Raw genomic sequence first — 57671 nt, forward strand, 5'->3', positions numbered from 1 at the left:
GGCGGACGCCATTGCCTCATGGAGATCGACGGCATCGACGCTTGCAGAGAGTTGCTCGACCAAGGTTTCAAATACGCGATGCATCTGCGCTTTGCGTACCTCGCGGAGGTTGCTGGAAGCCGGGCGGAGACGTGGTTCTAAATGATGGCCTGTCCCTGCAGGGCGTACGACGCGCCGCCGTCATCACCGCAATTGCTGTGCTGCTTCCGATTGGAGAGAGCTCCGCGCACCTGACCAACTACCGATGGGTGATATTGCGACGTTATCGATGAGCCGCGTGTCGCCAAGCCAAGCCGCAGCAAGCAAGCGTGCCGATCGGTCAAGGCTTGCTAACGATTGCAGGTCTGTTTCTCCGCGAAGCTCCAGGTATTCGAGCTCGCGATAGCCGGCAGCCAGAATTGTTGCACGCGCTTCATCAAGCGCAGGCAGGATGGGAGAGCCGCGTGCAAGCCGCTCGGCCGTATCGAGCAGGACCGATGCTAGTTTTGGGGCAATGGCGCGTTGTGCTGGGGAGAGCCGCACGTTACGCGACGATAGCGCAAGACCATCGGCTTCGCGGACTGTCGGACAGGGCACAATAGTGATCGGAATGTCGAGGTCCCGGACCAAGCGCCTAACAAGCTGAAGTTGCTGAAAATCCTTTTCGCCAAAAAAGGCGAAGTCAGCGCCGGCCTGCAGGAAGAGCTTGGCCACGACTGTCGCCACGCCATTGAAATGGCCGGGCCGGAATGCGCCGCACAGGCATTCGCTGATGCCGGACACTGAAACGGCCGTGGCGAAGCCCGCCGGGTACATTTCCTCTGTGTCCGGCACATAGAGCAGATGCGTGCCCAGCGGCGCGAGCTTGGCAGCATCTTCGCTTTCCGTCCGAGGATAGGCAATCAGGTCGGCGGGGCTGTTGAACTGCTTGGGGTTTACGAACAGCGTCACGATCACCCGCTCGGCCCTTTCAAGCGCCTTCCGCACGAGGCTCAGATGCCCGTCGTGCAAGGCTCCCATGGTCGGCACAATACCGATCGTGGCACCCGAGCGACGCCATTGCGCAACGACGGCGCGCAGCTCGCTCACGGTTCGAGCGACCGGCACGCTCATGTGAAGTCTCCGGCTTTCAAGGCGTTGACATAGAGATGTTCGACCGCCGGAAAGTGCCGGTTCCGTACATCGGTGGCGTAAGCGGCGATTGCCGCCTCGGCCTGCTCACCGAGCTCGGCATAGCGTTTGACGAACTTCGGCCGAAATGAGGTGAAGAGCCCGAGCATATCGTCGCTCACCAGAATCTGGCCGTCGCAAGCTTGCGAGGCACCGATGCCGATTGTGGGTATGTCGATATCGGCGGTTATCTGCCGTGCAAGCGGCTCCGGTATCTTTTCGAGCACCAAGGAGAAGGCGCCCGCCTCGGTTACCGCCCTGGCGTCGCGCCTGATCCGCTCTGCATCGGCTCCCCGGCCCTGCACACGATAGCCTCCGAACGTGTTTACCGCCTGCGGCGTCAGCCCCACATGGGCCATGACAGGTACGCCGCGCGCGGTAAGGAAGCGGATGGTTTCCGCGATGGTCTCGCCGCCCTCAAGCTTCACCGCTGAACAACCGGTCTCACCCATCACGCGCGCAGCGTTGCCGAAAGCGTGCTCTGGGCTTTCCTCGTAGGAACCGAAGGGCAGGTCGACGACCATCAGCGCGTGTTCAAGGCCGCGGCGAACGGCCTGTCCGTGCATGATCATCATGTCGAGCGTGACGCCCAGCGTCGACGACAGGCCGTGCAGCACCATGCCGACGCTGTCGCCGACAAGAACGATGTCGCAGTGGCGATCGAGTAGCCTCGCGACCGGCGTGGTGTAGGCCGTCAAGCATACAAGTGGCGTCTGGCCTTTTCGCAATCGAATATCTGGAGGGGTAATCCCTTTTATCTCACCAGCCGCGCTCAACCGACGCCCCCCTTTCCTTACGTTACCAACAGCGGGTGTCGCGTTTGACATATTTTTGTGCGACTGCGAAGAGCTAAAAACAGCGCTTGAGTACTACGGTGTTGACGTGCTGGCTGCCAAGGTTACATTCAATCGATTAAGGCGCTCCGTTGGGCCAACGCACTTTCGCAAACATGGATCCTCAGACAACAAGAACCAAGAAAGGCAAAGCCGCCGTCAAAGCTGACGAAGCCAAAGTGGACCTGACTGCCGTCGTGGTCGCCGTAAACGACAGTGAGCCCTGTGTCCTCACCGTCGGTCATGCGGACACCCTCCCTTCTGGACCTTTTGCCCTTGAGCATCGATCGCTGCAGTCGGGTTTGAGGGGGTGGGTGGAGCAGCAGACCGGCCATGCACTGGGATACATCGAGCAACTCTACACCTTCGCCGATCGCGACCGCATCGGCACTGAGCGCCACCAGCGCGTCATCTCAATCAGCTATCTCGCATTGACCAGGAAGGAACAGGCAACGAACTCGGCCGCGTGCGGCTGGCAAAGTTGGTACGAATATTTTCCCTGGGAGGACCACCGCCTCGGCACGCCGCCTGTGCTGCTCGATAGATTGCGGCCCCGCCTGATTGAGTGGGCCGGCGGCGCCAGCGAGCCGACCACTCAACGCGAGCGCCGGCAGCGCGCTGCGATAGCCTTCGGCTTCGACGACCGCCATTGGAACGAGGAACTCACGCTCCAACGCTACGAGTTGCTCTATGAAGCTGCTCTGATTGAAGAGGCCGGTGGCGGCAGGGACGCGATTGCGGCCGCGGCTGGCAAACCAATGGTCGCTGACCACCGTCGTATTCTGGCAACCGGGATTGCGCGGCTGCGTTCGAAGATCAAATACCGGCCGGTCGTGTTCGAGCTTATGCGGCCTTCCTTCACGCTGCTGCAACTGCAGCGAACCGTGGAAGCTCTGGCTGGCAGGCTCATCAACAAGCCCAACTTCCGGAGACTGGTCGAGCAGCATGATCTTGTTGAGGAGACTGGGGAGACCTCCCTCGACACGGGCGGCCGACCGGCGAAGCTTTATCGCTTCCGCCATGCCGTTCTCGACGACAGGGCTATCGCCGGGACAAAATTACCGCTGGCGCGGGCTTGACATACTTATAGTCAAGGTAGACATATTCCCTTATTGTCAAACCGAATATAATCGAGGCACCAATGGCTGGGGCGTTACCTATGGCTGCGTCCCTGTATGAGCGTGTCCGGCGGGTGATCCCTCCCGTTGAATGGCTCGCGTTCGCCGGCGATATTGAAGCCATCTTAGCGCTGAAGCGTGAGCGCAATGCGGTGGTGCTGGCGCACAATTACCAGACGCCCGAAATTTTTCATTGCGTGGCAGACATCGTCGGCGACAGCCTGGCGTTGGCCCACAAGGCGGTGACGGTCGACGCCGACATCATCGTGGTTGCCGGCGTTCATTTCATGGCCGAGACGGCAAAACTGCTCAATCCGAACAAGACCGTGCTCATCCCGGATCTCAGCGCCGGCTGCTCGCTGGCCGAATCGATCACGGCAGACGACGTGCGGTTAATGCGGCTGCGGTATCCGGGGGTCCCCGTTGTTACTTACGTCAACACTTCGGCCGCCGTAAAAGCGGAGTCCGACATCTGCTGCACGTCCGGCAACGCGAAGGCGGTGGTGGAATCGCTTGGCGTGGCGCGTGTGCTGATGCTGCCGGACGAATATCTGGCGAGGAACGTGGCAGCCGATACAGACGTCGAGATCATCGCCTGGAAAGGCCATTGCGAGGTGCATGAGCGCTTCACCGCAGCAGACATTCGGGAACTGCGCGATGCCCATCCAGGCGTCATCGTGCTGGCCCATCCAGAATGCCCACCAGACGTTGTCGCGGAGGCGGAGTTCTCCGGCTCGACCGCAGCGATGTCGGATTATGTCGAGCGGGAGAAACCGACGCGTGTCGTCCTTCTGACCGAATGTTCGATGAGCGACAACGTCGCGGTCGCGCATCCCGACGTCGAGTTCGTTCGCCCATGCAACCTGTGCCCGCACATGAAGCGCATCAACCTGGCCAACATTCGCGCCGCGCTCGAGCAGAACCGGCATGAGGTCCGGATTGATCCGGAAATTGCCGGCCCCGCCCGCCGCGCGGTCGAGCGCATGCTTTCCCTATGAGCCTGGAGGTTCGCGACATCGCCGGGGCGCCGGTCGTCATCGGCGGCGGCATTGCCGGCCTGATGACGGCGCTTCATCTGGCGCCGGAACCGGTCGTGCTTTTGACCAACGCGCCGCTTGGAACCGGAGCCTGCAGTGAGCTTGCCCAGGGCGGTCTTGCGGCAAGTCTCGGCGGCGACGACGGCCCGGATTTTCACCTTTGCGACACGATAGCTGCCGGCGACGGACTCTGCGACGAGGCCACGGTGCGGCGAGTGGTCCGAGCTGCACCCGAAGCGATTAGGACGATCCAAAGGTTCGGCGTCGCCTTCGACCAGCACCCTGACCGCGCGTTGCGACTTGGGCTCGAGGCGGCACACTCGCGACGGCGGATTGTGCATGCAGCCGGCGACGCCACCGGTCGCGAGTTGGTGCGCGTGCTCATCGCCGCGGTTCGGCGTACAGCCTCGATCACCACTATCGAAAATGTGGAGGTCCGCCGGCTGGTCGTGCAGGACGGGTCGGTCATCGCCGTGGTCGCCGCAGGACGAGCCGGCGCGCTCGCTCTGCCCACGCGTCGCGCGGTGCTGGCGACCGGCGGCGTCGGCGGGCTGTTTTGCGACACGACAAACCCCGCTGGCTCATGGGGTCACGGGCTGGCGCTCGCCGCATGGGCGGGGGCGGAACTCGCCGACTTGGAATTCATACAGTTCCATCCAACTGCGCTCGACGGTCCGCGCCGGCCAATGCCGCTGGTGAGCGAAGCCGTGCGTGGCGAAGGCGCGGTGCTTATCGATGAGCGAGGAGAGCGCTTCCTCGCTGACACACCTGGCGGTGAACTTGCGCCTCGCGACGTCGTAGCGCGCGCCATTTGGCACCAGCTTGCCGTTGGACGCCGCGTATTCCTGGATGCACGGCAAAGTCTCGGCCCGAGATTTGGCAAGCGTTTTCCAGGCATCGCCGAATTGTGCCGGAGCGCAGGGGTCGACCCCGCGACCGACCCGATCCCGGTGCGCCCGGCGGCACATTATCACATGGGCGGCGTCGCCGTAGACAGCGCCGGCCGCAGCTCCATCGAGGGATTGTGGGCCTGCGGTGAGGTCGCCTGTACCGGCCTGCACGGCGCCAACCGCCTGGCCAGCAACTCGCTCACCGAAGCGGCGGTCACCGCGAGCTGGGTTGCCGAAAGCGTTGCCGGCACGTCGTATACCCGGCGACCGCGCAGATGCTCCACATTCGTCCCTCCACGACCAGACGCTTCCGCGGTCCGCCCAATTGTCTCCGCCGCCCTGGGTATCATCCGCGACGGCGAGGCAATGCGCGAAGCGGTGGCGACCCTGCTGCCGATCGCAGCTGACAATGTCGCTGCCTCTGGTCCGGCTTTGGTCTCACTGATGATCGCCGTGGCGGCCCTGGGGCGGGAAGAGAGTCGAGGCGCGCACTGTCGGTCCGATTTCCCGCTCCACGATGCCGACGCGCGCCCATCACGGCTGACACTGCACAGCGCAATGCGGGCCGCGGCCGCACTCGATTGCCGGGCTACCATACGGAGCACCTGATATGATTTCATTCTCCCCCCTCCCCCCGACCCTGATCGAACCGATTGTGCGCGGTGCGCTCCTCGAAGACCTGGGCAGATGCGGCGACCTGACCAGCGATGCGGTTATCCCGCATGATTGCACTGCCACGTTGGTGCTCAAATCGAGGCAGGCGGGCGTCGTTGCCGGGCTCGATCTGGTCTCGTACGCCTTCCTGCTTGTGGAACCGGCGATCAACATCCAGATCTGGCGCCCTGATGGCAGCGATGTCGGGGCCGGGGAAACCATTGCAAGATTGTCCGGACCCGCGCGAGGCCTGCTCACGGCCGAACGCACTGCCCTCAATTTCTTATGCCGGCTGAGCGGCATTGCCACTGCCACAGCGGCGATGGTTGAGGCCGTGCGCGGTCACAAGGCGAGGATCGTATCGACGCGAAAGACGACGCCCGGCCTGCGGGTATTGGAAAAATACGCCGTGCGCGTCGGCGGCGGTGCCAATCACCGCTTCGGCCTCGATGACGGCGTGCTCATAAAGGACAACCACATCGCAATCGCCGGCGATATCCGCACAGCAATAGAGCGGGCGCGCGCCGCCGCAGGGCATATGGTGAAGGTCGAGGTCGAGGTCGACACGCTGAAGCAGCTCGATGCGGCGCTCGCGATTGGTGTTGACGCGGTGCTGCTCGACAATATGTCGGTCGAGGATCTTGCCCGCGCGGTTTCTATAGTGAGCGGCCGTACGATCACCGAGGCTTCCGGTCGGGTGACGCCGAAAACGGCGGCGGCGATTGCGGCGACCGGTGTCGATCTCATCTCCATGGGATGGCTGACGCACAGCGCCCCGATCCTCGACATCGGCCTGGACATGCCGGGCCACCAGAACATCTACAAGCATTTGAACTGAGGATTACGGCATGAGGAGCAACATCAGCTCGGCATGCGTAGGAAGGCGGTGGGAAGACGTGCCGCAGCTCGCCTTTTAGCGAGTGCGCTCCAAAGCCAAGTCGGACCGGGCTTGCCGGTCGACAGACTCCTTAAGGCGTACCGGACTAGCAACAAAAGGTTTGACGATGACGATTGGAATGAACTCGGAGTTCGACGTGAACCAGACCATGCAACCGGTCGATGGAACGCCTCCGCGATGGAACCGCAAAGAGGCCGAGGCCATCTACGGCATGCCGTTCAACGATCTGCTGTTCCTAGCTCAGACGATCCACCGCCAGAACTTCGATCGAAACCGAGTGCAGCTGTCGCGGCTCCTTAACATCAAGACCGGCGGCTGCCCCGAAGATTGCGGCTATTGCAGCCAGTCTGCGCATTACGAAACCGGGGTGAAGGCGTCGAAGCTGGTGGACGTCAAGCATGTCATCGACGAAGCGGCCAAGGCGCGTGATGGCGGCACAACGCGCTATTGCATGGGCGCGGCGTGGCGAAGTCCCAAGGAGCGCGACATGGACGTCGTGGTCGCCATGATCGAGGGCGTCAAGGCGCTCGGCATGGAGACCTGCATGACACTCGGCATGCTCGATCTTGAGCAAGCTGCTCGCCTGAAGCAGGCCGGTCTCGACTACTATAACCACAACATCGATACCTCTGAGCGCTACTATGGCGAGGTTATTTCAACCAGGACTTTTGCCGACCGGCTGGAAACGCTTGGGCACGTGCGCGCGGTTGGGATGAAAGTCTGCTGCGGCGGCATCGTCGGGATGGGAGAAGAAAAGACCGATCGCATCGACATGCTGGTCACGCTCGCGAACCTGCCCGAGCCGCCGGAAAGCGTGCCGATCAACATGCTTATTCCCATCGAAGGCACGCCGCTTGCCGCGGCCGACGCCATCGATCCGATCGATTTCGTCCGCATCGTTGCGCTCGCGCGGGTGATGATGCCGAAATCCTATGTAAGGCTGTCCGCCGGCAGGACGGCGATGAGCGACGAAACGCAGGCGCTGTGCTTCTTTGCCGGCGCCAACTCGATCTTTGTCGGCGACACGCTGCTGACGGCGGACAATCCCGGCGAGGACAAGGATAGCCTTCTGTTCCAGCGTCTCGGCATCGAGCCGATGGAACTCGCCACGCAATGAACGAGGCAATTCTTGCCCGCTACGACGCATCCTTGCGCGGACTGGCGCGCAAGGACCGGTTGCGGACGCTCGCACCGCGCGCTGGGCTCGACTTCTCGTCGAACGACTATCTCGGACTTGCCGCCTCCAAAAGACCTGGCGAAGCGGTTGCGGCGGCGATTGCGCGGGGTACGCCGGTTGGCGCCACCGGGTCGCGGCTGTTGCGCGGCAACGCACCGGAACATGAGCAACTGGAGGCGGACGCCGCGGCATTCTTCGGCGGCGACCGTGCGCTGTTCTTTGGCAGCGGCTACATCGCCAACTTCGCTCTTCTGACCGCGCTGCTGCAGAAAGGCGACCTGCTGGTCCTCGACGAACTCGCCCATGCCAGCATGCATGAGGGGGCACAGGCCGGACGCGCCGAGTTCAAGCTGGCCGCGCACAACGACGTCGACGCTGTCGAGGGCGCAATCACCCGCTGGCGCGCCGAAGGCGGCATGGGGCGAGTGTGGATCGCCGTCGAAAGCCTTTACAGCATGGATGGCGACCGTGCGCCGATGGAGAGCCTGGTCGCGCTGGCTGATCGGCACCAGGCATTCATCGTCTTCGATGAAGCGCATGCCACCGGCGTCTGGGGACCGGACGGCCGGGGACTGGCCGCCGCGTACCAAGGCCGCGACAACATCGTCACGCTCCACTCATGCGGCAAGGCGCTCGGCGCATCCGGTGCACTCGTCACCGGGCCGAGGACACTGTGCGATTATCTCGTCAACCGGTGCCGGCCGTTCATCTACGCCACCGCGCCCTCGCCGCTGATGGCGGTCGCGGCGGGCGAAGCGCTGACTATTCTGTCCGACGAGCCCATGCGCCGCGCTCAGCTGCAGGAACGCGTTGCCTGCGCCGGCCGCCAATTGGCCGAGCGCTGCGGCGTCGTACCCAGCGGCTCGCAGATCCAGCCATTTGTCATCGGCGACGTTGGGCGCACCATGGCGGTGGCGGCGGCCCTGCAGGCACGCGGCTTCGACATACGCGGCATACGTCCGCCGACGGTGCCCGAGGGCACATCGCGCCTGCGCATTTCGCTGACGCTCAACGTCGATGAGACCGACATTTCCGCCATGGTCGAGGCTCTCGTCGAGGTGTTGGCCACAGCATGACCAAACGCATCGTCGTCACCGGAACAGACACCGGAATTGGCAAGACAGTGTTTTCGGCCGGACTTGCCGGGCTGCTCGACGGCTTCTACTGGAAGCCGGTGCAATCGGGCCTCGACGAGGAGACTGACAGCGAGGTCGTCGCCCGGCTTTCCGGCTTGCCCGACGGACGCGTGCTGCCCGAAGTCTATCGACTGACGATGCCGCTGTCGCCGCATCGATCAGCCGAAATCGACGGCGTCGCGATCGAGGCCGACGATCTTTCATTTCCGGTCCTGCCGACACCGCTCGTCATCGAAGGCGCCGGCGGGCTGATGGTGCCGCTCAATCGACAGACAAGGTTCATTGACATATTCGAACAATGGCGGCTGCCGGTCATACTGTGCGCCCGCACCGCGCTCGGCACCATCAATCATACGCTGTTGTCGATCGAGGCCCTGAGAGCCCGCTCCATCCCGCTCATCGGCATTGCCTTCATGGGCGAAGAGGTGGCCGATACGCAAAGGACAATCGTGGAATTCGGCGGCGTGCCGCAGCTCGGCAGGCTGCCGCACCTCGGTCCGCTGACGGGTGAAACGTTGAGAGATGCAATGATTTCCGGCTTCGACCTGGCCATGATTGCCGGAGGCGACTGATGGCGCAGTCTCGAGTCTGGCATCCGTTCACGCAGCACGCGCTAGAGCCCTCGATCCCTGAAATCGTGCTGACTGAAGGCGCCTATCTCCACAAGGCCGACGGCTCCCGCATCCTGGATGCGATTTCTTCCTGGTGGGTCGTCACTCATGGCCACCGCCACCCCCGCATCATGAAGGCCATCGAGACGACCGCGTCGAGCCTCGACCAGATCATCTTCGCGGGCTTCACCCACGAGCCGGCCGAGCGCCTGGCCGAGGCGCTTGTCGGCCTCGCACCCGCCGGCCTTGACCGGGTGTTCTATTCCGACAGTGGCTCGACCTCAATCGAAGTCGCGCTGAAGATGGCGCTCGGCTATTTCCGCAACATCGGCGCGCCGCGTTCGCGCATCGTCGTCATGGAGCACAGCTATCATGGTGACACGATCGGGGCGATGAGCGTCGGCGCCCGTGGCGTGTTCAACGCCGCCTACGAGCCCTTGCTGTTCGAGGTCGACACCATCCCCTTCCCGGCCGCCGGGCGCGAGCAGGAAACGCTGGATCGGTTCGAGGCACTCTCCCGCGACCGGCGCGCCGCCGCGCTGATCGTCGAGCCGCTCGTGCTCGGCGCCGGCGGCATGCTCATGTATCCGGCCTGGGTTCTGACCGAATTGAAGAGGATCACTGAGACCGCCGGCACGCTGCTGATCGCCGATGAAGTGATGACCGGCTGGGGGCGCACCGGAACCATGTTCGCCTGCGAACAGGCGTCCGTCTCGCCGGACATCCTGTGCACCTCGAAAGGTCTGACCGGTGGTACCATCCCGCTGGCCGCCACGATCGCCACCGATGCCATCTTCCAGGCTCACTATTCCGAGGATCGCAAGAAGACGTTTTTCCATTCGAGCTCCTACACCGCCAATCCGATTGCATGCGCGGTGGCACTTGCCAATGTCGAGATCTGGCACGACGAGCCGGTGGCCGAGCGGATCGCGGCCTTGAGCGAGCGACAGGCCGCCGGGCTTCGACGCTTTCGCGACAACCCTCGCTTCACCGATTGCCGGACAACCGGCACCATCGCGGCACTCGACCTACGCACCGGCTCAGCCGGTTATCTGGCCGAGATCGGGCCAAAACTGCGCGGTTTTTTTCTTGAGCGCGGCCTGCTCGTGCGCCCGCTCGGCAATGTCCTGTACCTTCTGCCGCCCTATTGCATTACCGGCAACGAGTTGGATGGGCTCTATGACGCCATCGAGGAGGCCGGCGAACGCTTCGGCTCAAAGCCATGAGCCGATCATCGCGCATTCTCGGGCTTGGCCATCATGCGCCCGCGCGCAAGGTGGAGAATCCGGAAATCGAAGATCGTCTCGGGCTTGAACCCGGCTGGATCGAGCGGCGCACCGGGATACGGTCGCGCTTCTGGGCAGCGGATGAAGACACGCTGTCGGCCCTTGCCGCGCACGCCGGCGACATGGCGCTGACCAATGCCGGTATCGACCGCGGCGACATCGGCCTGCTGTTGCTCGCTACCTCCACACCCGATCATCTTCTGCCGCCAAGCGCGCCCCTGGTCGCACATCGGCTGGGACTAGGTCGCGCCGGCGCGATCGACCTGACCGGCGCCTGCGCCGGCTTCATCTATGCGCTGATGTTCGCCGACGGCTTCACCCGCCTGCACGGCAGGGCGGCCCTTGTCATTGCCGCCAACATCCTCAGCCGCCGCATCAATCCGGCCGAGCGCGCCAGCGCCGTGCTGTTTGCCGATGCCGCCGGCGCCGTGGTGATCGGCTCGTGCGACGACACTGACCGGGGCATTCTTGGCGCTTCGGTGGATTCCGACGGTTCGGGCTACGGGCTGATCCAGATTCCCGCCGGCGGAAGCAACACCCCGTTTCATGGCGACCTCGACCTCGAGCAGACACGGATGACGATCACTGACGGCCGTGAAGTGTTCAGCAAGGCCGTGGAGATGATGACCGCCTGCTCGAGAGATGCGCTCACTGCTGCCCGACTGAGGCCGCAAGACCTCGATCGTTTCGTGCCGCATCAGGCCAATGCTCGCATTTTCGAGGCGGTCGGCGGGAATCTCGGCATCGCAGATCACTTGATCGTCAAGACGATCGCCGAATATGGCAACTCTTCCGCCGCGACGATCCCGCTCTCATTGTCGCTCGCCCATCGGGCGCAGCCGTTTCGGCCTGGCGAGAAAGTCCTCTTGGCGGCAGCGGGTGCGGGTCTCAGCGGCGGCGCGCTTGTCGTGGGAATTTAGTAAAGCGACGCTTGCGCACAGGACTGCTCATGAATGAGACTATGAGAATGGCTCAATACGTAAATAGTCGCCGGCAAGCTCCATAGAGCTGGTTCCGTGCGGTGCTCCGCGATGTCTAAGTACCCAACAGCTTGCTCAAATCGCAGCGCTCATCGAAGGCCAGCAAAACCTCATGCAGAGCGAAAATCCTCAACCGCCCGTTTCAAAGACGCTGGCTCCATTTCGAAACAAGGTGTTTCGCTCAATTTGGACGGCCACCCAGATTTCCAGCCTGGGTTGGCTAGTGCAAACGGTCGCCATCAGTTGGCTTATGGCAACGATTTCTGCGTCCGACCTTATGGTTGCACTCGTCCAGGCCGCATCTACATTGCCGGTGTTCTTCCTCTCAGTTTTCGCCGGAGCCATTGCCGACAACTTCAGCCGCCGGTGGGTGATGTTTGCGGGACACTGCCTGATAGCATCGGCGTCGACGACGCTGATGATTTCTGTGGGTCTGGGATTTGTCAGTCCCTGGCTGATTCTCGGGTTAGGTTTCCTGGCCGGCTGCGGCTTTGCCTTGAATGATCCGGCCTGGCACGCTTCGGTCGGCGATATCCTTCACAAACGCGACATTCCGGCCGCAGTGACGCTTATGTCCGTCGGATACAACATTGTGCGCAGCGTTGGTCCGGCCTTGGGGGGCGTGATCCTGGCCGTCTTTGGGCCGCTGGCCGCTTTCGCCTTGGCTGCGGTGAGTGATCTGGCGCCTATAAGCGCGATATGGCGCACCAAATGGGAGGTCCGCTCTTCGCCTCTCCCTCGTGAGAGAATGACGACGGCAATTCATGACGGAGTGCGCTTTACGGCGATGTCTTTGGAGATCAGGGCAGCGACCGCCCGAGCAGCTCTTTTCGGATTGGCAAGCATCTCCATTCTGGCGTTGCTCCCTCTCGTCGTCCGGGATCAGTTGAAGAGTGGGCCAATTGTCTACGGTATCTTATTGGCCGGCTTCGGCATGGGTGCTTTCATCGCGGGCATGGGCAACGGCTTCTTGAGGAAGGTCACGTCTCAAAACAGGCTGGTGGCCTTCGCCTCTGTGGCTTGTGCAGTCTGTTGCCTCTCCCTTACCCTGACATCGTCGGTTCCTGTGGCGGCCATTTCGCTGGCGCTCGGCGGAGCGGGTTGGCTTATCACCTGGACGGGCATTGACGTGTCGGTGCAGTTGGCAAGCCCAAGGTGGGTCGTCGGCCGCACGCTCTCCATTTACTACGCCTTGAGCGCAGGCGGTATGGCTGCTGGCAGCTGGATCTGGGGTTCTGTCGCGCAAAACTATTCCTTGACCTCAGCATTGGAGGGCGCCGCGGGCGCTCTGTTGCTGGTTGCAGCTGCGGGGATCGTGTTGCCGGTCCGTCCCTGGGAAGAAACGGATCAAGAAAGTTCAGTTTTTCATCCGCCGGACGTGGCTCTCGATCTGAAACCCAGAAGTGGCCCTATCGTGGCCAAGGTCGAGTATTTGATATCGGAGGAAAATATCGAGGCCTTTCTGGGCTACATGCGCACGCGGCGACACGTCCAGAGCCGTGCCGGTGCACGAAACTGGACGCTCCAGCGAAATCTGCAAACACCGTCACTTTGGACGGAGACATTCCGCACCCCCACCTGGATGGACTTTCTCCGCCTAAATCATCGACTCACCGCAGCAGATAAGGAAGTCGGCCAGCATCTCCTGGCACTGCATGAAGGAGAGCTGCCTCCGCAGACAGTGCTTTCGATTGAACGAACGACTGAGGCAGCTCGTACCCGTACCTCGACAATCTTTTCTCGTCCTCCAAGATGACGCCATCAAGCTGCTATCCAGGGACAGGGTGGATCACCGGTGCTTTGCAGAGCACAGCCTCACACCCCGAGCAGCGTGCTTTGTGTGCGCTTTCGAGCGCACCCAGGCGAGATGATGGTGAACGCGGCGACAAGTGGAAGTCCCCTGCATGTGCTTGCGGAGCCTTCTGGGAGAGCCCATGCCGACCCGCGCCAAACAAGGTCTGACGCCTTCGGCCGCGGCCTCAACTCATCGATTCGCGAGAAAAGCATCGAATGCAGCAGCAACGGCGCGAACAACAAAGCGGTGCTCCGGCCGCACGCGGATGAAGCCGTTTTCGACGTCCACGATCCCCTCCTCAGCCACCGTCACCAAACGCTCAACTGAATCGAGAAAACGAGCTGGTTCGATTTCGTGGGCGGCACAGATGGTCGGCACGTCGGCCTCCAAATCGCACATCAGCCGCTCGATGATTGCTGCGCGCACCCGGTCATCGTCGGTCAGACGGTGGCCCTTTGATGTCGCCAGACGACCACTTGCGATGTGCCGGGCGTAAGAATCCCGTGCTACTTCGTTCTGAACGTACCCCTCGCCGACTCGGCCAATAGCCGACGCGCCGAAGCCGATCACGGTTTTGCAAGTATCGGCCGAGTATCCCAGCGAATTACGCCGCAGGCGCCCGGTCTTCTGCGCTAGCGCGAGTTCGTCGTCCGGCAGAGCGAAATGATCGAGCCCGATCTCCCGGTAGCCGGCGCCAACCAGTGTCTCGGCGACAGCTACAGCCTGTTCGGCGCGAGCATCGCCGTCCGGTAGACCTGCCTGCTCGATTAGGCGCTGATTCTTTATCACGGAAGGAATATGCACGTAGCCGAACACCGCAAGCCGGTTGGGGCGCATGGCGACCGCAGCCATCGCGGTCTGGATGCAGGACTGCAGAGTCTGTTTCGGGAGACCGAAGATGAGATCGAAGTTGATATGGCCAACGCCATGGCGGCGGAGATTTTCGACGGCAGCGGCCGTCTGCACCTTACTCTGGATCCGATTGATCGCCTTTTGCACATCGGGATCAAAGCTCTGCACGCCGATGCTCGCGCGGTTGACACCGGTAGCTGCCAAGGCTTCGGCCATTTCCGGTGTGAACGTTCGGGGATCGATCTCCAGGGCGATCGCAGCAGTTTTGCTGAAAGCGAAGTGGCGGCGTAGAAATTCCATCAGCGCCAAGTGCTCGGCTGGCCCGATAAGGTGAGGCGTTCCGCCGCCGAAATGCACGTCGCTCACCGGCAGCCCTTGCCGCACTTGCTCCGACACCAAACTGATCTCCTGACGCAGTACCGCCAAATAATTAAGGATCGGGCCGTTGCGACGGGTGACCGCGGTAGGGAAGCCGCAATACCAGCACATGGATCGGCAAAACGGAATGTGGAAATAGAGCGACACCGATTCGTCGGCCGGGAGGCCCCTCAGCCATTCCTCATAATCGTCAGCACCAACCGCCGCAGAGAAGTCTGGCACAGTCGGATAGATGGTATACCAAGGCGGCCGGGGGTCCCGGTACTTTGTCAGGATTGAGGTGTGCAAGGAGCTGTCGTCCCACGTCGCTGATCCATCATTGTTTCGTTGCGCGCTCGTCCTGTCTCTGACCTAAGTCAGTGCGTCCCGCTTTCTCCGCGTTTTCAAGGCGGAGGCGGCGATGTCGCAGTCTCGGTTGGACAGGACGGTATCAACCACGCCGGGGAGTGCGCGTGCCATGGTTCCGCCTGAGGTGATGGTGCGGTGCCGCATTCAACGTTTGAGTACGTGACGCCAGTGCAGTGTACTTGAGGCGTCTGGGGAAGAACTTTGCAATGCGAAATTCATGTCCGACGCCAAACGTCGCAACGCACCTGTCAAGCCTCGTTCAGACGCCATCCAGGTCCAGCCAGCGGCCTTCCTTGCCGGCCGAAAAACCATACCGGCTTTAGCCACCGAGACGCTCTAAAGCTGACGTCCGCTCATTTGATGAAAGGAAGGCGCCGCTAGGGGGTGCACAAGGCTCCCCAGCTTGACGTCGCTCGAGCGATGAGCGGCGGTGTGGCTTGTCGTCAAGCGCCGGGCAGCGTGCCCCCTACCGATATCCCGAAAAGATCGACCAAGATCGCCATCCCGACGCCACACGCGGTCTGGATGAGGCCGACCATGAAAATGCGATTGGCGCGTTCGTAGATGGGGCGGCGCAAGGAACTCATGTCGAGCAGCATGGACAGCGCTCTCATCTGCAGTGCGATGCCGAGCAGGATCGGCACTACGGCGAACAGATCGTAGAGTTGCCATGGCAAGGGGTTCGCCGCCCAATGAGTGAGGAAGCCGAGCGAAAAGGCAAGCAGGATACCCACGGCAGTGATTGTGCCGTTGCGGAAAATGGTCTCGATCAGTTCTTCCTTCGGATCGTGCTCGTCCAAGCGGCTTCCTTTCGTTGCTCTTTCCGTCGAGACTAAGTTCTCGAGAATGCTGTTCATCGCCAATTACTCGAGGCGAGCCGTAGGCAACCGTTTCAGGGTGCGCTCCCTTCTCGCTACCGGCCGCGCAATGTACCTGCACGGCGAACTTACAGCGGCGAAAAGGTGCTTCGGCCACCATGCGACACATCGGACGTGGACGCCCTCTGTTCCTGGCGCAGCCCTTGCGGACCGCACGCGCGCAGTAATCCTTCTCGGTAGCGCATGAAGCGGCCTCCGTTGCGGTCAGACGGGAAGCCGTCGCTGTTAAACGAGACTGTCACATATCGAACATGGCGAACCGTGTCGCACATTGCTTTTCGCAGTGACCCTCAAAAAAAGTGATTCCAGCGAGACGAAGGCGCGTCGGCCCAATTTTGGTGTCGGCCGCATCTACGCTTCAGGTTGGCATGTCGCTTGCTGCTCTATTCGGAGAGCTGCAGCGGTCTGACCGGAGTGTTTCACATATAAACGATAATGAATCCCCTAGCAGAAAACAGTATTCTAAGTACATGTGACTTTTACGCTGGCTAACCTCCCATGTCAAGCGCTTTTACGTCCACAAATTGGAGACAACACGCACAAACTTTAGAGTAAAAGCTTGCTCTTACGCCTCTATCCTTTTTATTCATTCATGGAGATCTAGACATGTACATCAAGAGTCGTCTTCTCGGCTTAACTGCTCTGATCGCCGCCTCCGTCGTTCGAGCAGCTGGCGCCGAGCGGGAACCGGCCGAGTACATCAAGATCTGCGACGTCCTCGGCTCGGGGTATTTCTATATTCCCAACACCGAGACCTGCCTGCGCATCGGCGGGCTATGTCCGTTATGATATCGGCCTGGGTGATGTCCGATCGTATGACAGCGCAAGAACCTCGGATGTGAGAACTGGCGAACTATCGACAGCTATATTCCGCACGTTGTCGCCGGCTTGAAATACACGCAAGGCTGGGGCTCGATCACCGGCGTCGCGGCTTATGACAGCAACTACGAAGCTTTGGCCGGCAAGATCCGTGTCGACGTCGCTGTCACAAACCAGCTGTCGCTGTTTGGACTGTTCGGCTACGGTTCCAATGGCAGTCTCAACGAGGACTCAAACGGCGCAATCGCCAATCATGTGCGCGGCTCGTACAAAATCTGGAACGGCCAGTGGGCTTTCTGGGCGGGCGCCACCTACGAGTTTGACGAGAAAACTTCGTTCAACTTTCAGGTCTCGAGTGATCAGCTCAAGAATTCTGGTTTGGCTGCAAACGTCGTCTATATGGTCGTTCCTGGCTTCACGGTCACAGCCGAGGTCGATTACGACCACTACGGCAACTTTGGCGTCGGCCCTGCCGACCCTACCACCGTCAAGGGCACGAGCAAGCCGAACAGCGTCGGCGGCATTCTCCGCTTCCAACGCTCATTTTGAAATCTCTCCAGCCGCGAGCATCTCTGGCAAAGGCACTTGCCTCGACAACGCACGCATAGAGAGCTTCTTTCGCCATCCTTGAAGTCTGCATCGACCGTCCACGGCCCATCGTACCAACTTGAGACTGAAAGGGGTGAGCCCTGTGTAATACAGCCTAGCCCTTGACCTGCCCAATGAACCGGCCAGGGTGGTCAGTTCAAATTCGGGGCCGTTTAGAGGGCAGTGTGAGGCCGTGTCAGGTAAGTGCCACTGCAATGTCGGGACCGCGACACGCCTGTCGCTGTGGATGGCTGGAATTGCCCTTCGCGGCGCCATTCATTCTCTCCACATTTACGTGATAATTGCACGCTTAGTCCGATCCGCGTGGCAGCACCCATCCTAGGTCGCTATCGGGTGGCCTTAAACCTGAACAGCTCCATCGTCGCGGCTGCTGCCGAAGCAGGAGCAATCACAGGGACCCGCACTGGTGCTTGTCAGCCGTCTGACCCGCTACTTCGTCTTAGGAAGAGCATTGTCTTTGCCAAAAGCCGGCCAGTATTTCGAGATTGCCAGTGTGGCGCCGGCTGAAGAGAAATGACCATAGTCGAAATACATAAACTCTCCTCTGTCGGAATAGGGGCAGCGTCCTGCGCTGCACAGGAATTTCAGCGGATCGATGAATGTGGCGCCTTTGGTAAATGAGCGCACACGTTCGTTGATGCCGGGGTCCATCGCCATCGGCCAGGACGTATCGTCCAGATTTTGGCGCTTGGCGAAGAACGCAATTTTCCGGACGTCAGTTGGGAACTGCGGAGACTGGCCGATGACAAACACGCGCACGCCCAGGGCACGAAGCGTATCGATTGTTTGCTGAAGACCGTCGAAGCCTCTGACCTCATAGTCACTCCATTTACCGCTGAGGATAACCGTCTTGATGTCCGCTTCCAAGATGATGTCCAAGGCCTTGCGATTGAACCGGCCACAATCAAGACGAGCGTAAGAGTAGTAAGAGAGTATCGGCGGGCAGCCGGCGTACGTATATTCCACGATGTTCGCCTGCAACCGATTTATGTTAGCACCCAGGCCGGAAACATAGTGCGCGGCGAAGGAGTCGCCCCACAAAAAAACCGTTGTTGGAAAACCGCGAGTGCGCGTGCAATCCTCCATATTCCAGCTTTCGATCCGGCTGGTGCCCTCGTTGAAACAGATGCCGTTCCTCCAGTCCCCGACGGAAATGCGCCGCTGGACATAGTCCGGAAACCGTTGCGGAAAGCCGTTGCCGAGCGCCCCCGCCGCTCCGCCGGCACAAAGAACAACGATCGCGAGCGCTGAAAAGGCGAAGATAGGCCCCGGGGCGGTGAAGGTCCTCTTCTGTCGAAACGGCTGCTCTACAAACTTCCAGGAGAATGCAGCCAATGCGAGGCTTGCCACCAACATCGCACCGGTCATCAACGGATCGAGTTTTTGGAACGAAAGATAATGCGCGAACGCATTGAGCGGCCAGTGAACAAGATACAAAGAATACGAGATGAGCCCAATCCAGACCAGCGGCCGGACTTCGAGCATGCGGCTGGCGACCGTCGAGGGGGAATTTTGGCCAACATAGATCAGAAGGGCCGTTCCGATGCATGGATACAAGGCGTTGTAGCCTGGGAACGGATCACTCTCCGAAATCGCGAAGAACCCGATGGCGAGAAGGCCAAATCCGGCCAACCCCACCGACTCCATCAGGAATCGGTTGCCCAACGGCGGGGGGCGTTTGAGCATGAGCAGGGCGCCCAACATGAGTTCCCAGATTCGGGTCGGCAGCAGATAGAATCCGGCGGTGGGCGCCAGCGATGTCGCCATCACCGCCCCTACGAAGCTGCAGAGAATTATCGGAAGAAGTGTCGTCAGCCAGCGCTTCCCGATGTAGCGATAGATTAGGAACATCAGGATTGGGGCGAAGATGTAGTACTGCTCCTCTACGGAAAGCGACCAGGTGTGCAACAGTGGTCGAAGCGCGGCATCGATCGAGAAGTAACTTGACGTTTTCCAGAAAAAAACGTTCGACCAGAAAGTCGAGGCAGCTATGATGCTAAGACTGAATTCGCGCAGATCCGATGGCAGAAGAATGAACAATGCCGCAATGCAGGTGAGAAGCATCACAAAGACGAGAGCCGGCAGAATGCGCCGGGCACGGCGCCAGTAGAAGTTGACGATCGAAAATTGGCCGCGTTCAAGGTCATCCAAGAGGCTTCCGCTGATTAGGTAGCCGGAGATGACGAAGAAGATATCGACCCCGCTAAAGCCACCCGGGATCGCCGAAATTCCGAAATGAAAGAGTACGACCGGAAGTACAGCAACAGCCCTAAGGCCCTCGATATCGCGCCTATATTGCATCCAGCGGTTCCTTTGATTTTAGATCAGGGCGAGATTGGAGCTTTCAATCCCCGGTAGGAGTGCTGCCAAGATAAGGGACGGTATCAGCCACCTTTATCCGTCCCGAATGTTCTGTAAGTGGCAATTGGTATAGAAGCACGATCGCCATCGCCGGACTTGACGGCCTGATTGTCGAGCAGATCGCGCGGATCATTGACCATCACGGCCAGGTTATATCCTGTCGAACAACCAAGCGGCTGTTTGAAGGATTCTTCATTGGGTAAAGCACCATATGAGGGACAGACCGGCGGACGGGCGTGATAGACAATCGCCTCAATTCGCACTGAGCCGGCGTCGTGTTGATCGAGCAATTGAATGTTGTCTGCTTCGATTGCCAACTGCCTGGCCTGATGGGCTACCCCTGCGCTGAGCTGGGGCGAACCGCTGATGAGGAGGTGGAGGGCATCGAACCGGCCGCGACTGGCCTTGTCTAGGAAAACACGCAAACGCTGCCGTTCGGAAGCGCGCAGGCTTTGCAACGTCAGGACGGTGGTCTCCTCTCGGACAAGCATTGGTGCCGATGGTTCGACATCAACTGGCGTAGTGCTGGTGCAGCCACTTACGCTTGGTGCCAGAGCGACAAAGAGGATTATAAAACGCAACATCATTGGACGACACTATTCGATGATGAAGCCGAGACCGCCCTGGGCGCTTGGCGCGCCCGCACGGATAGCAGCGCGGTCTCGCGGGGGACTTGCCACGGAATTCGTCGGAGCGCCCCCTCCGTTCAAAGCCGGTGCCGCCCGCTCGGTAGGTGCGCTCATCTGGTTTGGGTTGGAGCCTGGTCTTACAATGTAAGGCGTAACTAGAATGACCAGTTCTGACTCCTCTTTTTGAAACGAGGACGAGCGAAAAAGCGGTCCCAGGATCGGCATTTCTCCGAGCCAGGGAAAGGCCCTGACATCATTGTTGACGTTCCGCCTGATTAGACCGCCGATTGCGAAGCTCTGCCCACTGGCGAGTTCGACGACCGTATCGGCTCGGCGCGTGGAAACTGCCGGCACGGAAATTCCGTTGATTTGCACGGCACCTTGCGTCGACAGTTCACTGACTTCGGGCGTTACGTGAATGTTGATTTGATTGTTGCTGAGAACTGTCGGCACAAATTCCAGACTGACGCCGAAGTGACGGAATTCAACCGATACCTGCCTGTTTTCCTGCAGGACAGGAATGGGAAATTCGCCGCCAGCGAGAAAGCTGGCTTTTTCACCCGACATAGCGGTGAGGTTCGGCTCAGCCAGGACGGAAGCTATATGCTCCTTGGCGAGCGCGTCGAGAACCGCGCTGACGTTGACGGCACCGTTGTCGAATCCGATTTCTGCTGTACCGCCACCCTGGGTTGAACCAGACCCAGCGCTTGCACCGCTTCCGCTTAGAACGCCCACTTTGAAATTGCCGATTTGACCGAAGGCGGACAGGTTGACGCCGAGTGACTTCATGGCGCTGCGTGAGACTTCGGCTACGCGCACGCTGAGGTTAACTTGCAGGGATCCAGCGACCTTGATGTTGTTGACGACTTGCGCTCCGTCGCCCAGATATTGCTCAGTGACTCTTTTTGCGGTGTCAGCGACCTCTGCGTCGGGCGCTGTCCCGCTAAGGATTGCGCCGCGCGGCGTATAGTTGACGCGGATGGGATAGTCGCCGACCTGCTCCCGCAACATGGCGCGTAAATCCCCGATCGGTTGCGTGACAACGATACGCAATTCGGCGAGAGGCTCGCCGTTGCCATCCAAGGCGAATAGGCTGGTCCGCCCCGATTTCTTGCCAAAGACGAAGATTGTTTTGCTCGATGGTGCCTGAAAATCCGCGATCGTGGGGTCAGCAACAAAGATGGTCGTGGCTGGCGCGGGCAGATGAACGGTCTCCCCGAGCGAAGAGGAAAGGGTCAGCGTGGCGTTGATGCTATTCGAAGCCGCACGCGGCGCGCCTTTGTCCTGCTTGTTTTGCGCCGCGACACCAAGTGGGAAAGTCACAATAAGCGCACAGAGGAGATGGCCCAGGTAACGGGGCACTGCAGGTCTAGGAACCTTGATGGCGATCGCCCGCCAATTGGGCGCATGGCAAGGATGTTGAAGGATCAGCAAAATAGATCTTCTTTCGATTCGACAAACTATGCGGATGACGCGTCAGTCAATTCTAGAATGTAACCAATGCCACGGATGGTCTTGATCCGTGGCGTTGCACCTGATCTGGTCAGATGTCCACGTAAACGATAGATTCCGACTTCAAGCGCGTTGGCAGACACGTCGTCGTTGAACGAATAGAGGTGATCTTCCAGCTGCGCACGGGGCACGATGCGGCCTGCCCGGTTAAGCAGATGCTCTAGAATACAGAGTTCGCGACGTGCGATCATCATTGGGTGCCCAGCAACGAAAACCTGTCGGGCAACCGGATCGAAGTTGAGATTGCCAAATACGAGCCTCAGGTCGGTCATTTGTGTCGCCCGGCGCAGAATGGCTCTCATTCTGGCGATAAGCTCATCGGTAGAGACGGGTTTGAGCAGAAAGTCGTCCGCACCACCGTTGAAGATCGCAATTCGCTTATCGAGATCGTTGAGGCTGCTCATAATGACGGCAGGAACTGAATGCCCGTGGGTCCTCAACTGCCTCAGCCAACCCAAGCCATCGCCATCTGGCAGAGCCAATTCCAGCAGGAGAATTTCATAGCTGGCGCAAGAAAATGCACTCGAGGCCAGTTCCAGAGTACCAACGACATCAACGACGAAGCCGCCATCCCCGAGCGCAAGTCGCATGGCGCGCGCAAGATCCGCATGATGATCCACGAGCAGCGTTCGCATTTCATCTCCTATCGAAGAGGGACGGCCCATCGAACGCGTCACCGGCGGCCATCTGATCGGAGCACACGGCGCGCAACTCGTCGCAGCTCTCGGAACTGGTCCGAGTCGGAGGGACATGCAAGTCGCTCGGTGGCAATAGGCGCGGGTGAGGACCAACTGGCGGGCTCAAATACGCCGGTCGGCGAACCCACGACGCCAGCAACCCGCGTGCGATTTCTCGTTGCATCATCTCTCCTACGTGCAGCCCCTACGCTCGCAAGGCAGCGTCGCGGCTCAGAGCCCGATTCCCACAGAGGGTAGGGTTAGCTTTCGAGAAACTGATTGAACAAATCGATTATTTGGATCAAATGCATCCACGGTATGGATGCAGCGCCGCATCTTCAACGACTGCGGCGTCCTGATGGATTCTTGTGTCTGTCGTGCTCTGCTTTTTTCGCTGTCCTTCAAGGCTGGCGAGTCTGGTGGAACCTGCGCGTCATTGGCTGTGGTAGCTAGCTTGATGCTCAAAAATGGAGCGCCCCGCGGAAAGCCGCTCTCAGATTTCCAAAAAGCCTTGCTGGTCCAAAAGAGCACTTCGCGTCTCGACACCAAAATGGGCGAGGAAAACTGACGTCTGACAGGGATGTGTATGCAACAGCCGATTTGCGGCACCAGGAAACGACCGCGTTCAGGCTGGAGATCGACGACCAACGGCTCCTCGATTTCCGCATTCAGGCCACGACGATCGACCGCTTTCCAAGCTCTTCCTGTGCGGGCGGATGCCGGCAAACAGCAGCACAGGGTCAGGGAAACCGCGAGCGGGCCTGCTTGATCGCCATGATCACATTGCAGCTGTTGCGCGTGCGAACCGGAATGCATTCGGTCCAGCCGGTGGCAATTTCGGTCAGCACCATCGTCTGCACGAAGCTCCCCGACCAAGACGTGCCCGAATGCGCTCAACAAAGCCGGGCGGCGGATCTTTCCAATCGCCGAAGGTGCGGGCTTGCACCGAGCGGCGAACTGCCGAACTCATTCCTGCCCGGCGGCGCTGGCCGCCGCGAGCGACGATGCGGACCTCAGCCGCTCCGAAGCCTCCCACAACACGATGAGCGCCTCGCGGACATCGCTGCCGTAACAGCGGCTGCGGCTCTTGCCCGCAGACGGCCTCTGCTCACGACGGTTCATAAGACGGATCGCGCGCGCTTGCGATAATAGCCGATTACCGCCCCGAACTCATTCAGAATGCGCCGCTTGTCAACGCCGCGATAACGCTCCACGATCGCCGCTTCAGTTCCGACCGTGTCGCCATGCTGAGCCGCGCCATACTTCCCCCGAACCGGAATGGCACGACCTGTCCAATGCGGCTCGTTGCCTTCCTTAATTCGCTGACCGGAAGGTACCGGAAGTCGCCTAACGCATCTTACCCGCTGAAACGGCGGCAACACCTCGACCTCAATCGCAGATCTTAGGAAATAGACGATCGCGTGGGGGCCTGTGAGCATCCGTTCACCGGGTTTCCGTCATCGGCTGAGGCGAATTGCCACCATCGACCGTTATCGGATGGGCCGCGATACGTCGCCGTATCATGATTAGCGGGCGCACGTAGCGGAGCCATAGCTCTCCACCCAGCCATGTTCCCCTCGTTGGAAGATGTCCGGCGGACCAGAGGGTGCTGTCCCGTCAGCTTTTCCTGAAGAGCGGCCAAGGCAATCCCTACCAGTCCATCACCACCTTGCCGGAACTGCCGCTGCGCATTGCATCGAAACCAGCCTGAAAATCGTCGATGCCGATGCGGTGGGTGATCAGGCCGGAGACGTCGAGTGGACCTTGCACCAGGGCGATCGTCTTGTACCAGGTCTCGAACATCTCGCGGCCGTAGATGCCCTTGAGATGCAGCATCTTGAAGATGACCTTGTTCCAGTCGATTTCGAAGCCGGTCGGCGCAATGCCCAGAATGGCGATCTTGCCGCCATGGTTCATGGTGTCGATCATGTCGCGGAAGGCGGGGGCTGCGCCCGACATTTCAAGGCCGACGTCAAAACCCTCGGTCATGCCGAGCACCGGCATGACATCGCGCAGCTTTTCCTTCGAGGCGTTGACGACATGCTGCACGCCGAGTTTCTTGGCCAGCGCCAGCCGCACCGGGTTGATGTCGGTGATCACTACTTTGCGCGCGCCGACGCATTGCGCGACGAGCGCGCCCATGATGCCGATCGGCCCGGCGCCAGTCACCAGCACGTCCTCGCCGACCAGATCGAAGGACAATGCGGTGTGGACGGCATTGCCCAAGGGATCGAAGATCGCGGCAATCTCATCGGGCACATCGTCGGGGATCGGCACGACATTGTGCTGCGGGATCGCCAGATACTCGCCGAACGCGCCCGGACGGTTGACGCCGACGCCGAGCGTGTTGCGGCACAGATGCCCTCGCCCGGCGCGACAGTTGCGGCAATGGCCGCAGACGATGTGGCCTTCGCCCGATACACGCTGGCCGACCTTGTATTCGGTGACCGCTGCGCCGAAATCGGCAACGGTGCCGACGAATTCATGGCCCGTCACCATCGGCACCGGCACCGTCTTCTGCGCCCACTGGTCCCAATTGTAGATGTGCACATCGGTGCCGCAGATCGCCGTCTTCTTGATCTTGATCAGCACGTCGTTGGGGCCGATCTCCGGCACCGGCACCTCTTCCATCCAGATGCCCGGTTCGGCCTTGGCCTTCACCAGCGCCTTCATCATGTTCGACATCAGGATTTCCCTATTCCGTGATTGCGCTTCTGGCGAGATAGCCTGCACAACGGGAAGGTAGGCCACTAACTTGTTTGAAGGTCCGGAATGGTCAGCCCCGCCTGCTCGGCCTCGCGGCGCAAATTCTGACGGGGCCTGGGGCCGATCTGCTGGATCACCAATCCGGCTGCCAGTGAGCCAAGGTCGCCGCAGGTCTGCAAGTCGCGGCCTTGCGTGTAGCCATGCAGGAAGCCGGCGGCATAGAGATCGCCGGCGCCTGTGGTGTCGACCAGCTCCTTGATCGCGGTCGCCTTGATCACCACGGTCTCGTCGCCGCGCACGATCACCGAGCCTTTTTCCGATCGGGTCACGGCGGCGATGCGGCAATCCTTGCGGATCTGCGCCAGCGCCTCCTCGAACGACGATGTCTGGTAGAGCGACTTGATCTCGTGGCTGTTGGCAAAGACGATATCGACGGTGCCCGAGCGCATCAGCTCGAGGAACTCGTCTCGGTAGCGGTCGACGCAGAACGAATCCGAAAGTGTCATCGACACTTCGCGGCCTGCCGCGTGCGCCAGCCTGGCCGTCTGCCGGATCGCTTCCTTGGCGCGCGGCGGATCCCACAGATAGCCTTCGAAATAGGTGACCTTGGCGCCAGAGGCCTTGTCGGCTTCGACATCCTCAGGCCCGAGCTCGACGCAGGCGCCGAGATAGGTGTTCATCGAGCGCTCGCCGTCGGGGGTGACGAAGATCATCGAGCGCGCCGTCGGCGGCTCGCCCTTGAGCGGCCTGGTGTCGAAGGCGACGCCTTGCGCATGGATGTCGTGGGCGTAGATTTCGCCCAGCGCATCGTTGGAGACCTTGCCGAAGAAGGCGGCGCGGCCGCCGAAGCTGGCGACGCCGGCCGCCGTGTTGCCGGCACTGCCGCCGGACGCCTCGATCGCCGGACCCATGCGGCTGTAGAGCAGCTCGGCGCGCCTTGTGTCGATGAGGTTCATCGCGCCCTTGATGATGCCGTTGGTCTCGAGGAATGCATCGTCGCACTGGGCGATGATGTCGACAATGGCATTGCCGATGCAGAGCACGTCATAATCCGGCATCAAAATCTCCGCCAAAAACCCGAGCCGGCTTCTTGCCATGCCGGCCGGGCGTGGTCTCGCGAGTTGAAATGGGTTGCCGCATGCGCTTGATCCAGCCGCCCTCACGCAGCTGCCGGTCCTGCTTCACGCAGCAAATCGTCAGCTTTGTCCGTCTTCTCCCAAGTGAACTCAGGCTCTTCACGCCCGAAGTGTCCGTATGTCGCCGTCTTGCGGTATATCGGGCGTAAGAGATCAAGCATCTTGATGATGCCTTTCGGTCGGAGATCGAAAACCTCGAGAACAAGGCGCTCGATCCTTTTTTCCTCGATCCTTGCGGTTCCGAAGGTATTGACCATGACAGAAACCGGACTGGCCACGCCGATCGCGTAGGCAAGCTGAACCTCGCAGACCTCCGCAAGGCCGCTGGCAACGATGTTCTTCGCGACATACCGGGCGGCATAGGCCGCCGAGCGGTCAACCTTGGATGGGTCCTTGCCCGAAAAGGCACCGCCGCCGTGACGCCCGGTCCCACCGTAGGAATCGACGATGATCTTCCGTCCTGTGAGGCCGCAGTCGCCGGTAGGCCCACCGACCACGAACCGCCCTGTTGGGTTGACCAGAAATCTGATCCCCGAAGTATCCAGGTGGGCCGGCAGGACCGGTTTTATGATCTCCTCAATGACGCCTTCGCGGACCGTGGCTTGTGAGACCGCTTCGTCATGCTGCGTCGACAGGACTATGGTATCCAGCGCCACCGGGCGGAGCCCTTCGTAGCGTACGGACACTTGAGATTTCACGTCCGGACGCAGCCAGCCAAGCTGTCCCGCTTTCCGGACCTCGGCCTGTCTTTTCGTCAAATGGTGAGCGAGTTGGATCGGCAGGGGCATCAATGTATCCGTCTCGTTGCATGCGAATCCAAACATGATGCCCTGATCCCCTGCCCCTTGCCCGAGATCCTGCCCTCGTCCTTCATCAACGCCCTGGCTTATGTCGGGCGACTGCTCGGTGAGGGCCAGAACGACGGCGCAACGTCGACCATCAAAGCCAATCGCATCATCGTCGTAGCCAATATCGAGTATCGTATCGCGGGCGACTTGGCTGTAATCGATGTGGGCATGGCTGGTGATCTCGCCAGCCACAACGACCATCCCCGTCTTCACCAACACTTCACAGGCGACGCGCGCCTTCGGATCGGTGCGCAGGACCGCATCGAGAATGGCATCGGAGATGTTGTCTGCCATCTTATCGGGGTGTCCCGCGCCGACGGATTCGGAAGAGAACACGAACTGCCTGGTCATAAAAATGCCCTCGCTTCAAGTGCTGGAGTTAGTGAGGAGTTTCTGGATTGGGGTGGCTTATCGGTCGGGGATGCCGGGAACATCGAACGCAGTGCAGAAGTCGGCAACGTCTCTTCGTACGCTCGCATGAACTTCCTGGTCATCGGGCTGGCGGCAGACCGAGTCGATGAAAGCGGCGATCTGCACCATCTCCGTTTCGCGCATGCCCATGGACGTCACCGCTGGTGTCCCTAAGCGGATGCCGCTTGTCAGCGCCGGATGCCGCCGGTCGCCCGGGACCATATTGAAATTCGCAATGATGCCTGCACGCGATAAGCGCTCCGCATAGGCTTTGCCTGACAGCGGCCGGTCCCGAAGATCAAGGATCAGCATGTGATTGTCAGTGCCCCCGGTGACCAGTTCATAACCTCGCTCCAGAAGCGCCTGGGCCAGAGCCTTGGCGTTGTGGACGATCTGCTCACCGTAGACACGAAAGGACGAGTTCGCTGCTTCCTGCAAAGCGACGGCAAGCGCGGCGATAGTATTCATATGCGGTCCGCCTTGCAGAAGAGGGAACACGGCGCGGTCTATACGTTTGGCCAGATTGTGTTTGCTCTTCGGATGATGGAGGGGCTGATAACGGTCTTCATTCCTTGATAAAATGAAGCCACCCCGGGGACCGCGGATCGACTTGTGAGAGGTGCTGGTGACCACATCGCAATGGGACACGGGGTTCGGATGCACTCCTGCGACAACCAGGCCGCAGATGTGGGCGATGTCAGCCACCAGATACGAGTTCACCTCCGAAGCAATTTCGGCCATTGCCGCGTAGTCAAAAATACGCGGATAAGCAGTTCCGCCGACCCAAATTAGCTTCGGGCGTTCCCCCTTGGCGGTCTCGCGCAAGTGGTCATAGTCAATTTGCTGTGTCTTTTCGTGCAGCCTGTACGGGACGCGCTGATAATCGCTGCCGGAAAAATTGACGGACCAACCGTGAGTCAGATGGCCGCCTTCGGGTAAAGGCAAGCCCATGACTTTGTCACGGGGGCTCAAAAGCGCGCGATAGACAGCCTGGTTGGCTGGCGAGCCTGAATAAGGCTGGACGTTGGCGTGTTCACTGCCAAATAGCGCTTTCAGGCGCTCGATCGCGAGGGTCTCAAGCTCATCGACGATCTCGTTTCCGGCGTAGTAGCGCGCACCGGGGTATCCCTCGGCATACTTGTTGGTGAAAATCGACCCGGTCGCTTCCAACACCGCCGAGGAGGCAAAGTTCTCGGAGGCGATCAGTTTGAGAGTTGTCCGCTCCTGGCGCTCCTGTCTTAGAAGCAGTTCGTGAACGCGGGAGTCGACGGCGGCTAAGTGAGGCCGCCCGTAAGTGTCGGGCTGCGCGATGGCGCCGCCGGCGGAGTTATCCATGGTAGTCGCGCTCCATTTGGACTGATCTATTTCACGATCAAGCAGGCGGTCCCTTCAACCGCGCGTCTTGTATTGCTTCCAGGCGTTGTAGGTCTCTTTTATGGTGGCCATCATCGTGGGGCAGGAGATCGACCACCAATTGAGCCAGCCCGCCATCCTTGCCTCCTGCTTGCATATGGTACGAAGACTGCGGACGTTGTTCGTTGCAGCAAAGAAAGTTGGCTCTGACCAGCCGCCGGACGTGGCGTCGAACCTGCTCGCGAGGCAGACTGGTAATATCGGCCAGCTCGCCGACGGTTAGATCCGCATGCGCGCAAAGGCCCAGGATTCGAAGACGATCAAGATGCGCTGCCGTCCTTAGGCGATTTACCAGTGTCAACATTGGTTGGCATCAACCCGGACGGGATGCAGCAAGCCGCTAGCCCTTCTATCCCCATCAATCCGCATGAGACCTCTCTCGTCATTTGCTGTAAATCCGCTGGTATGGATGCTAATGGAAGCCTTTCTACGACTAAGACGCCAGATATTGTGGCGAATGTACCACCTGACAGGAGACTACGCTCACGAACATTATGTGAATTTTTTTTAACGTTGCTGAGAATCAAGGATGAGGTTTGGCGAATGTCTCGCCGTCGACTGCCGAATCCTGCCCGACGGGATTATGGGGTGCGTAGCCTGCTTGTCCTTTCCACATGACCAGCGACGATGGGGCGAAGGCGGCAGACATAGCTCTGGAGCATGCTGCGGTGTCTTTGGCCTGAAGCCGAGGAAGGCGGACCGTGGCTTCCGCGCCGCTGCCGGGAGCCCGCCAACAGGCCAAGTGGATCAGCCGGGTGTTGCCGTCATAGAGCGTGAGACGCAAAGCTGGCCAGCCGCGCCCTGAGGCTGACGCACCGCTCAGCGTCCACCTTGCTCTCGAAGCCCATCGGCATAGCGCCGATAACGACTTGACCGCGTGCGTGTCGACGAGCGATCGGTGAGCGCAAGGATCGAGGGTGCAGTGCAGGATAATGCTGTTTTAAATCAGCGCTGTTTTCAGCCGACTGCCTTGAGCGTGGGCACAAGGATATAGGCCCAAGGCAGGAGATCATCGTCTGGCTGTTCGGGAGGCCGCCCTGGGCGCGCGACAGCCGTTCCTTCGGCTGCGCCGCTCCGCCACCATCCGCGCCGTGCCTTCCGGAGACCATTCCCGCTGCCGGCCGGCGCCCGTGAAAACCTCGACCCGGCGCACCGGCTCGAGATGGCTGGGCTCAGCGTAACTCTGAAGTCGTCATATACCGAAGCCTTCACAGACTTCGGACATCCCCCTCACAGTCCGATCCAGATGGCGTCAGGAACACCGCTTGCGTTGATGCGGATGAACCCCTGCTTGTGCCACAATGACCCTTATGTCAGCGCGCGAGCCAAAGCTTCCGCGCAAGGCGACGGCTAGGATAAGGCAATGCCGACGAAGGGCACATTGCTTGCCACACTCTGGAATGATGGCATGCTCGGAAGGCCTAGGTTTTGCTCAGGGCCGCCTGCAAGGCGCGCTTGGAGGTTATTCACATAGCCTTCTGCGTAGTCCTGCGCCGTCGAGACCGAAAGATCAATGCCTGCCGCCAAGGCCTCTTCCATCAGGTGCTTTACGAGCCCATTTCGAATGGCCAGCTTGACCTCGGGGCCTGCGATAAGGCCGATCGCCTGCGCGGCCATATTGAGGCCAGCTTCCTCCAGCGCTCGCTTCATATCGCCTCCGTTAATGGCCGTACGCAGGAGATTGGCTGCTTGCGACTCAGCCTCGAGAACCATCGAGGCAAGATCGGCTACTTGTCCGAGGCCCGGAATGAAGCTGAGCAGTCCCACCGCCGTTGCCGCCAAGTCGAGCACTTTCGTCTCGATTTTGAGCACGGAGTCGACGACGTGCATGACGGCCCCGCCGTTCTTTTTTGCTGACTTAATGTCAGGCTGGTCCATCAGGCCCATCTTCATGTCCGCGACGGCATTCTGCTCTTCTGCGGTTTGGGCGCCGTGGGTGATTGGCTGCTGAACGTTGCGGTTCGCAGACGACATGTTTGTGCAAAAATGGGCAAAGTCTTTTTTGCTGATATTGCCGGAATCAACCGTATGCCCGCCGCCAAAGTCGAAGAATTTATGATGGGTCTTATAGCCCGTGATCGAATTGTTCAGGAGGCCAAACAAAAGAGGATCTGAAAGGAGCTGAGAGGCTGCTTCCCGCACTTTCGGATCAAGGCTCTTGTCGTCTTTCATTTTCGCCAGTTTGTCGCGAGTCAGAACACCGCTTCCAAAGAACGTGTCCTGATGGTCCTTGATCATCTCGACCGTATTCAGCTCAGTTTGCGTGAGGCTCATCGACGATGAGGCGACTTGCAGGAAATCCTCTTTGTGCATCTTCCCTTTCGAGCCACCGCACAACTGGTTCCAAGCATCGGGGTGATCGAGGAAATATTGCGCCGCCGCAATGACCTGGGGCGGAAATTTGCCGTTTTTCGATTCGCCGCCGACCATTTTCTTGAACTCATCCAGACTCAGGTCCTTGGACAGATTTTCGGAGTACCGGTAAAACTCCCGCAAGGCATCGCTCAAGGTCATGACCGAAGGCTGCAAACCTCCGCTGCCGTCGGATGGTATGTAGTTCTGCTCGTAGCTTTGCGCTTGGGCTTCCTGAAATGCAGCAACTTGTGGGTGGTGGTTTGAAAATCCGGCCAAGTCCTTGGCGTTGATCTTGCCTCCACAGCGGCCGTCGCCCTGCGAGCCAATCGCATAAAAAAGTCCCGAATCCTGCTGCAGTCCCTGGATCGCCGCTTTCAGATCCGGTGGCGTAGAGGGATCATTGGCTTTGTCGGTCAACGACTTCCAAGTAAGCGGGCATTGGTCCTTGTGACGGTTGAGTACCGCAACAATCTGCAACTCAGCCGTGGTCAGCGACCCACCGTTCCACGTGATTCCGGGGCTCGGCCTGGGAGCCGGCTCGATCTTCGGGGTGACGCCGAGCAGATGTTGGGCTTCAGTCGCCTTGGAGCGTTGCGATTGGTCCTCCTTGAGAGCCGCCCTCATATTTGGCGGCAGCAGATCCAGTGGGTGTTGCTCCAAGCCCTTCAATGTCAATTCGACATCCGGTGCCAGATGGCCCAAAGGGTCCTGCCGCAAGTTATCCATTGTCGAATCAAGATTCGACGCTGGCAGATCCCCTTGCGCGAAAGAGCCGGGCTTGTCTGCCAGCACACAAGTGGACAGCATCGCTTCGAAGCACGATGCACTTTGCTGATGCTGGGTCGCAAAATGGGAAACTTTCAGGCCCGGCCAACCCCTTGCGGACTGTAGCGAATTTGAGCGGTAGAAAGTTGAAAGATTGCTGGCCGACATTATGCATCCTCAGACGTGACGTTGAAATCCCCACAAGAGACCCCGACAGAAGATCCCTTGCGTTTCACAAAATTCGACAATTCCAAGCGTCGGCAGGTCACGAATGCGCCTGCCCTGCCTTCAATTGCTGTGTTCCGGGCCGGCTCCAAGGTTCGGTCCAACACAATGGCCGGAGTCACCGCGAGAGCTGCCGGGACTCATCATGAGCGGATTAGCTTTCGAGAAACTGACGAGTTTGCGAAGAGTTCACAAAGGGGTAGCCGCAGTCATGTTCTTCAGAGCTGCGGGAAATCCTCAATGTTCATTTCTTGCCCAGCTCAGGCTTCCCGCCAACGCTATCCTGTTGTGGGATGTCAGAAGAATAAGAAGCATCCGGTCGTCCGTCGCGAACGACCGTAGTGGAGGAGCCACGAAACAAGATCAGCACTGATTCCTTTGGCGTGGCCGCTATGTGAGTCTGCGCCTGCGCCTCCGCCACCAAGCCGTTAAAGGTCTGCTCCACGAGTGCGACGAAGCGCGGTGGACCGGAAACGAAGACGAGGCCATTGCCTGGCACGGGTTTGACCACATAGCGCTCATCGGAGATATCAAGCTTGTCGAGAGCCCCCTTGAACGCCTCGAAGCGAATCGACGTCATCAAAAGCATTCGAGTTTGCGATTCTTGTGCAGCAGACACATAGAGCACAAGGCCGTCATAGTACCATTGGAGACCGTAAAGGTTCGTCAAGCGGTCGAGGAACGCGCGCGGTGGCAAATCAGGCATACGTCCGCGAATTCGCCCCTTCACCGCAGGACTGATGTTGACCCTGATATTCAGGTTGTTGCCGAATTCCTGCAACGCTGCAGCGAGTTCCTGATCCAGAACCGTGTATCTATAGGGTGTCGCCGGAAGGGACAGCGGGACTGCGTGCGCCGGTTGAATCCCGGTGGACAGAAAAAACCCGGCACAAAGAAGTCTCAAAACATGCAGGGTGACGGGTTGGATAAGCGTTCTCGGCATGTCGCACTGATAAACCAAACGCTGAAATCATCACAAGTGACTAAATTGCCGAAGAGATTTTAGATTGTCGAAATGACGCCGCCGTTAGTCAGCTTGTTGTCAGCTTGCCCCCCTAGGAGTGTTGCGCCGACACCGGGTGATGAATGGGCGGGGCTCGCCCGGTCAGAGAGAGCAACCGAGTCCTTACATGATGATGCCTGTCACGTCGATCTCTGCCACTCTAACGGCTGGCCTCCCCAGGGTCGGATCACCGTCGATTGTCGAGCAGGCCCAGTTTGAGCGCGCCTTAGGGCATGCAGCCGACTCGCTGAAAAACGATCCCGCCGCGGGGCCAGCGAGTGCGGCGCCAGTTGCTGCGGCGATGGATGTTCAGCGCGCGGCTGCGCCGACGAGCGGCATGGGCGATCGCGTGTTGCAGACGATTTCCTCCCTATATCCACACAACACTGTTTCCTTCCCCGCGCTCGACCATGACATAGCCCTTTCGAAGGGCGCTCTACCGGGACCGGCGCAGAAGCTTCCCGTCCCAGGTGAGGCGGGAACCGGAATCTCGGGCATTCCTCAACAAGGGCAAGACTTCGAAATGATGATGGCTGGTCTTCGGGATGTTTACAACGGCGTCACCCAGGTGGCGCTTATCTCCAAAGGCGTCAGCGGCGTCACATCATCCGTGAATAAACTTTTGAAGGAAGGTTGAACCGCGCGCATGATTGGCTTGGCCGAGGGCGAAATCATGCGTGGCCTGTCAGGGTGGCGGTCGGTTAGACTTGTCATGCTGCCAGTTCTCGTCGCCCTCACTGCTTGCAAAGCCGACCTCTACACGCAATTGCAAGAGCGTGAGGCAAATGAAATGCTCGCACTTCTTGAAGACAACGGGGTCGCCGCGATCCGGGTGGTCGCCAAGGATGGAACCAGCACGATCCAGGTTGACGAAAAGCTGCTCGCCTTCTCAATCAACCTTCTGAACGCCAAGGGGTTGCCGCGCCAATCCTTCAAGAACCTCGGTGAGATATTCCAAGGATCAGGCCTGATTGCCTCGCCGACCGAAGAGCGTGCCCGTTACGTGTATGCCCTGAGCGAAGAGTTGTCGCGGACGATCAGCGATATCGATGGCGTTTTTTCTGTACGTGTTCACGTCGTGCTGCCGCATAACGACCTTGTGCGAGCCGGTGCCACGCCATCCTCGGCCTCGGTGTTTATCAGGCACGACGCAAAAACAAATGTCGCGGCTCTGCTGCCAAAGATAAAGATGCTTGTAGCCGACAGCATCGAAGGCCTGTCCTACGATAAGGTGGAAGTGGTTTTGGTGCCGGTAGAACGGTCCGCACACGAGCAACGGCCCGATCCGACTGCTGTTTTGCCACAAGCATCACTACCTCTTCCTGCGCCACTTCTGGCGACCGTAACAGGTTTTGCCGCAGCCGTATTCGCCGTGGCCTGTTATCTCTTGATCAGCGTTGTTACGCGTCGGCGCAAGCAATCAACCGGCGTTTCCAAGGTCGAGGGGCGCCGGGATGCTTCTGCTGTCGAGGCCATTCGCAAAAGAATGCCTGCAATTGGACGTGGGTGACATCTCATTGCCAATGCCTATACAGACCGCCCGACCTGATGGTCCGCACTTTCCGGGCGCGAGCGAGCTTGCGGCTTCGGCCCATCCGACCCGTCTTGCGGCGCGTCTTGATCCAGCGTTATCGGCCGAAACGTTAGTGAAGTTGCAGAAGTGTTCCAGACTGCATCCAAGGCTGGCAGAATTGCTGGGCAACGATGACGTGGATCTGAACCACATCGGCTGCAGGCCGGACCTTCTACGCGGGCATGATCCATATCGAGCTGCCCTTCTTGCTGGTAGTATCTGGCATGCCCGTTCGCTGGTCGCGTTTGTCTCTCAGCCTGAGCTTGCCATCCTTGTTAAACGCATCGGCGTGGATGCACACGCATTCGGAATCCGACACCTGCTGCATGCTGTTGACAAAAGACTGATCGCGGACCCAGAAAAACTCGCTCAGCAAATCGAATACGATGGACACGCATGTCTTGGGGCTTGGCTCCAGGACAGTTCAGCGACCGAGCGTAACCGCGTGCTTCTTCGATTGCCCGAGGGGACTGCCGCGGAGACTCCAGCACCTGAGCATTGGACCGCCGCCGGCCAATTGCTTTCACTTGTAGTAGCTCATTTTGAGACAGAGACCCCGGTGAAATGACAGTCGAACTTTCCGAGGGGCCAATAGCGCCGCAGATGCGTCCAGTCGGACCACTGATACCCGCGAGCGAGCTCGAAACCTGGCACAGCGCCGCGCAAGCCCTTGCCGCGGCAGAACGGCATCGGCAGCGCGTTCGAAACTGGGCACGCGCCGTTTACCAGCGGGCGTGGGCGCGCGGCCACATGGAGGGCTCGAATGCAGGCACCGAGGAGATGGCAGGGCTGATTGCGGAGACAATCTCCGAAATCGCGCGACGAAAGGCGGCTCTGGAGCAGGAATTGCCGCAGCTCGTGATGGAAATATTGAGCGATCTTATCGGCGCTTTCGATCCGGGCGAGCTATTGGTGAGGGCTGTTCGTCACGCCATAGAGTGTCAATACAGCGGCGCCGAAGTTTGCCTTCATGTTTCTCCCATGCAAGTCGACATGCTTGCACGAGAGTTTGCTCGATGCGACGGCCAGGATGGTCGACCAAGGGTGCGGATCGAGCCCGACCCGACGTTGTCGCCGCAACGCTGCGTGCTGTGGAGCGAGTACGGCAATGTCGACCTAGGACTTGACGCCCAGATGCGCGCGCTGCGCCTTGGTTTCGGGACGCTCTGTGAAAAAGGCGAGCTATGAGAAAGCCCGTCCCAGAACATAACGCTGACGCCGACACTCGAGCTCTCGTTCCAGCAATCTCGTCTTTGAGGGCTGCGGCCAAGCGAATTGACACGCGTGCGGTGCGCGGTCGGATCACGCGGGCTATCGGCACACTGGTTCATGCCGTCTTGCCAGACACTCGTATTGGGGAACTTTGCCTCCTAGAGGACCCGCGAACCGGGCTGTCGCTCGAGGCCGAGGTGATCGGCCTGTCGGGTGATGGTGTATTGCTGACACCGATCGGGGACTTGGTGGGCCTATCCAGCCGCGCAGAGGTCGTGGCCACTGGCCGAATGCGTGAGGTGCCCGTCGGCGGCGATTTGCTCGGTCGCGTGATCGACAGTCGTTGCCGCCCATTGGACGGCAAAGGCGAAATCAAGACCGTCGAAACTCGGCCCCTGCATGGCAGAGCCCCCAATCCGATGACGAGGCGCATGATTGAGCGGCCATTCCCGCTTGGGGTCCGTGTCCTCGATGGTCTGCTGACGTGCGGCGAGGGCCAGCGGATCGGGATTTATGGCGAGCCAGGTGGTGGCAAGTCGACGCTGTTGTCACAGATCGTAAAGGGTGCCGCCGCTGACGTCGTCATAGTGGCGCTCATAGGCGAACGTGGACGGGAAGTTCGTGAATTCATCGAAAGGAATCTTGGTGAAGAGGGCCTTCTCCGTACGGTCGTCGTGGTTGAAACATCCGACCGCTCGGCGGTAGAGCGTGCGCAATGCGCTCCAATGGCGACTGCGCTCGCGGAATATTTCCGCGATCAAGGCCTACGCGTTGCTCTCATGCTGGATTCGCTGACGCGCTTCTGCCGCGCTATGCGCGAAATAGGCCTTGCTGCGGGTGAGCCGCCGACGCGACGGGGCTTTCCTCCTTCCGTTTTTGGCATGCTGCCAGGCCTGCTCGAGCGCGCCGGCATGGGTGAGCGGGGCTCAATCACGGCCTTCTATACGGTGCTTGTAGAGGGTGATGGCACGGGTGATCCAATCGCCGAGGAATCGCGTGGTATTCTCGATGGCCATGTCATCCTCTCACGCGCTATTGCGGCGCGATCGCATTTCCCCGCTATTGATGTGCTGCAGAGTCGCAGCCGCGTCATGGATGCAGTCGTTTCGGGGACACATCGCAAGGCAGCATCCATTTTCCGCGAGCTCCTATCGCGCTATGCCGAGACCGAGTTCTTGATCAATGTTGGCGAATACAAGCCAGGTGGAGATCCCCTGACTGACCGGGCTGTCGCGTCAATCGACGAACTGAGGGAGTTTCTGCGCCAGAGCGAAGATGACGCGTCAGATTTCGAGGAGACGGTCGCATGGATGTCGCGTCTGACCGCGTAAACTGGATTCAGTCTTCGAGGTTACGGCTTCTGAAGGAAATGCAAGAGCGTCGTGCCCTTGGCGAGCTGTCCAAGAAGGAAGCCCAGCGCGATGTGGCCGCCTCAGCCGTACAAAATGCCTCTAGGGAGCTTGCAATGATACAGCAACATTGTTCAAGAAAAGAAGCAGCGCTCTATCAGCATCTGATGTCACTCGACAACTTGTCTAGCGCAGCGCTCGACCGTCACCGCCTTCACACTGAACAGCTTGCCGCTGAGATCAATTCCAGACGGCAGATGCTTGATGATACCCAAATCGCTCAAGAGGAGGCTGAGATGGCGGCGTCCAGGACGAGGGAGCTATGGGTCATATGTTCGGCGGCAAGGGACAAATGGCAACAAATCGAGGACGACGTGCGGCGCGCCGTCGAGACTCATTCGGAGGCCGCAGCCGAGATCGAGGCCGACGATGAGATACTGCTGAAATATGCGAGGGGGTCGCTTGCCTAAATGCCGCGCAACCGGATCCGACGGTCGCAAGAGGTCGTCCGAATGACACGACCGTGCAGTCTTTGATAGGCGCTGTGGTCACACCCGCCATGTTCGAACCAGTTCTGAAACTGTGCCACACGGTTGTCTCGTGGCTCAATGATACAGGAGCGCCGCGCACGCCGTTTCAAAGCCGGATCAACGAGGTGCCGCTATCGGTGCGAACGGCAGGGCTTGTCTGGCAGCAGGAACCTGCTGCCATTCCGATGCTTGACTGCGTCTGGAGAGTGGGAGCCGAAACGGTCATCTTGTCACTGTCGCGCCCGCTCGTAGAGGAGTTCATCACGACAGTGCAGAACGGCTTGGCCTTCCCTTCCGAGCCAACTGCTTCGCTAATTCTCGAACTCGCTCTGGAGCCGCTTGTCACTCGACTGGAGGAGACGACGCGTCTGAACGTGCAACTCGTGCGGGTATGCGAAGCCACGATGCTGGCTCCTCATCTTGAACTCGACATCATTTTCGGCGCGGTCAAGGGCAAGGGCCGTCTATTCCTGTTCACGCCACTTGACGGCTTAGTACCGCCTGCGTTTCGCGCGCTAGGCGAACTGCTTGCCCAGTTGCCGCGGCAGCTGGGCGGGCTGCCTCCAGAGCTCCCGCTCATTGTTGCAGGAGAGGTCGGCACGCTTCGCCTTCCTGCGGCGCTTCTTCGAAGCGCATGTGTCGGTGATGCATTGTTGCCCGATATTGCGCCGTTCGGCCGCGGCCAGATCACCCTAGCTGTCGGCCAGTTGTGCGCCGAGGCGGATCTTGACGGCGATGAATTAATCTTGCGGGGGCCTTTCCGCCCGCGACCGTGTCCTTTGGAGAGTGCGCATATGACACAACCCGGATCGCAACTGGAGCTTACTAAGGATCTCGACGATGTCGAGATCGTGCTTGTCTTTGAATGCGGCCGCTGGCCTATTTCTCTTGGGGAATTAAGAAGTGCCGGCGAAGGGCATATTTTTGAACTTGGATGGCCGATCGACGGCCCGGTCGACATAGTGGCCAATGGTCAGCGTATCGGGCGTGGCGACATTGTCCGCATCGGAGAAGAGCTGGGCATCAGGCTCCGTGGCGGGTTTGCATGCAATGAGTGAAGCTCAGCCGACAATCCTGGCGCTTCTTGCGGTTACCGCCGGACTCGGTCTGCTGGTTTTAGCAGTTGCCACGACAACGGCCTTTGTAAAGGTATCAATTGTTCTTTTCCTCGTCCGCAATGCGCTCGGGACCCAGACCATACCACCCAATGTGGTGCTGTACGCCGCGGCGATGATCCTCACTATGTTCGTTAGTGCGCCCGTTGCTGAGCAGACCTATGACCGCATGTCGGATCCCAAGCTCCACTATCAGACATTCGATGACTGGGTAAGCGCCGCTAAAGCCGGAAGTGAGCCCTTGCGCGAGCATCTCAAGAAATTCACAAATGAAGAGCAGCGGCGATTTTTCCTATCTTCGACAGAAAAGGTCTGGCCAGAGGAAATGCACGCTGCAGCCACGCCTGATGACTTTGCAATACTTGTACCATCTTTCTTGCTATCAGAATTGAAGCGCGGATTTGAGATAGGATTTCTACTTTATCTGCCTTTTATTGTTATAGATCTGATAGTGACAACTATCTTGATGGCAATGGGTATGTCGATGGTCTCACCAACTGTTATATCTGTCCCGTTCAAGATCTTTTTGTTTGTTGCCATTGATGGTTGGTCAAAATTGATGCATGGGCTTGTGCTGAGTTATACGTTACCGGGAGGCTGATCATCACTGAATCCAGCATCATTACTCTTATGAGCCAATCACTGGTGGTTTTCATGATCTGGATTCTACCGCCGCTCATTGCATCAGTGGTTGTCGGCCTCGTCATCGGCATCCTCCAGGCGGCGACGCAGATCCAGGATGAAAGCTTGCCGCTCACCGTGAAGCTTCTGGTCGTTGTCGCGGTGATTGGGCTGTTTGCTCCTGTGCTAAGCGCCCCGCTCATAGAGCTAGCCGATCAGATCTTCACCGAGTTTCCCGCAATGACACTTAGCTACTAGTCCGCCCCATGGACGCGCCATCGGCCGATATTCAAATTCTGATCCAGACGGCTCTCGAACTCGTCGTTGCGGCAGGTCTTGGGGCAGCCCGCGCGATGGGCATCATGCTGATCTTTCCCGTATTCACACGCTCGCAGATCAGTGGGCTGATCCGGGGCTGTTTGGCTGTTGGCTTCGCACTACCATGCCTGGCACACGTCAGCGGCGGATTGCCGGCGCTGGATCCTGATACGCGCCTGATCCAGCTAACCCTGCTCGGATTCAAGGAAGTTTTTGTCGGTGTACTCCTTGGCACTTTTCTTGGCATTCCGCTTTGGGGCCTTCAGGCTGCCGGGGAGCTTATCGACAACCAACGCGGCATCAGCAGCCCGACCGCTTCGGCCGATCCCGCGACGAACAGTCAGGCTTCCGCGATGGGCGTTTTTCTGGGGATCACTGCGATTGCCATATTCGTCGGATCAGGAGGCCTGGAAACTTTGATCAGTGTCCTGTACCGCAGCTACTTGATTTGGCCGGTGTATCAGTTTCACCCGACACTGAGCGGGCCAGGAGCAATGGAGTTGTTGGGGCTTCTCGACAGCATAATGCGCACGGCATTATTGGTATCGGGGCCTGTCGTGTTCTTCCTGATACTGATTGATATATCGATGATGCTGCTGCGTCGCTTTGCCCCGCAATTTAAGGCGAGCCAACTGTCTCCGGCAATCAAGAACATTGTCTTTCCAGTTCTCATGGTCACCTACGCTGCCTATCTGGTGGAGAGCATGAAACTGGAGGTCACACGTGCCAACGGCGTGCTGGAGTGGTTCGACAAATTGCTGCCATGAGCGACACAAGTGAAGAGAAGACACACGCCGCCAGCCCGAAGAAGTTAAGTGAAGCGCGCAAAAAAGGACAGCTGCCACGTAGCTCCGATTTCGTCCGCGCGGTCGGGACTTGCGCTGGGCTCGGCTACCTTTGGCTAAGAGGCAGCGTGATCGAGGACAAATGCCGGGAAGCGCTCCTATTAGCCACCAAGTTGCAGAGCCTACCTTTCGATACCGCGGTGCCGCAGGCATTGGTTGTGCTCGTCCAACTCACCGTCGCGGCTGTTGGCCCGCTGCTTGGAACCCTCGTCGCCGCGGTGATTTTGGCCAGCCTGCTAGCCAATGGTGGATTTGTCTTCTCTCTGGAGCCGATGAAGCTCAGCTTTAAGAAAATTGACCCCTTTGAAGGGCTGAAGCGCTTGGGGTCTGCTCGTTCCATGGTCGAAGTCTGCAAGACCATGTTCAAGGTATTGGTTCTCAGCGCAACCTTTTCCATTGTCCTTCTCGGGATGTGGAAGACAATGGTCCCTCTGCCGATCTGCGGCATGGGCTGTGTTGGCCTCATCTTTATGGAGACAAAATTGCTGATGGGAATTGGCGCCGGCGCACTGCTGGTCGGCGGACTGATCGATCTCCTGCTCCAGCGCGCGTTGTATCTGCGCGAAATGCGCATGACCAATACCGAAGTGACGCGCGAGTCGAAGGATCAGCAAGGAGCGCCAGAGTTGAAAGGTGAACAGCGTCGCATCCGCGAGGAGGCGGCCGACGAGCCTGCGCTTGGCGTGCATCGCGCCACGCTGGTCTTAACAGGAAGGGCGGTCCTGATCGGTCTGCGTTACGTTCGCGGTGAAACCGGGGTGCCGTTCTTAGTTTGCCGTGCCGAAGGTGAGCGCGTTTCACATGTGTTGAGTGAGGCGCGGGCACTACGCCTGACGATCGTCCATGACCATGTCTTAGCGCGTCAGCTGATAGGCACTACAAAACTCGGCCACGCGGTTCCTATGCAATATTTCCAGCCTGTCGCGAAAGCATTCTTTGCCGCAGGCTTGGCCTAGTCATTTAAGTCCACGACTGCCCAGTTCAAAACTGACCTGGCTCCATGCTAGCGGCAAATGTCGGCTGGCCATCCGTGCCCCAGTGTCTCTGTCAGGCCAACCGCGCAACCGCGGGCCTGGGGCAATCACTCCCCTCGGATCTGCCACCCAGCAACTACGGCAAGTCCTCCGGGCATGACCTTGCAGCCTCTGCTGGCCGGTGCGTGGCGCAGTCCGAGGTTTTGAGGCCGGCAGTGCGGATTTGATTGGTGCACCCGTTGGAATGCCCTCGTCAGCTAGTCGTCAACTAAGCGCCCTATGTTGAACAGCCGTGCTAACTTGAGCTCGGTTGCGAAACATAGGAGTACGAATCGTCATGTATGGTCGAATTGGTGGCTCATCCGATAGTTACCGCGCGCATAATGCCGGCGAGCAATCGGATGCAGGAAGCGAAGGGTTCGCGGACACATTTGCCCGAATGCACTTATCCGGATCGGAAGGTAGCGGCGCCTCATCATCGGCGGCTCCCCAAGCATACTCCCTCAATTCCCGACCTCCTGTGGTGGAGATCAACAGGACTTCCTTCAGGAGACAGGTGAGGCAATTTCATGGTGATGAAATCACGCACATCGCCGACAATCCTCAAGAGTATTCGGAGTTCGTATCGTCACGAGCCAGGCGCACCGCGGACGTTGCTCAGCAATATGGCATCCGTCGAGATACGGAGCACGCGCGATATTTCAGTTACCAATTGGGAGACCGGAGTGCCGGACTGCTGAGAATGGAAGGCGGATTCAGCATGAACGAGTTCGAATCGGAAAGTTGGCGGGAACAATTTCCTGGTCGAACTGAGGTCACTTCCATAGTGGATCTTCAAGTCGCCCATCCGCTCGTCGAAAATGCGGGCGATATTCTGCTGGAGCATCAACTTCGGATAGACGGCGACCGACCGTTGCTGAATTGGCGTGCGGCTAATCCGGAAGCACAAGCGCGCGCGCAGACGATGGGGTTTGTTGAAGTGGATCATGGCGACCTGGTGCTTGACCCTACGCAGCATCCCGACAAATGGACGAAGAACAGTGCCGGTGAGTGGCAGCGTGCAGGCAAACCTCCACTCTATCTCCACAAAACCGAGGACAGCGACAGCAGCGATAGCGGGTCCGACGACGATTTCATGTGATTTGTCGACCCGCCGCCGAGCCTTGCAACTGGTGACGGTTGCAAGGCTGTTGGCAGTGAATGCTAATTGTCCGGCGACAGCCCCGCCTTAGCGCCAGCGCCGCCGAGCAATCCAGCCCATTCTCCCAGACAATAAACTGCGGATGCGCATCGTGGGTGCTTGCGAGCGGATTGTATTCGGGCCGGAACTCCGCCTCTTGGATACGAGCTCTCCCGAATCCAATTTTCTCCACCACACCGTTGGGTCGTTGCGATGCGCCGATCCCGATCGGATCGGCTATGCCTGCTCCGCGCTCGCAGGAAGACCTTCCGCCTCGATCTTGGCGGCGCGATCTCGGCGATAAGTTGGATGGGAGGCAAGATACGCCGCCACGTCAACAGCAGGTAACGCGACATCGCAAATCGGCCCTGACGGTAGCCGATCGACTCCAATCGCCGGACCGCAACTCGCGCAGCGGCATTCGCGGTTTGGCCAGGAGAAATGCTCGCTGACTCACAGCGTGGCCGGCCGCATTCTGCCCTAGACCCCAAAGTACGTGCCCTGTCATGCAGCCTGCGCCGACGGGAGCTCGGCACGCGAATGGCGTGGTTGGCGGCCAAGCCCCGAGGTCAACAAGGACTTACAGAAAGCGGGGGTGAGTTTGCCGCGATGAATTATGACCTTCTCGCGACCGGACCTAGCATCGGCTTCCTCTCGCTCTCGATTGTAGCCGCGCTGTTCGTTGGATTTAACGTGGCAAGCGGTGAATTCGGAATCAGCCAGCCCTTCCAAGTTTCTGGCCATGACGGGGCGACTCGTGTGGATGTGCACCCACATCGGGCTCGGCATCGCACCATTGACCAGCATCTTGGGCTGCAGCTTCATCTCAAACAGCTTTCCTGGCTCGCCACGCAGCGCGACCGGTGCCTCCGGCGGCATCAATTCGTCGGCATTGCACAAATGTTCCAGGTATTTTTGCGCCGGAAATGCGTAGGTCTTCATGCAATCAGTCGTAATGCCGGCTTTTCCTTCATTCAATGCGTTGGCCTGTCCCAGCACCATGTTCAGCAACCCTTTGAGCTGGTCTGTGCGTTCGTGCACTTTGGGTAGCTGGGTGGAGGTGAGTAGCAGGCGTACATTACGCCCCTGCAACCCGGCGAGACAGGTTTGCATCTCAATGGCCTGGGCTCGCAGGTACTGGGCCACATCGTCCACGACCTTACCGGCCTCCTCAGGCTTCATCTGGCGCACTTGGGAGACGACGCTTTGCTGACCGGCCAGATCGAACTGCAAAAGTTCGTCCAATCGTTTGAGCCGCTCCGTCAATACCTCCATTGACAACGCGGCGCCCCCGATTGTCGAGCCTGCCCCCGACGAACTCGCAGCCACCTCTTGCGCTCTCACCTGTGTACTCGCAACTTGATCCGAGCGCGCGAGAACCTTGGCTGCTGGCACTGTGCCGGCGTTCGCAGCGACTGGTGTTGATGGCTGCCCGGCGGCAGAAGTCCCGGCGCGAGCTGCCGACTTATGCTTTGACTTCCCTTTCCTTCGCGCTGTAGTGCCTTCTGACACTGCAGCCGTACCAGCAGTGTCAGCCGGTATCGCAGCGCCTGCCCTGGCCGGCATCGCAGCGCCCGCCTGGGCCTGTGGCGCCATGATGGCTGACGGCGGAGACTGCAGGTTCAACAAGTGCATGGCATCGTGCGCAGTGATCCATGCATCGTCCACGATCCGTTCGAACAGTTTCAATGGGAGGCCGGCATCTGGGTAGGTATGGCTTAGCTTGGTATGCACCTCGTGCAACGCCAATCCAAAATCCGAAAGCCGCTCCATGATTTTTTCTACAACCGCGCAATCATGAGCGTTGAGTGCTTTGCCATCATCCATTATGCCCTTCGCCAAAGAGAGGGCGCGAAGAGCTTCTTGACCGGCGCTTGCCATCAGCTGCACCACTCCATTTCGACCGACGAGGAGTTCCTTCAAATCTGGCTCGAACCTGCTCGCCCGCAGTTCAATCTTGGCCCGCGCAAGACCGATCCGCTCACGGACCAGCCAGATCCTGACACTCAGTACCGAGCCGGCACGCAGCCGCAGTGCGCACCGCTCGGCTTCCCGCATCACGGGCGTTCCACTGGATAGGCTAGCGGTGGCAGCGCAGGCTGATCGCTGCCGTTCGGAGCGCCATGCCTTTTTTTCCCACCACTTAATTGCCGCCGTATGGTGGTTCTCCACATTTAAAATCAACAGCTCCTGCCGGTCCGCCTGGGAGTAGGAGTAGAGTTTATCGACCATACCTGCCGCTATCTTGGTCTTTTGGTCCAATTTCGTGATCGTCGACAGGCCAAGTGTGTCTACTTCATTCGCGGCGTCGCACACGATCTGGCAACATCTACGCACCTTGTCGTCTGGCATAATTGTCTGCGCCTCAGCCGCAGGCAGGCTAGCGCGGTAGTCCAGAATTGCTGAGGCTGCATCGACGACCCGACTGATCAGCTCCACCCCCTCCTCGGGGACATCGGTTTTCCTGGCCGCAGCCTCGCAATCAGTCAGTTGTTGAACAAGACTGTTCATTCTGAGCTGTGTCGGACTGATATCTTCATTTGACGATGAGCTGGTGCCTTCCACCTGCGCGGTTGATAGTTGGCTACCGACCGGCGCCATTGCTTCACCCTCAGACATGGAGGGAGAACCGCGCCGCCTTGCGGCTGCGCCACGTGGCGCTACGGTTCCGCGTGGTGGCGCAGCGGCTCCACGTGGCGGTGCGTTCAGGATTTGATCTTCGCCAATCGAGGCGCCTGGCAGACTTTCGCGGGCATCGCCTGGACCGCGCGCAACGGGAACGGAGGAGGGCCTCCTATCGGCGTCCCTAGAGCGCATCTGCTCCACGACGGAATCGAATGACTGTCCACCTTCTCCCCCGGCAAGACTTGATTGCGAAAGGGAACTGCTCGCCCGCCCCGCGCGGCTGGCTCCAGTTTCAGCCTGCGATTTCCGTGGTCGGCCAATGCCCTTCATATTGCGTCTCCGTATTAGGCGAGAATGTGCTGCTATTGTGCTGGCGGCCGACGAGACCAGCGGCATCTTTCGGTTAACGTCACGGTCAGCCAGACCCGCGACGGCGTAATGTTCCCGCCAAAGTGCTTCTCAGTAGCAGGCCAAGATTGGCCCGAGCTCACAGGACTTTCGCAACGTTGCCATTGGTCCTGAGATTATCAGCGCTTCAGTCCGTCGATTTCCAGGAACAGCGAATGAAATCAGACCAACTCGGCTAGCTCCCCTTCCTAGACACGTGCCTGAAGATTTTATTGATGCGTCACTCCTCTCGTTCGCCATCGAAAAAAGTCACACATTTGCTTCAGAGAAGCGTGCGCGTTGTTATCGCGCGGGAACTATTTCGATCTATAGTTATAAAAAGTGTCGAGACGGGACCTTTGGATCCGAAGGTCAGGCACGGCCGGCCTAGATAGACCGCTTGGCTGACGATTAGCTGACGATGGGAGTCCTCACGAACAGGGCAAGAAAATCCGACCGCTTCAAGCTTTCGATATGGTGAGAAGAGGATCCGCACCGGCCTCCCAAAGCCGGCAGACCATCCCATGTTCGTACGGTCGCCGACCTTCTCGAAGCCAATGAGCTCACCGCGCCGGGCCGTGATGTGCAGGCGAGAGAATGGTGATGCAAAGACCGAGTTCCTGCTCGTTGCGTGCGCCCGTGGAGCCAGCAAGAATACGGTCATTGCGGTCATGCAGCACGTGGACCGTGTCTCCTGTTCGACACCACAGCATCGAGGATGCAAACGAGCTGCTGCGGCTGCCATTCGGTCGCGGCATGCGTGGACGGCGGGATTGGCCGAACAGCCGAGATCGTGGTCGACTGTTCGATGCGAGAGCAACATCCTGCAGAGCATACGTTTTTGCGCTGGCCGGTTTTTGTCAAAAGCCGTCAGGTTCTCGAAAGCTCCCGCCCTTAGCTTGATCGAGGTTAACCTTTAACACGTCGCCGCCAATGGCAAATGCCGGAGTACCTGATGATAGCAGCAATTGGGAGTGGAGTTGGCAACCTCGGGACTTCCTTGATCCGAAAGGGCCATGGGGATTCGAAATCCGAGCATTCTGGTGATGGCAAGCCGGCTGGTGGCAATGATGGCAAGCCAGCTGGTGGGAATGATGGCAAGCCAGCTGGCGGGAACGATCGGGCGGATAACCGGACCGTTTCAAATGATCAACTTCAAGACAACTCACAGTCTGCAGCACAAAGTGAAGCCTTCCAAAGTATCCTGCGATCGTTCGCGTTCCAATTCGCGAACGATGCGATGGCTGAGGCCGATGAAGCTTTGGATGACACAGAAGATGCCTGACGCGGGAAAATCCGGCGTGAGGTCATACAGGCCGTTATTGACGGCACAACTCCAACAGAAAAAGGAATGATCATGGCTGCAGTTGATAATAATAAAAAATCAGGCAATACCAATACCAGTAGCGCCGGCAATACCGATAAAACTAACAGTGGCACTCCCGGCAATACAAGCGGAGCTGATGCTACTGCTTTTCAGGCGCAAGTGCAGGAACTAACCAATGTTAGCTTGGAGGCGACGAAAAGGAGTGTCCAGTTGCGCACTCTAACGACCAATCTCCAGACCATCAAGAAGGCCGCCGACGAACGCGTTTCGTAATGTCGGAAGCGGCTTTTAGACTGCCCCTAGCGCGTCTCCTTATTGACGCGACGTAGTCCCGAAATGAGCCGCATGGCAATTGCCGTGCGGCTTCTATCCTGTTTGAGAGATGCTCTGTGGATGACGCCGTTTCCCTCCGTTTCGAAGTGCTTTCGGGGCTCTATTGCGGACTGACCGGCAAGACGGATCTTCAAACGTGTTTAATCGGCAGCGGCTTCGATGCCGATTTGGTCTTTGTCGAGCAAGGACTGGCACCGCATCATCTTCGTGTAACTCTTCTTGGCAAGTCGATCGAACTCGAGGCGCTTGCACCCGGACTCAGTATCGAGGGCAACCGGAATATCGCCGCAGGCCAGTCCGTTGTTGTGCCCCTTCCTGTCGTCCTGCTCGTAGGCGAGATGTCCATTGCTTTGTCCGTGCAGGATGCAGAGCCGCCTGGTTCGACCGGCATACCGCGCCTACCGATCGGTGTGCTCGCCATGGTCATAATCAGCTCACTCGGGATCGGCGCGCTTTCAGGCACGATCTCCTATCTTGGCAATGCAAGTGGATCGAGCCCCAATTCACTTCGGGCTGAAGTCGCGTCCAGAACGATCAGTCACCGCGCTGACAATGAACTTACGGAGGCAGCGGCCCAAGAGCTGCAGGAGGAAGTCGATCGAGCGGGTCTTCTCGACGTCAAGATTGGGTCGGCAAAGGGTGTTGTGACCGCCGAAGGCACCGTCACGTCTGAATCGGTCATCAGCTGGCAGAAGCTTCAGCAATCGTTCGATCGTCGCACCAAGGGTGCTCTAACACTGGTGAACGGAGTGCTCATCAAAGAGGAGAAGGCGCCATCCGCAATCGCGGTCGAAGCTGTGTGGCATGGGGTCCAACCATATATTGTCATCGACAGCGAGAAGTATTTTGTCGGCGCCATTTTGGCTGATGGATGGGTGGTCGATCGTATTGAGGACAGCCGTGTGCTGCTGAGCAGGAATGGCCGCATTGCTGCTCTCCCATATTGAAAGCTCGCAGGCCCCATCAAGCAGCACTCTATGGCCAGCCAAACATCCTGTCGCGCTCGGTGCTGACAAGCTGGCTGCGTTGGAAACATTTGCTGCCCAGCCATTTCGCGCCTGTCTGTGGCTCTCATGCAGGGTCACGCGCTGGCCAAGGCCGAGGCGCCTTCGGAGTTCGAAAGCTACGTTTCAGGGCGTAACAGCAGAGTAAGTCTCAACCGATTGCAAAGGTGTCTCGATGGCCAACGTCCTGCGTGACTTCATCAAGCGTGCGCCGGCCAGCCCGGATTTAATGGTCGCGTTGATGCTGCTTCTGGCTGTCGCGATGATGGTCATGCCTATTCCGGTCGTGGTGGTCGACGCACTGATAGGATTCAATATGGGGTTGGCCATACTGCTGATGATGGTTGCCCTGTATGTCAGTACTCCACTTGATTTTTCCTCTTTGCCCGGCGTTATTTTGATTTCCACTGTATTCCGTCTCGCGCTCACGGTCGCAACGACGCGACTGATCCTGGCCGAGGGGGAGGCCGGCAGCATTATTCATACCTTTGGCGATTTCGTCATCTCAGGCAATATCGTGGTGGGTTTCGTCATATTTCTGGTCGTCACCATGGTGCAATTCATGGTCCTCGCGAAGGGTGCCGAACGGGTGGCAGAAGTGGCGGCGCGTTTCACGCTGGATGCTCTGCCGGGCAAGCAAATGGCGGTCGACGCAGAGCTACGCAACGGCCACATCGATGCCAACGAATCCCGCCGGCGGCGCGCCGAATTGGAGAAGGAAAGCCAACTCTATGGCGCGATGGACGGCGCGATGAAATTTGTGAAGGGCGATTCCATCGCCGGGCTGGTGGTTATCTGCATCAACATGCTGGGTGGAATTTCGATCGGCCTGCTCTCCAAGGGCATGTCCTTCGGCGAGGTACTGCATCACTATACTCTGCTGACGATAGGCGATGCATTGATATCGCAGATTCCGGCCCTTCTGCTCTCCATTACTGCGGCGACCATCGTCACCCGTGTGACTGGGACGGCGAGGATCAACCTCGGTACCGAAATGGTCAGTCAGCTCACGGCCAGCACTCGAGCCTTGCGACTGGCGGCCGGCGTCCTGGTTGTGATGGGGTTCGTTCCTGGGTTTCCCCTCCCCGTCTTTCTGATGCTGGCCGCAGTGTTCGCTGCGGTAAGCATTGTCAAGGCTGATGTGCTGGGCGCCGGCACTGCCGATGCGAAAGATGGAACTGCAGCGGAGCCTAAGCAAGCCGCGCCTGCGAAGGAATTCCCGATCGCATTTTTTCTGGCGCCAAATCTTATGCAGGCGATCGATCAAGCCGAATTGCAAAAACATATTGGGCGCGTCTCGCTCCTGGTCACAGCCGATCTGGGCATTATCGTCCCCCGCATCCCTGTCTTGGTTGACGAGCAGCTGCCTGCATCGCAATTCCGGATAGATGTCGAGGGCGTGCCAGTCGAACAGGACGCGATAGATCCAAGCCAGATGACGCTCCGAGCCGATGTAGCGCACGTCGACTCGAGCGGTATCCCCCTTAGACGTGAGCCGAAAACGGACAGACTCCCGGTGGAACATACCCCTGCACAGGCCCTTACGGGCGCCGGCACGGAGCATCGGGCTCCCGGCGAACTCCTCGCCTTGCGCGTCCATGCAGCGTTGACCCGCTACGCACCGCGATTGGTGGGCATCCAAGAGACGCGACATTTCCTGGGCCGAATGGAGCAGGAATATTCTGAGCTTGTGAAAGAGGTGCTGCGCACGACGCCGATTCCTCGGATTGCCGATGTTCTGCGCCGCCTCCTGGAGGAAGGTATACCAATCCGCCACACCCGTCTCGTCTTGGAGGCATTGGCCGAATGGAGCGAGCGTGAGCAAAACGTTGCCCTGCTGACGGAATATGTCCGTTCTGGTTTGAAGCGACAGATCTGCCACCGCTATGCCAACACCGAGGGCATCGTGTCCGCCCTGGTCGTCGAACGCGAGAGCGAGGATGTGTTGCGTGGCGCGGTTCGAGATTCGGATGCAGGCCCCTATCTCGCACTGGAGGATCGGCAAAGCGAGGCGATGCTATCACAGATACGTCAGGTCGTTTCGAACACAGAACCGGGTCAAACCCGCCCTATTCTGTTGACGTCAATGGATGTCCGACGTTTCGTCCGCGGCTTTCTGACGCGAAACGGGATCGATCTCGCCGTGCTGTCTTATCAAGACCTCGCCTCCGACTTTACAATTCGCCCCGCAGGATCCGTCAAACTCCCGCACGGATCGAACAGCGGATTGTTAGAGTAGTTCCACCTTTCCTAACTGAACGCCACGCGCCTCCCTGATAACCGAGAGATAATATGAAATTTGTTAGTAATACAGTTTCTCCATCGCCTATGTTTCTGCGCCGGAACTCACTTCTTTTTGCCGTACTCGCCATTCTGCCTTTGGGCGGTTGCGCCAGCTGGCAAAAGCCCGCTCTTTCCGTGCAGGAGACATCTTCCCCAGAGTTGCTCAGCGCCGATCAAATCGATCCCGCTATGCGGGAACGCATTTTGCGCGAAGTTGGTCAGGATGTTCAAGAGCGGGCTTTGCGGGATGAGGTGAAGCAGCACCCGGACAATGTCGATGCGGCGATACGGCTTACAAAAGCCTTGGTGGCCCAGAAGCGCCCGCACGAAGCAGTTGAGGTGCTCGACAGCGTCTTGGTTGCAGCCCCAGCAAACGTACGTGCATTGAATGCGAAGGGCGTGATCTTGGACATTGAGGGGCGGCATGACGCGGCACAGGCCCTGTATCGGCGAGCTCTCGAAACCGAGCCAGGGAATCAGATGGTGCAGCATAACTTCAATCTGTCGCTTGCCTTAACGGCAAGTCCGAATAGCCAAGGTTAGCACGATCGCAATAGGTGGGCACAGCGCATGTGCAGCCTATTCCCCGGCTCGAAGACGCGCTCGGCTCCCATCATAGATGGCCTCTGAAAAGAGCCATATCTACGCAAAGCTGTTGCTCCAGATCTAGCCGGCAGAGATCGGCAGGAGAGCCGGATGACATCACTCTCGGCCACCCGCAAGGCCATCCGCCTCGCTTCTTTGCCAGAGCGCCTTCGTGGTTGCCCGCGAGATACGCTCTCCCTTGCCCGTCACCGTCTCGCAATGCGGCGAGCCACCTGGCTTAAAGGGGTCGACCGAGCGCGCGATGCAGTAGCATGAATACGTAACGCAGCGACAGACCGCGCGCGGTGCCGATGATCAACTGGCGCTCTTGCGAGACGAAATGATTTTCGCAGCCACAGCCGGATCGTGTTGCGCTTGTGCTGGCCGTCCCTGCCATTAGAGCACGGTGATAGTAGCTGGATCTATTCTGGAGGCATCAATGGTGTGGATGCCCTCGATCCAAACAATCGACTGTTGAATTCGTCCGCGTGACGAAATTAGCTGCGGCAATCCGACTTCCGAAGCCTACAGGCGCAAAACCAACAGCGTGAGCGCTGCGGACCCGGAGGCAGGCTGCAAAGTGCAATCACCAGCGCTGATACGCGGCAAGTGACGAATGTATCGCTCGGGCGACTCCCGTGTTGTGCACGGTTGCCCGCGAGGTGATGTGTAGCAGCTTGGCGCCCGCATGGCAGTCAAGCTTTAGCGTTCACGAAAGCAGAAATGATTTGAGACCAAGCAAAAGACCGGTTTTTTTAGGCTGTATCGCTATATTCGAGCGGCGCCTCGGCCGAAACCGTTTTGAGCGCCCTGTCGAAGGCCACCAGTATAATTCTTCGCTGAATTCGTCTCGCGCCAAGGTTCGCGTCACCGCCGAGAGCGTGGCCATCGCCAAGTCGGGGTGGCGCCCGACCATCAAGGGTTCCGCGAGCGTTGATCGCTCAAGCAGCCACCTCAATGAGAGGAATGATGACGCGCGTTTGACTTCCGGCAAGTATGGAGTCGAGATCAATCAGACGCTGTTAGACGGTTTTCAGGCGAAGAACAGCGTCGCCGCAGCCAAATCGCAAGTCAAGGCTTCTGTCGAAAGCCTGCGCAACACCGAAAGTAACATCCTGTTCAACGCAGCCCAAGCCTATATGGATGTCGTTCGCGATCCGCTGCCCTCGCACAGGTTCTGATGAGCGCTGCGACTTATCGCCAAATCATCTGCGATGAGCCGGGCAAACTCAGGCCCGCTGCGGTCTTAGCGAAACTGACGGGATGCGTCCCCGAGACTTCAATGGTGGAGGAGCAGCGCACCCGTCGATCCATTTGCTTTCAGCAGCAACCGCCACTATGTAGCGACACTTCGCCCGACTGTGTTTCAAGCTGCCCGGAGAAGTTTATGACAGAAGAAGCCCACAACACCGACATCCTCATCGAGCTCACTGCCGATGTTGTGTCAGCCTACGTCTCCAACAACCCCGTCCCGGCGGGGGAGCTTCCTGCCCTGATCGCCCAAGTGCACGGGGCTCTAAAAGGCACAGCCGGGCTCATACCGGCAGAAGAGCCCGTGCCCGTGAAAAAACCTGCTGTCCCGATCAAAAAGTCGATCGAACCGGACTACATCATTAGCCTTGAAGACGGCAAGAAATTCAAATCGCTAAAGCGCCATCTGGCGACGCACTATGGTCTGACCCCCGACGAATATCGCGCCAAATGGGGTCTGCCGTCGGATTATCCCATGGTCGCGCCGAATTACGCCGCTACGCGCTCCGCCTTGGCCAAGACCATGGGACTCGGCCGCAAACCGAAAGAGCCGGAAGCCCCGGCGCCGGCGCCGGCGAAACGGACCCGCAAGAAGGTCGCAGCCTAAATCCGTATCAACAGTCGTCCGGGAGCGCAGCAGCCGTAGGCCAATCTGCGCGGAATCAAAGGGCGGGGACGAGCCCCGCCTTTCCCGTCTAAGGGCCTCATTCCCAGAGGAATTCGCGACGGCTCCAGCAATTGCTGCCGCGGCAGTACCGGGTTGCATGCTGCGGCCGGGGCTTCGAGCCGGTCAGTTCGTCCGGAGTGTGTCGCATCCTTCCCGAGTCTTGCCCGGACGCATTACAAATTCAGCCAGCCTTGCTGATGCCCATCAAAACCTGGGATCAAACAGCTATCCAGCATTTCCGTTGCGGCGCTGGAAAGCGTTGCACGCGACGTCGCCAATGAACCGGGACTGACGCTGGACGACTGGTGCCCGCGCCTCGGCCTTCCTCGCCCGCTCGGCGAGGCCGTGGAAAAGCGCTGGGGTTTTGCCTCGGACAAGGCAAGACATATTCGGGAGGGACAGCAACTCGGCGATGACGAGGCAGAGCTGGTTGTCAGCGTCGCCTGCGCTGTTTCGATCTTCCTGGTCCATCGCACGCAGCAGGTGCGCTGAACGCTCGCCAAATCCTATTCCCAGCAGCGGGAACAGCGACAAAGGCTATTGATTTCGACGCCTGGTCGAGACACGACCGCCGACTTAAACGATCCCCCAAGCACGATAACGCCCCCTGCCGCCACTTCCTGTAAGCGGAACGCCGCAGTTCGGTTCCCGCCATCGCGGACGAGCGAAGTCGCTACATTGGTGTCGGCAGTGAATGGGACGCTGATATACGCTCTGCCATCCGGTTGAGCTATTGCATGCACGCCACACACCCGGACGAGGGCGAACGCAGTCCGGCCCAGCACCAACATGTCGTCATGGGTTTCCCACGCGCCGCGTCGGTTCCACAGCAGGCGCATTTGCGATACGAGTTCCCCGATCGCGGCTACGAAGATAGGATCGGCGGCCTGCAATTCGGCGGCAACGTCACATTCTTCGTCCGAAGTGCCATCGAGATGGCCGAACAGGTATGACGCTATCCGTAGCGGCTCCAGAGCCGCTCCGCCCACTTCCTGCAAAACGCGCTCGACATCTCTATGGGTCCGGTATGAACGGATGGCCTCGCGGGCATGCGTACGCGCATCGTTCAGGCGGGAAGTCAGGTTCTCTCGGAAGCGCTGTTCCTCGTTCCGCGCGAGACGCGCCGAGATGCGACAAACGGCGTATTCACACCAGAAGCTTCGGCGAATTGGCGCTCGAGGAGGCGGACGTACCCCGCAGGCGTCTGGTCGAGCAGGATGCCAGGAAATTGTCGTTCCCGGGCGGCATTCTCTTCCACATGCGCGCATTCATGCGCGACAATGCGAGGGCTACCCGGAAGTCCTCCATATTGCGCTCGTCCGCCGCCGCGGCTCGACTCGTCGGGGTAGAACGCTAATGGCAGCACAACGAAGGCGCTGGGGCGGGGACTTGAGCACGCTGCTGCGCATTAGGCGTATGATTTCGCGACCCGTGGAAAATGAACCGAAGCGGCCCGAGCCGACCGCGACAAAATATGCAACGCTCAACTGCTTCGACAAGAAATTCGGCACAGTTCGACAGCCCGCAGACACCTCCACGATCAAGGAGGTTGATTATGCCTGTTTATTTGGGTTGGCCACACGAGCAGGAATTCCCACTACCTTTGCCCCGGCGGGAACATCTCGCGTGACCACGCTGCCAGCGCCCACGACCGCATTATCGCCAATCGTGACGCCAGGCAGAATGATTGCTCCACCGCCGATCCAGACACGGCTGCCAATGCGGACAGGACGCCCGACCTGCAGGCCGGCCTGCCGCTGCTCGGGATCATGTGGATGATCGGCGGTATAAATCTGCACGGCAGGCCCAATTGCCGTTCCTTGCCCGATCGTGACCTCTACCACGTCAAGAATAACGCAGTTGAAGTTGATGTAGGCATTGGCGCCAATGCGGATATTGAATCCGTAGTCGCAAAAAAAGGGCGGACGGATGACCGTTCCGCGCCCAACCTCTCCTAGCCGCTCGGACAAAAGCTCATGCCAATGCCCCGGGGTCTGGCCTAGCGTATCATTGTACCGTTTGATCCAAGCCCCGGTGGCCAACAGGTCAGCTTGGATCTCCGGATCCGCCGCATTGTAAAACTCGCCTGCGAGCATCTTTTCTTTTTGGCTGCGCATATAGTCTCCCGTCAGGTCGTGTTCCGTGCAGTGATGCAGGAACGCACATCAAACTGCCTCGGCCACTTTGTAACTCGGTTTGCCGGCGCGCGGTCACGAAACGGGGCGATAGTCTCGTCGCGACCAGTGCGACGTTGGAGATATCGCAGATCAACCGGTCGCAGGCGCCATTACCTGACCAAGTCGGCAACTGTCCAGCGGTCGAACTCACTTTCCTGCCCATCTCAGATTGGCGCGCGATATCGAGCGGTAAGCGACCGGCGTATGTAGCGACCAGTTCCCGCCCTGCGGACATCCAACTCTCGCTCGGCGGTTTGTTTCAGAGACGCTTGATCTTGACGCCGTATTTCCTCAGCACGTAGCCAATCTGGCGCGGAGTCAAACCAAGCAGGCGCGCCGCCTTTGCCTGCACCCAGCCACACTTTTCCATTGCTGCAATGACCGTATCGGCATCGGACACCCTCCGACCATTCAAGTGGGCTGCCGCGACAGGCCCTACCGGCGCTTGCCCGCTGCCGACGGGCGGGACGGCAACGGCGGCCAAAGCCTCGGTCGATGGCGTCGGCTCCGGCTGTTGCGCGATCTTACACGGTCCGTCCTTCCACAGCGCCTTAGCGAAGCATTGACCGACGCAACAGGCAAGGTGAGTTCTGAGGATTGATGGACCCGTCGCCAGAACCGCTGTCCGGTGAACGCAGTTTTCGAGCTCTCGGATGTTGCCTGGAAAATCGCAGTTCATTAGCGCCTCAATCGCTTCGGGAGTGAAGGTCAGCCTGCGATCATTCTCAGCATTGAAATTTTTGAGAAACTCAGCGGCCAAGAGCGGAATATCACCTCGTCTTTCGCGCAATGCCGGCACGCGCAAAGGGACGACGTTGATGCGATAATAGAGGTCCTCCCGGAACTCATTGGATCGAACCGCCTTTTCCAAGTCCCTGTTCGTTGCGGTGATCACGCGAACATCGACTTTAATGGTGTGGTTGCTCCCGAGACGCTCAAACTCCTGCTCCTGCAGGACACGCAGTAGCTTAGCCTGGAACGAGGCCGATATTTCGCCAATCTCGTCCAGAAACAATGTGCCTTTATCGGCAGCCTCAAAGCGCCCCTTGCGTGAATTGAATGCGCTGGTGAAGGCACCCTTCTCATGACCGAACAATTCAGATTCCAGAAGCGTCTCGGTGAGCGCCGCGCAATTGACCTTGATGAAGGGCTGCTTGGCACGGGGCGAGAGCTCGTGAATGGCCTTGGCAACCAGCTCCTTCCCGGTTCCGGATTCACCTCGCACCAGGACCGTAGTCTTCGCCTTCGCCACCTTGCCGATCTCCTCACGCAGCTTGCGCAGCGCCGGACTGTCGCCAATCATCTCCTTGATAACTTTCTTACGCTCCATTTGGCAGCCCGTCCCACTCCGCCATCCGCCGACAGAACTTCACGGAACGGTGAGCTACGTTGCATTTCATCATTGTCACCCTCCGATCTCGCGCCTTCGTTGCCTCGAAGCTTTCCGGCGCGCGGACGCCCTCGGCAAATGGCAATGGCGCCTGAGCCATCGTTGCCTATCACCAGGACGAGCGCCTTCTTCTCCTCGTCGGGCGCCCGCAATATGCGGGCTTGTTTGCGCAGGCCTTTACTCGACCGGCCGCCGTTCTGTCCGGCTTCTGCCGCACCGCAACCTGCAAACCCATCGTTGACGCAAGAGAGGGAGGGTAGTCAATCGAGCTCTCCTTGCATTTGTGCGAGGAAAATTGTCAGCTTGATAGAGTTCTATCAAAACGGGAGAAACGCCCCGCCCACAATTTGGCTGTACCTGCGGCGTTCAGCGTACGTGACGACATGTGCGGACTTGCCCCAATTGCCATCCGAGTTGTGCGGAAACAGTAGCCGCT

Annotated in this window: 50 protein-coding genes and 3 pseudogenes (1 of these 53 running past the window's edge); 33 read left to right on the forward strand and 20 right to left on the reverse strand. The window is 59.2% G+C overall.

Annotated elements, in window-relative coordinates; all coding sequences use genetic code 11:
- The 3 genes from RPG13_RS30690 to panB all read right to left on the reverse strand — a co-directional run.
- On the reverse strand, window positions 1-84 hold the beginning of the coding sequence (locus tag RPG13_RS30690) for a LuxR family transcriptional regulator (RefSeq protein WP_135937843.1). Its footprint begins 636 nt before the window's first position; 84 of the gene's 720 nt are visible here — the first part of the coding sequence; the start codon lies at window positions 82-84; the stop codon falls past the left edge of the window.
- A gap of 99 nt (window positions 85-183) precedes the next feature.
- Complete coding sequence (panC, locus tag RPG13_RS30695) at window positions 184-1092, reverse strand: pantoate--beta-alanine ligase (protein WP_337126753.1); 909 nt, start codon at window positions 1090-1092, stop codon at window positions 184-186.
- The gene (gene panB, locus RPG13_RS30700; protein WP_337126754.1) at window positions 1089-1925 is read right to left on the reverse strand and encodes a 3-methyl-2-oxobutanoate hydroxymethyltransferase; all 837 of its coding nucleotides are present in this window, start codon (window positions 1923-1925) and stop codon (window positions 1089-1091) included. The genes panC and panB overlap by 4 nt, the downstream gene beginning before the upstream one ends.
- Before the next feature lie 173 nt (window positions 1926-2098).
- Here panB and RPG13_RS30705 point away from each other — a divergent pair, with 173 nt between their 5' ends.
- From RPG13_RS30705 to RPG13_RS30750, 10 genes are all read left to right on the forward strand, one after another.
- Window positions 2099-3061 (forward strand): NUDIX hydrolase, encoded by a 963-nt coding sequence (locus RPG13_RS30705; RefSeq protein WP_337126755.1) that lies wholly within the window; start codon window positions 2099-2101, stop codon window positions 3059-3061.
- Window positions 3062-3123: 62 nt separating this feature from the next.
- Window positions 3124-4098, forward strand: coding sequence for a quinolinate synthase NadA (gene nadA, locus RPG13_RS30710; RefSeq protein ID WP_029354894.1), 975 nt, complete (start codon window positions 3124-3126; stop codon window positions 4096-4098).
- Window positions 4095-5636, forward strand: a complete 1542-nt coding sequence (locus tag RPG13_RS30715; protein ID WP_029354892.1) for an L-aspartate oxidase — start codon at window positions 4095-4097, stop codon at window positions 5634-5636. The genes nadA and RPG13_RS30715 overlap by 4 nt, the downstream gene beginning before the upstream one ends.
- Window position 5637: 1 nt before the next feature.
- On the forward strand, window positions 5638-6519 hold the full coding sequence (nadC, locus tag RPG13_RS30720) for a carboxylating nicotinate-nucleotide diphosphorylase (RefSeq protein ID WP_337126756.1): 882 nt from the start codon (window positions 5638-5640) through the stop codon (window positions 6517-6519).
- A 178-nt stretch (window positions 6520-6697) separates the two neighbouring features.
- A complete protein-coding gene (gene bioB / locus RPG13_RS30725) occupies window positions 6698-7696 on the forward strand; it encodes a biotin synthase BioB (protein WP_442921369.1) in 999 nt (332 codons plus the stop codon).
- Window positions 7693-8832 (forward strand): 8-amino-7-oxononanoate synthase, encoded by a 1140-nt coding sequence (locus RPG13_RS30730; RefSeq protein WP_337126757.1) that lies wholly within the window; start codon window positions 7693-7695, stop codon window positions 8830-8832. Before bioB ends, RPG13_RS30730 begins: the two co-directional genes overlap by 4 nt.
- The gene (gene bioD, locus RPG13_RS30735; RefSeq protein WP_029354884.1) at window positions 8829-9464 is read left to right on the forward strand and encodes a dethiobiotin synthase; all 636 of its coding nucleotides are present in this window, start codon (window positions 8829-8831) and stop codon (window positions 9462-9464) included. The genes RPG13_RS30730 and bioD overlap by 4 nt, the downstream gene beginning before the upstream one ends.
- Entirely contained in the window at window positions 9464-10729 is a 1266-nt protein-coding gene (locus RPG13_RS30740) for an adenosylmethionine--8-amino-7-oxononanoate transaminase (protein ID WP_337126758.1), read from the forward strand. The genes bioD and RPG13_RS30740 overlap by 1 nt, the downstream gene beginning before the upstream one ends.
- Entirely contained in the window at window positions 10726-11709 is a 984-nt protein-coding gene (locus RPG13_RS30745; RefSeq protein WP_337126759.1) for a beta-ketoacyl-ACP synthase III, read from the forward strand. Before RPG13_RS30740 ends, RPG13_RS30745 begins: the two co-directional genes overlap by 4 nt.
- 172 nt (window positions 11710-11881) lie before the next feature.
- Window positions 11882-13525, forward strand: a complete 1644-nt coding sequence (locus tag RPG13_RS30750) for an MFS transporter (RefSeq protein ID WP_337126760.1) — start codon at window positions 11882-11884, stop codon at window positions 13523-13525.
- Between the two features lie 228 nt (window positions 13526-13753).
- Here the strand turns inward: RPG13_RS30750 and hemN are convergent, their stop codons facing one another.
- On the reverse strand, window positions 13754-15082 hold the full coding sequence (gene hemN / locus RPG13_RS30755; RefSeq protein WP_337126761.1) for an oxygen-independent coproporphyrinogen III oxidase: 1329 nt from the start codon (window positions 15080-15082) through the stop codon (window positions 13754-13756).
- A gap of 503 nt (window positions 15083-15585) precedes the next feature.
- A complete protein-coding gene (locus tag RPG13_RS30760) occupies window positions 15586-15942 on the reverse strand; it encodes a hypothetical protein (RefSeq protein ID WP_091595902.1) in 357 nt (118 codons plus the stop codon).
- Window positions 15943-16626: 684 nt separating this feature from the next.
- Here RPG13_RS30760 and RPG13_RS30765 point away from each other — a divergent pair.
- Window positions 16627-17388, forward strand: a pseudogene (locus tag RPG13_RS30765) (porin).
- A 489-nt stretch (window positions 17389-17877) separates the two neighbouring features.
- Here RPG13_RS30765 and RPG13_RS30770 read toward each other — a convergent pair.
- From RPG13_RS30770 to RPG13_RS30785, 4 genes are all read right to left on the reverse strand, one after another.
- The gene (locus RPG13_RS30770; RefSeq protein WP_337126762.1) at window positions 17878-19749 is read right to left on the reverse strand and encodes an acyltransferase family protein; all 1872 of its coding nucleotides are present in this window, start codon (window positions 19747-19749) and stop codon (window positions 17878-17880) included.
- Between the two features lie 83 nt (window positions 19750-19832).
- The gene (locus RPG13_RS30775) at window positions 19833-20396 is read right to left on the reverse strand and encodes a CpaD family pilus assembly lipoprotein (RefSeq protein WP_337126763.1); all 564 of its coding nucleotides are present in this window, start codon (window positions 20394-20396) and stop codon (window positions 19833-19835) included.
- Between the two features lie 9 nt (window positions 20397-20405).
- Window positions 20406-21827 carry a type II and III secretion system protein family protein gene (locus RPG13_RS30780; RefSeq protein ID WP_245493090.1) on the reverse strand — a complete coding sequence of 474 codons (1422 nt, stop codon included), beginning with the start codon at window positions 21825-21827 and terminating at the stop codon, window positions 20406-20408.
- 71 nt (window positions 21828-21898) lie between these two features.
- Window positions 21899-22585 carry a response regulator gene (locus tag RPG13_RS30785; RefSeq protein WP_095486062.1) on the reverse strand — a complete coding sequence of 229 codons (687 nt, stop codon included), beginning with the start codon at window positions 22583-22585 and terminating at the stop codon, window positions 21899-21901.
- 364 nt (window positions 22586-22949) lie between these two features.
- Between RPG13_RS30785 and RPG13_RS30790 the strand changes: the two genes are divergently transcribed.
- Entirely contained in the window at window positions 22950-23195 is a 246-nt protein-coding gene (locus RPG13_RS30790) for a hypothetical protein (protein WP_337126764.1), read from the forward strand.
- A gap of 398 nt (window positions 23196-23593) precedes the next feature.
- Here RPG13_RS30790 and RPG13_RS30795 read toward each other — a convergent pair whose 3' ends face one another.
- The 8 genes from RPG13_RS30795 to RPG13_RS30830 form a co-directional block, all read right to left on the reverse strand.
- Window positions 23594-23749, reverse strand: a complete 156-nt coding sequence (locus tag RPG13_RS30795) for a hypothetical protein (RefSeq protein WP_285804303.1) — start codon at window positions 23747-23749, stop codon at window positions 23594-23596.
- Between the two features lie 528 nt (window positions 23750-24277).
- Window positions 24278-25312: an L-threonine 3-dehydrogenase gene (tdh, locus tag RPG13_RS30800; protein WP_337126765.1), complete on the reverse strand. Its 1035-nt coding sequence runs from the start codon at window positions 25310-25312 to the stop codon at window positions 24278-24280.
- A gap of 65 nt (window positions 25313-25377) precedes the next feature.
- A complete protein-coding gene (locus RPG13_RS30805; protein ID WP_292223152.1) occupies window positions 25378-26391 on the reverse strand; it encodes an adenosine kinase in 1014 nt (337 codons plus the stop codon).
- Between the two features lie 101 nt (window positions 26392-26492).
- Window positions 26493-27668, reverse strand: coding sequence for a methionine adenosyltransferase (gene metK, locus RPG13_RS30810; RefSeq protein ID WP_337126766.1), 1176 nt, complete (start codon window positions 27666-27668; stop codon window positions 26493-26495).
- Window positions 27669-27725: 57 nt separating this feature from the next.
- Window positions 27726-29063: a serine hydroxymethyltransferase gene (gene glyA, locus RPG13_RS30815; protein WP_292223155.1), complete on the reverse strand. Its 1338-nt coding sequence runs from the start codon at window positions 29061-29063 to the stop codon at window positions 27726-27728.
- 37 nt (window positions 29064-29100) lie between these two features.
- On the reverse strand, window positions 29101-29445 hold the full coding sequence (locus RPG13_RS30820; protein ID WP_084831489.1) for a helix-turn-helix domain-containing protein: 345 nt from the start codon (window positions 29443-29445) through the stop codon (window positions 29101-29103).
- Window positions 29446-30491: 1046 nt separating this feature from the next.
- Window positions 30492-32429 (reverse strand): HrpF/NolX family T3SS translocon protein, encoded by a 1938-nt coding sequence (locus RPG13_RS30825; RefSeq protein WP_442921370.1) that lies wholly within the window; start codon window positions 32427-32429, stop codon window positions 30492-30494.
- Window positions 32430-32730: 301 nt separating this feature from the next.
- Window positions 32731-33429, reverse strand: coding sequence for a secretin N-terminal domain-containing protein (locus tag RPG13_RS30830; protein WP_287236358.1), 699 nt, complete (start codon window positions 33427-33429; stop codon window positions 32731-32733).
- Window positions 33430-33616: 187 nt separating this feature from the next.
- Here RPG13_RS30830 and RPG13_RS30835 point away from each other — a divergent pair, with 187 nt between their 5' ends.
- The 12 genes from RPG13_RS30835 to RPG13_RS30890 all read left to right on the forward strand — a co-directional run bounded on the left by RPG13_RS30835 (window position 33617) and on the right by RPG13_RS30890 (window position 43167).
- A complete protein-coding gene (locus RPG13_RS30835; RefSeq protein WP_135937769.1) occupies window positions 33617-34126 on the forward strand; it encodes a nodulation protein NolB in 510 nt (169 codons plus the stop codon).
- A gap of 9 nt (window positions 34127-34135) precedes the next feature.
- On the forward strand, window positions 34136-34999 hold the full coding sequence (sctJ, locus tag RPG13_RS30840; RefSeq protein ID WP_135937770.1) for a type III secretion system inner membrane ring lipoprotein SctJ: 864 nt from the start codon (window positions 34136-34138) through the stop codon (window positions 34997-34999).
- Entirely contained in the window at window positions 34992-35630 is a 639-nt protein-coding gene (locus RPG13_RS30845) for a nodulation protein NolU (RefSeq protein ID WP_337126767.1), read from the forward strand. Before sctJ ends, RPG13_RS30845 begins: the two co-directional genes overlap by 8 nt.
- A complete protein-coding gene (sctL, locus tag RPG13_RS30850; RefSeq protein WP_135932615.1) occupies window positions 35627-36250 on the forward strand; it encodes a type III secretion system stator protein SctL in 624 nt (207 codons plus the stop codon). The genes RPG13_RS30845 and sctL overlap by 4 nt, the downstream gene beginning before the upstream one ends.
- Window positions 36247-37605: a type III secretion system ATPase SctN gene (gene sctN / locus RPG13_RS30855; protein WP_024505372.1), complete on the forward strand. Its 1359-nt coding sequence runs from the start codon at window positions 36247-36249 to the stop codon at window positions 37603-37605. Before sctL ends, sctN begins: the two co-directional genes overlap by 4 nt.
- Window positions 37581-38093: a hypothetical protein gene (locus tag RPG13_RS30860; protein WP_032899688.1), complete on the forward strand. Its 513-nt coding sequence runs from the start codon at window positions 37581-37583 to the stop codon at window positions 38091-38093. Before sctN ends, RPG13_RS30860 begins: the two co-directional genes overlap by 25 nt.
- A gap of 89 nt (window positions 38094-38182) precedes the next feature.
- Window positions 38183-39211 (forward strand): type III secretion system cytoplasmic ring protein SctQ, encoded by a 1029-nt coding sequence (sctQ, locus tag RPG13_RS30865; RefSeq protein ID WP_337126768.1) that lies wholly within the window; start codon window positions 38183-38185, stop codon window positions 39209-39211.
- Window positions 39204-39869, forward strand: coding sequence for a type III secretion system export apparatus subunit SctR (gene sctR / locus RPG13_RS30870; RefSeq protein WP_029354851.1), 666 nt, complete (start codon window positions 39204-39206; stop codon window positions 39867-39869). The genes sctQ and sctR overlap by 8 nt, the downstream gene beginning before the upstream one ends.
- A 29-nt stretch (window positions 39870-39898) precedes the next feature.
- Complete coding sequence (locus RPG13_RS30875) at window positions 39899-40147, forward strand: EscS/YscS/HrcS family type III secretion system export apparatus protein (protein WP_081714428.1); 249 nt, start codon at window positions 39899-39901, stop codon at window positions 40145-40147.
- 8 nt (window positions 40148-40155) lie between these two features.
- Window positions 40156-40974, forward strand: a complete 819-nt coding sequence (gene sctT / locus RPG13_RS30880; protein ID WP_024505376.1) for a type III secretion system export apparatus subunit SctT — start codon at window positions 40156-40158, stop codon at window positions 40972-40974.
- Window positions 40971-42008 (forward strand): EscU/YscU/HrcU family type III secretion system export apparatus switch protein, encoded by a 1038-nt coding sequence (locus RPG13_RS30885; protein ID WP_024505377.1) that lies wholly within the window; start codon window positions 40971-40973, stop codon window positions 42006-42008. The genes sctT and RPG13_RS30885 overlap by 4 nt, the downstream gene beginning before the upstream one ends.
- Before the next feature lie 355 nt (window positions 42009-42363).
- Entirely contained in the window at window positions 42364-43167 is an 804-nt protein-coding gene (locus RPG13_RS30890) for a hypothetical protein (protein ID WP_024505378.1), read from the forward strand.
- Window positions 43168-43710: 543 nt separating this feature from the next.
- Here RPG13_RS30890 and RPG13_RS30895 read toward each other — a convergent pair.
- Window positions 43711-45825: a hypothetical protein gene (locus RPG13_RS30895; protein ID WP_337126769.1), complete on the reverse strand. Its 2115-nt coding sequence runs from the start codon at window positions 45823-45825 to the stop codon at window positions 43711-43713.
- A 1348-nt stretch (window positions 45826-47173) separates the two neighbouring features.
- Between RPG13_RS30895 and RPG13_RS30900 the strand changes: the two genes are divergently transcribed.
- The 9 genes and pseudogenes from RPG13_RS30900 to RPG13_RS30940 all read left to right on the forward strand — a co-directional run bounded on the left by RPG13_RS30900 (window position 47174) and on the right by RPG13_RS30940 (window position 54621).
- Window positions 47174-47503, forward strand: coding sequence for a hypothetical protein (locus RPG13_RS30900; protein ID WP_091595908.1), 330 nt, complete (start codon window positions 47174-47176; stop codon window positions 47501-47503).
- A gap of 72 nt (window positions 47504-47575) precedes the next feature.
- Window positions 47576-47818, forward strand: coding sequence for a nodulation protein NopA (locus RPG13_RS30905; RefSeq protein ID WP_224570034.1), 243 nt, complete (start codon window positions 47576-47578; stop codon window positions 47816-47818).
- Between the two features lie 116 nt (window positions 47819-47934).
- Window positions 47935-48825, forward strand: a complete 891-nt coding sequence (locus RPG13_RS30910) for a SctD/MshK family protein (RefSeq protein WP_337126770.1) — start codon at window positions 47935-47937, stop codon at window positions 48823-48825.
- A 232-nt stretch (window positions 48826-49057) separates the two neighbouring features.
- Entirely contained in the window at window positions 49058-51121 is a 2064-nt protein-coding gene (gene sctV / locus RPG13_RS30915) for a type III secretion system export apparatus subunit SctV (RefSeq protein WP_135937772.1), read from the forward strand.
- 53 nt (window positions 51122-51174) lie between these two features.
- Complete coding sequence (locus RPG13_RS30920; RefSeq protein ID WP_246684448.1) at window positions 51175-51708, forward strand: tetratricopeptide repeat protein; 534 nt, start codon at window positions 51175-51177, stop codon at window positions 51706-51708.
- Window positions 51709-52509: 801 nt separating this feature from the next.
- Window positions 52510-53008 (forward strand): annotated as a pseudogene (locus tag RPG13_RS35005) (TolC family protein); the annotation flags it as partial.
- Window positions 53009-53137: 129 nt separating this feature from the next.
- Window positions 53138-53608, forward strand: a complete 471-nt coding sequence (locus RPG13_RS30930; protein WP_127211804.1) for a MucR family transcriptional regulator — start codon at window positions 53138-53140, stop codon at window positions 53606-53608.
- A 405-nt stretch (window positions 53609-54013) separates the two neighbouring features.
- Entirely contained in the window at window positions 54014-54160 is a 147-nt protein-coding gene (locus RPG13_RS30935) for a hypothetical protein (RefSeq protein ID WP_337126772.1), read from the forward strand.
- 245 nt (window positions 54161-54405) lie between these two features.
- Window positions 54406-54621, forward strand: a complete 216-nt coding sequence (locus RPG13_RS30940) for a hypothetical protein (RefSeq protein ID WP_128176729.1) — start codon at window positions 54406-54408, stop codon at window positions 54619-54621.
- Window positions 54622-55221: 600 nt separating this feature from the next.
- Here the strand turns inward: RPG13_RS30940 and RPG13_RS30945 are convergent.
- Both RPG13_RS30945 and nifA read right to left on the reverse strand, forming a co-directional pair.
- A complete protein-coding gene (locus tag RPG13_RS30945; RefSeq protein ID WP_127211807.1) occupies window positions 55222-55785 on the reverse strand; it encodes a sugar O-acetyltransferase in 564 nt (187 codons plus the stop codon).
- A gap of 319 nt (window positions 55786-56104) precedes the next feature.
- Window positions 56105-57157, reverse strand: a pseudogene (gene nifA, locus RPG13_RS30950) (nif-specific transcriptional activator NifA); the annotation flags it as partial.
- Window positions 57158-57671: the final 514 nt, after the last annotated feature.

The organism is Mesorhizobium sp. ISC15, from assembly GCF_037162615.1.
GTDB classification, from domain to species: Bacteria; Pseudomonadota; Alphaproteobacteria; order Rhizobiales; family Rhizobiaceae; genus Mesorhizobium; species Mesorhizobium mediterraneum.

What these genes read in the sequence shown, in the direction of transcription:
- RPG13_RS30920 (WP_246684448.1), top strand. Translation starts at nt 51,175, where the DNA reads ATGAAATTTGTTAGTAATACAGTTTCTCCATCGCCTATGTTTCTGCGC.
- sctN (WP_024505372.1), top strand. Translation starts at nt 36,247, where the DNA reads ATGAGAAAGCCCGTCCCAGAACATAACGCTGACGCCGACACTCGAGCT.
- tdh (WP_337126765.1), bottom strand. Translation starts at nt 25,312, where the DNA reads ATGTCGAACATGATGAAGGCGCTGGTGAAGGCCAAGGCCGAACCGGGC.
- nadA (WP_029354894.1), top strand. Translation starts at nt 3,124, where the DNA reads ATGGCTGGGGCGTTACCTATGGCTGCGTCCCTGTATGAGCGTGTCCGG.
- RPG13_RS30705 (WP_337126755.1), top strand. Translation starts at nt 2,099, where the DNA reads ATGGATCCTCAGACAACAAGAACCAAGAAAGGCAAAGCCGCCGTCAAA.
- RPG13_RS30790 (WP_337126764.1), top strand. Translation starts at nt 22,950, where the DNA reads ATGCAGCGCCGCATCTTCAACGACTGCGGCGTCCTGATGGATTCTTGT.
- sctL (WP_135932615.1), top strand. Translation starts at nt 35,627, where the DNA reads ATGACAGTCGAACTTTCCGAGGGGCCAATAGCGCCGCAGATGCGTCCA.
- RPG13_RS30825 (WP_442921370.1), bottom strand. Translation starts at nt 32,429, where the DNA reads ATGTCGGCCAGCAATCTTTCAACTTTCTACCGCTCAAATTCGCTACAG.
- RPG13_RS30715 (WP_029354892.1), top strand. Translation starts at nt 4,095, where the DNA reads ATGAGCCTGGAGGTTCGCGACATCGCCGGGGCGCCGGTCGTCATCGGC.
- nadC (WP_337126756.1), top strand. Translation starts at nt 5,638, where the DNA reads ATGATTTCATTCTCCCCCCTCCCCCCGACCCTGATCGAACCGATTGTG.
- RPG13_RS30860 (WP_032899688.1), top strand. Translation starts at nt 37,581, where the DNA reads ATGGATGTCGCGTCTGACCGCGTAAACTGGATTCAGTCTTCGAGGTTA.
- RPG13_RS30745 (WP_337126759.1), top strand. Translation starts at nt 10,726, where the DNA reads ATGAGCCGATCATCGCGCATTCTCGGGCTTGGCCATCATGCGCCCGCG.
- RPG13_RS30875 (WP_081714428.1), top strand. Translation starts at nt 39,899, where the DNA reads ATGAGCCAATCACTGGTGGTTTTCATGATCTGGATTCTACCGCCGCTC.
- RPG13_RS30885 (WP_024505377.1), top strand. Translation starts at nt 40,971, where the DNA reads ATGAGCGACACAAGTGAAGAGAAGACACACGCCGCCAGCCCGAAGAAG.
- RPG13_RS30930 (WP_127211804.1), top strand. Translation starts at nt 53,138, where the DNA reads ATGACAGAAGAAGCCCACAACACCGACATCCTCATCGAGCTCACTGCC.
- RPG13_RS30770 (WP_337126762.1), bottom strand. Translation starts at nt 19,749, where the DNA reads ATGCAATATAGGCGCGATATCGAGGGCCTTAGGGCTGTTGCTGTACTT.
- RPG13_RS30805 (WP_292223152.1), bottom strand. Translation starts at nt 26,391, where the DNA reads ATGCCGGATTATGACGTGCTCTGCATCGGCAATGCCATTGTCGACATC.
- RPG13_RS30785 (WP_095486062.1), bottom strand. Translation starts at nt 22,585, where the DNA reads ATGCGAACGCTGCTCGTGGATCATCATGCGGATCTTGCGCGCGCCATG.
- RPG13_RS30775 (WP_337126763.1), bottom strand. Translation starts at nt 20,396, where the DNA reads ATGATGTTGCGTTTTATAATCCTCTTTGTCGCTCTGGCACCAAGCGTA.
- RPG13_RS30830 (WP_287236358.1), bottom strand. Translation starts at nt 33,429, where the DNA reads ATGCCGAGAACGCTTATCCAACCCGTCACCCTGCATGTTTTGAGACTT.
- RPG13_RS30945 (WP_127211807.1), bottom strand. Translation starts at nt 55,785, where the DNA reads ATGCGCAGCCAAAAAGAAAAGATGCTCGCAGGCGAGTTTTACAATGCG.
- RPG13_RS30900 (WP_091595908.1), top strand. Translation starts at nt 47,174, where the DNA reads ATGATAGCAGCAATTGGGAGTGGAGTTGGCAACCTCGGGACTTCCTTG.
- bioB (WP_442921369.1), top strand. Translation starts at nt 6,698, where the DNA reads ATGAACTCGGAGTTCGACGTGAACCAGACCATGCAACCGGTCGATGGA.
- RPG13_RS30835 (WP_135937769.1), top strand. Translation starts at nt 33,617, where the DNA reads ATGATGATGCCTGTCACGTCGATCTCTGCCACTCTAACGGCTGGCCTC.
- RPG13_RS30940 (WP_128176729.1), top strand. Translation starts at nt 54,406, where the DNA reads ATGCACGCCACACACCCGGACGAGGGCGAACGCAGTCCGGCCCAGCAC.
- RPG13_RS30730 (WP_337126757.1), top strand. Translation starts at nt 7,693, where the DNA reads ATGAACGAGGCAATTCTTGCCCGCTACGACGCATCCTTGCGCGGACTG.
- sctR (WP_029354851.1), top strand. Translation starts at nt 39,204, where the DNA reads ATGAGTGAAGCTCAGCCGACAATCCTGGCGCTTCTTGCGGTTACCGCC.
- sctQ (WP_337126768.1), top strand. Translation starts at nt 38,183, where the DNA reads ATGTTCGAACCAGTTCTGAAACTGTGCCACACGGTTGTCTCGTGGCTC.
- RPG13_RS30895 (WP_337126769.1), bottom strand. Translation starts at nt 45,825, where the DNA reads ATGTCTGAGGGTGAAGCAATGGCGCCGGTCGGTAGCCAACTATCAACC.
- metK (WP_337126766.1), bottom strand. Translation starts at nt 27,668, where the DNA reads ATGACCAGGCAGTTCGTGTTCTCTTCCGAATCCGTCGGCGCGGGACAC.
- RPG13_RS30795 (WP_285804303.1), bottom strand. Translation starts at nt 23,749, where the DNA reads ATGAACCGTCGTGAGCAGAGGCCGTCTGCGGGCAAGAGCCGCAGCCGC.
- RPG13_RS30750 (WP_337126760.1), top strand. Translation starts at nt 11,882, where the DNA reads ATGCAGAGCGAAAATCCTCAACCGCCCGTTTCAAAGACGCTGGCTCCA.
- sctV (WP_135937772.1), top strand. Translation starts at nt 49,058, where the DNA reads ATGGCCAACGTCCTGCGTGACTTCATCAAGCGTGCGCCGGCCAGCCCG.
- bioD (WP_029354884.1), top strand. Translation starts at nt 8,829, where the DNA reads ATGACCAAACGCATCGTCGTCACCGGAACAGACACCGGAATTGGCAAG.
- RPG13_RS30890 (WP_024505378.1), top strand. Translation starts at nt 42,364, where the DNA reads ATGTATGGTCGAATTGGTGGCTCATCCGATAGTTACCGCGCGCATAAT.
- sctJ (WP_135937770.1), top strand. Translation starts at nt 34,136, where the DNA reads ATGATTGGCTTGGCCGAGGGCGAAATCATGCGTGGCCTGTCAGGGTGG.
- sctT (WP_024505376.1), top strand. Translation starts at nt 40,156, where the DNA reads ATGGACGCGCCATCGGCCGATATTCAAATTCTGATCCAGACGGCTCTC.
- RPG13_RS30820 (WP_084831489.1), bottom strand. Translation starts at nt 29,445, where the DNA reads ATGTTGACACTGGTAAATCGCCTAAGGACGGCAGCGCATCTTGATCGT.
- glyA (WP_292223155.1), bottom strand. Translation starts at nt 29,063, where the DNA reads ATGGATAACTCCGCCGGCGGCGCCATCGCGCAGCCCGACACTTACGGG.
- RPG13_RS30740 (WP_337126758.1), top strand. Translation starts at nt 9,464, where the DNA reads ATGGCGCAGTCTCGAGTCTGGCATCCGTTCACGCAGCACGCGCTAGAG.
- panC (WP_337126753.1), bottom strand. Translation starts at nt 1,092, where the DNA reads ATGAGCGTGCCGGTCGCTCGAACCGTGAGCGAGCTGCGCGCCGTCGTT.
- RPG13_RS30905 (WP_224570034.1), top strand. Translation starts at nt 47,576, where the DNA reads ATGGCTGCAGTTGATAATAATAAAAAATCAGGCAATACCAATACCAGT.